At 69.2% G+C, this 56,517-nt stretch carries 50 protein-coding genes and 1 pseudogene (1 of these 51 only partly in view); 21 read left to right on the top strand and 30 right to left on the bottom strand.

Features of this window, described 5'->3' with window-relative positions:
• The 4 genes and pseudogenes from ABIB25_RS03485 to hutH all read right to left on the bottom strand — a co-directional run.
• A protein-coding gene (locus ABIB25_RS03485) for a formimidoylglutamate deiminase (protein WP_354527037.1) crosses the window boundary here: on the bottom strand, positions 1-869 show its 5' portion. The gene continues 520 nt to the left of window position 1, outside the view; only the first 869 of its 1,389 coding nucleotides appear in the window; its start codon is at positions 867-869; the stop codon falls past the left edge of the window.
• A complete protein-coding gene (locus tag ABIB25_RS03480; protein WP_354527036.1) occupies positions 866-2,098 on the bottom strand; it encodes an allantoate amidohydrolase in 1,233 nt (410 codons plus the stop codon). The genes ABIB25_RS03485 and ABIB25_RS03480 overlap by 4 nt, the downstream gene beginning before the upstream one ends.
• Positions 2,099-2,244: 146 nt before the next feature.
• Positions 2,245-3,894, bottom strand: a pseudogene (gene hutU, locus ABIB25_RS03475) (urocanate hydratase); the annotation flags it as partial.
• 54 nt (positions 3,895-3,948) lie between these two features.
• Positions 3,949-5,541, bottom strand: a complete 1,593-nt coding sequence (gene hutH, locus ABIB25_RS03470) for a histidine ammonia-lyase (protein ID WP_354527535.1) — start codon at positions 5,539-5,541, stop codon at positions 3,949-3,951.
• An 82-nt stretch (positions 5,542-5,623) separates the two neighbouring features.
• On the opposite strand from hutH, the gene ABIB25_RS03465 reads away from it, so the two are divergent.
• The 4 genes from ABIB25_RS03465 to ABIB25_RS03450 are packed head-to-tail and all read left to right on the top strand — an operon-like array spanning position 5,624 to position 8,218.
• Positions 5,624-6,442 (top strand): IclR family transcriptional regulator, encoded by an 819-nt coding sequence (locus tag ABIB25_RS03465; RefSeq protein ID WP_354527035.1) that lies wholly within the window; start codon positions 5,624-5,626, stop codon positions 6,440-6,442.
• Positions 6,443-6,453: 11 nt separating this feature from the next.
• Entirely contained in the window at positions 6,454-7,050 is a 597-nt protein-coding gene (locus ABIB25_RS03460; RefSeq protein ID WP_354527034.1) for a dTDP-4-dehydrorhamnose 3,5-epimerase family protein, read from the top strand.
• Between the two features lie 56 nt (positions 7,051-7,106).
• On the top strand, positions 7,107-7,709 hold the full coding sequence (locus ABIB25_RS03455; RefSeq protein WP_354527033.1) for a histidine phosphatase family protein: 603 nt from the start codon (positions 7,107-7,109) through the stop codon (positions 7,707-7,709).
• A gap of 2 nt (positions 7,710-7,711) precedes the next feature.
• A complete protein-coding gene (locus ABIB25_RS03450; protein ID WP_502919739.1) occupies positions 7,712-8,218 on the top strand; it encodes a GNAT family N-acetyltransferase in 507 nt (168 codons plus the stop codon).
• Here the strand turns inward: ABIB25_RS03450 and ABIB25_RS03445 are convergent.
• Positions 8,175-8,612: a hypothetical protein gene (locus tag ABIB25_RS03445; RefSeq protein ID WP_354527032.1), complete on the bottom strand. Its 438-nt coding sequence runs from the start codon at positions 8,610-8,612 to the stop codon at positions 8,175-8,177. The genes ABIB25_RS03450 and ABIB25_RS03445 overlap by 44 nt on opposite strands.
• A gap of 140 nt (positions 8,613-8,752) precedes the next feature.
• On the opposite strand from ABIB25_RS03445, the gene ABIB25_RS03440 reads away from it, so the two are divergent.
• The 3 genes from ABIB25_RS03440 to ABIB25_RS03430 all read left to right on the top strand — a co-directional run bounded on the left by ABIB25_RS03440 (position 8,753) and on the right by ABIB25_RS03430 (position 11,555).
• A complete protein-coding gene (locus ABIB25_RS03440; protein WP_354527031.1) occupies positions 8,753-9,727 on the top strand; it encodes a diacylglycerol/lipid kinase family protein in 975 nt (324 codons plus the stop codon).
• 321 nt (positions 9,728-10,048) lie between these two features.
• Positions 10,049-10,300 carry a WhiB family transcriptional regulator gene (locus tag ABIB25_RS03435; RefSeq protein WP_354527030.1) on the top strand — a complete coding sequence of 84 codons (252 nt, stop codon included), beginning with the start codon at positions 10,049-10,051 and terminating at the stop codon, positions 10,298-10,300.
• A 172-nt stretch (positions 10,301-10,472) separates the two neighbouring features.
• Positions 10,473-11,555 carry an NADH:flavin oxidoreductase/NADH oxidase gene (locus ABIB25_RS03430; protein WP_354527029.1) on the top strand — a complete coding sequence of 361 codons (1,083 nt, stop codon included), beginning with the start codon at positions 10,473-10,475 and terminating at the stop codon, positions 11,553-11,555.
• Between the two features lies 1 nt (position 11,556).
• Here the strand turns inward: ABIB25_RS03430 and ABIB25_RS03425 are convergent, their stop codons facing one another.
• On the bottom strand, positions 11,557-13,143 hold the full coding sequence (locus ABIB25_RS03425) for a GAF domain-containing sensor histidine kinase (protein WP_354527533.1): 1,587 nt from the start codon (positions 13,141-13,143) through the stop codon (positions 11,557-11,559).
• Entirely contained in the window at positions 13,140-13,355 is a 216-nt protein-coding gene (locus ABIB25_RS03420) for a biotin/lipoyl-binding carrier protein (RefSeq protein WP_354527028.1), read from the bottom strand. Before ABIB25_RS03420 ends, ABIB25_RS03425 begins: the two co-directional genes overlap by 4 nt.
• A 260-nt stretch (positions 13,356-13,615) precedes the next feature.
• On the opposite strand from ABIB25_RS03420, the gene ABIB25_RS29160 reads away from it, so the two are divergent.
• The gene (locus ABIB25_RS29160; RefSeq protein WP_370531406.1) at positions 13,616-13,690 is read left to right on the top strand and encodes a 50S ribosomal protein bL37; all 75 of its coding nucleotides are present in this window, start codon (positions 13,616-13,618) and stop codon (positions 13,688-13,690) included.
• Between the two features lie 120 nt (positions 13,691-13,810).
• Here the strand turns inward: ABIB25_RS29160 and rsrA are convergent, their stop codons facing one another.
• Positions 13,811-14,119, bottom strand: a complete 309-nt coding sequence (gene rsrA / locus ABIB25_RS03415) for a mycothiol system anti-sigma-R factor (RefSeq protein WP_354527027.1) — start codon at positions 14,117-14,119, stop codon at positions 13,811-13,813.
• A 3-nt stretch (positions 14,120-14,122) separates the two neighbouring features.
• A complete protein-coding gene (locus tag ABIB25_RS03410; RefSeq protein ID WP_354527532.1) occupies positions 14,123-14,713 on the bottom strand; it encodes a sigma-70 family RNA polymerase sigma factor in 591 nt (196 codons plus the stop codon).
• Positions 14,714-15,050: 337 nt separating this feature from the next.
• Here ABIB25_RS03410 and ybaK point away from each other — a divergent pair, with 337 nt between their 5' ends.
• Positions 15,051-15,530: a Cys-tRNA(Pro) deacylase gene (gene ybaK / locus ABIB25_RS03405; RefSeq protein ID WP_354527026.1), complete on the top strand. Its 480-nt coding sequence runs from the start codon at positions 15,051-15,053 to the stop codon at positions 15,528-15,530.
• A 99-nt stretch (positions 15,531-15,629) separates the two neighbouring features.
• Here the strand turns inward: ybaK and ABIB25_RS03400 are convergent, their stop codons facing one another.
• Both ABIB25_RS03400 and ABIB25_RS03395 read right to left on the bottom strand, forming a co-directional pair.
• A complete protein-coding gene (locus tag ABIB25_RS03400) occupies positions 15,630-16,358 on the bottom strand; it encodes an SOS response-associated peptidase (RefSeq protein ID WP_354527025.1) in 729 nt (242 codons plus the stop codon).
• Between the two features lie 33 nt (positions 16,359-16,391).
• Positions 16,392-17,636 carry an FAD-binding domain-containing protein gene (locus tag ABIB25_RS03395; protein WP_354527024.1) on the bottom strand — a complete coding sequence of 415 codons (1,245 nt, stop codon included), beginning with the start codon at positions 17,634-17,636 and terminating at the stop codon, positions 16,392-16,394.
• A gap of 209 nt (positions 17,637-17,845) precedes the next feature.
• On the opposite strand from ABIB25_RS03395, the gene ABIB25_RS03390 reads away from it, so the two are divergent.
• The 5 genes from ABIB25_RS03390 (at position 17,846) to ABIB25_RS03370 (ending at position 27,002) form a co-directional block, all read left to right on the top strand.
• On the top strand, positions 17,846-18,673 hold the full coding sequence (locus ABIB25_RS03390) for a septum formation family protein (RefSeq protein WP_354527023.1): 828 nt from the start codon (positions 17,846-17,848) through the stop codon (positions 18,671-18,673).
• Positions 18,674-18,731: 58 nt separating this feature from the next.
• Entirely contained in the window at positions 18,732-20,024 is a 1,293-nt protein-coding gene (gene aroA, locus ABIB25_RS03385) for a 3-phosphoshikimate 1-carboxyvinyltransferase (protein WP_354527022.1), read from the top strand.
• Positions 20,021-21,130, top strand: coding sequence for a ribosome small subunit-dependent GTPase A (rsgA, locus tag ABIB25_RS03380; RefSeq protein ID WP_354527021.1), 1,110 nt, complete (start codon positions 20,021-20,023; stop codon positions 21,128-21,130). The genes aroA and rsgA overlap by 4 nt, the downstream gene beginning before the upstream one ends.
• 95 nt (positions 21,131-21,225) lie before the next feature.
• Positions 21,226-25,356 (top strand): FtsK/SpoIIIE domain-containing protein, encoded by a 4,131-nt coding sequence (locus tag ABIB25_RS03375; protein WP_354527020.1) that lies wholly within the window; start codon positions 21,226-21,228, stop codon positions 25,354-25,356.
• A 233-nt stretch (positions 25,357-25,589) separates the two neighbouring features.
• Positions 25,590-27,002, top strand: a complete 1,413-nt coding sequence (locus ABIB25_RS03370; protein ID WP_354527019.1) for a L,D-transpeptidase — start codon at positions 25,590-25,592, stop codon at positions 27,000-27,002.
• A 42-nt stretch (positions 27,003-27,044) separates the two neighbouring features.
• Here ABIB25_RS03370 and ABIB25_RS03365 read toward each other — a convergent pair whose 3' ends face one another.
• Positions 27,045-27,863, bottom strand: coding sequence for an SGNH/GDSL hydrolase family protein (locus ABIB25_RS03365; protein WP_354527018.1), 819 nt, complete (start codon positions 27,861-27,863; stop codon positions 27,045-27,047).
• Positions 27,864-28,052: 189 nt separating this feature from the next.
• On the opposite strand from ABIB25_RS03365, the gene ABIB25_RS03360 reads away from it, so the two are divergent.
• Positions 28,053-28,604 carry a YceI family protein gene (locus tag ABIB25_RS03360; protein WP_354527017.1) on the top strand — a complete coding sequence of 184 codons (552 nt, stop codon included), beginning with the start codon at positions 28,053-28,055 and terminating at the stop codon, positions 28,602-28,604.
• Positions 28,605-28,835: 231 nt separating this feature from the next.
• On the opposite strand, the gene ABIB25_RS03355 is transcribed toward ABIB25_RS03360, so the two are convergent.
• From ABIB25_RS03355 to ABIB25_RS03340, 4 genes are all read right to left on the bottom strand, one after another.
• A complete protein-coding gene (locus ABIB25_RS03355; RefSeq protein WP_354527016.1) occupies positions 28,836-29,342 on the bottom strand; it encodes a DUF6912 family protein in 507 nt (168 codons plus the stop codon).
• On the bottom strand, positions 29,339-30,814 hold the full coding sequence (locus ABIB25_RS03350) for a WS/DGAT/MGAT family O-acyltransferase (protein ID WP_354527015.1): 1,476 nt from the start codon (positions 30,812-30,814) through the stop codon (positions 29,339-29,341). Before ABIB25_RS03350 ends, ABIB25_RS03355 begins: the two co-directional genes overlap by 4 nt.
• A 97-nt stretch (positions 30,815-30,911) precedes the next feature.
• Entirely contained in the window at positions 30,912-32,192 is a 1,281-nt protein-coding gene (locus tag ABIB25_RS03345) for a CpaE/TadZ family protein (protein WP_354527014.1), read from the bottom strand.
• Positions 32,189-32,848, bottom strand: a complete 660-nt coding sequence (locus ABIB25_RS03340) for an SAF domain-containing protein (protein ID WP_354527013.1) — start codon at positions 32,846-32,848, stop codon at positions 32,189-32,191. Before ABIB25_RS03340 ends, ABIB25_RS03345 begins: the two co-directional genes overlap by 4 nt.
• 323 nt (positions 32,849-33,171) lie before the next feature.
• On the opposite strand from ABIB25_RS03340, the gene ABIB25_RS03335 reads away from it, so the two are divergent.
• The gene (locus tag ABIB25_RS03335) at positions 33,172-33,402 is read left to right on the top strand and encodes a helix-turn-helix domain-containing protein (protein ID WP_354527012.1); all 231 of its coding nucleotides are present in this window, start codon (positions 33,172-33,174) and stop codon (positions 33,400-33,402) included.
• Between the two features lie 21 nt (positions 33,403-33,423).
• On the opposite strand, the gene ABIB25_RS03330 is transcribed toward ABIB25_RS03335, so the two are convergent.
• The 3 genes from ABIB25_RS03330 to ABIB25_RS03320 form a co-directional block, all read right to left on the bottom strand.
• Positions 33,424-34,632: a hypothetical protein gene (locus ABIB25_RS03330; protein ID WP_354527011.1), complete on the bottom strand. Its 1,209-nt coding sequence runs from the start codon at positions 34,630-34,632 to the stop codon at positions 33,424-33,426.
• A 75-nt stretch (positions 34,633-34,707) separates the two neighbouring features.
• A complete protein-coding gene (locus tag ABIB25_RS03325) occupies positions 34,708-35,628 on the bottom strand; it encodes an alpha/beta fold hydrolase (RefSeq protein WP_354527010.1) in 921 nt (306 codons plus the stop codon).
• An 81-nt stretch (positions 35,629-35,709) separates the two neighbouring features.
• On the bottom strand, positions 35,710-36,291 hold the full coding sequence (locus ABIB25_RS03320; RefSeq protein ID WP_354527009.1) for a hypothetical protein: 582 nt from the start codon (positions 36,289-36,291) through the stop codon (positions 35,710-35,712).
• A 168-nt stretch (positions 36,292-36,459) separates the two neighbouring features.
• Between ABIB25_RS03320 and ABIB25_RS03315 the strand changes: the two genes are divergently transcribed.
• Positions 36,460-37,515: a LysM peptidoglycan-binding domain-containing protein gene (locus tag ABIB25_RS03315; protein WP_354527008.1), complete on the top strand. Its 1,056-nt coding sequence runs from the start codon at positions 36,460-36,462 to the stop codon at positions 37,513-37,515.
• A complete protein-coding gene (locus ABIB25_RS03310; protein ID WP_354527007.1) occupies positions 37,512-38,147 on the top strand; it encodes an Rv3235 family protein in 636 nt (211 codons plus the stop codon). Before ABIB25_RS03315 ends, ABIB25_RS03310 begins: the two co-directional genes overlap by 4 nt.
• A 75-nt stretch (positions 38,148-38,222) precedes the next feature.
• Here the strand turns inward: ABIB25_RS03310 and secA are convergent, their stop codons facing one another.
• The 6 genes from secA to mtrA all read right to left on the bottom strand — a co-directional run bounded on the left by secA (position 38,223) and on the right by mtrA (position 47,574).
• On the bottom strand, positions 38,223-41,219 hold the full coding sequence (gene secA, locus ABIB25_RS03305; RefSeq protein ID WP_354527006.1) for a preprotein translocase subunit SecA: 2,997 nt from the start codon (positions 41,217-41,219) through the stop codon (positions 38,223-38,225).
• Between the two features lie 293 nt (positions 41,220-41,512).
• Positions 41,513-42,121, bottom strand: a complete 609-nt coding sequence (gene hpf, locus ABIB25_RS03300; RefSeq protein WP_354527005.1) for a ribosome hibernation-promoting factor, HPF/YfiA family — start codon at positions 42,119-42,121, stop codon at positions 41,513-41,515.
• A gap of 230 nt (positions 42,122-42,351) precedes the next feature.
• On the bottom strand, positions 42,352-43,098 hold the full coding sequence (locus ABIB25_RS03295; protein ID WP_354527004.1) for a ComF family protein: 747 nt from the start codon (positions 43,096-43,098) through the stop codon (positions 42,352-42,354).
• 98 nt (positions 43,099-43,196) lie between these two features.
• Positions 43,197-45,143 (bottom strand): LpqB family beta-propeller domain-containing protein, encoded by a 1,947-nt coding sequence (locus ABIB25_RS03290; protein ID WP_354527003.1) that lies wholly within the window; start codon positions 45,141-45,143, stop codon positions 43,197-43,199.
• On the bottom strand, positions 45,140-46,900 hold the full coding sequence (gene mtrB / locus ABIB25_RS03285) for an MtrAB system histidine kinase MtrB (RefSeq protein WP_354527002.1): 1,761 nt from the start codon (positions 46,898-46,900) through the stop codon (positions 45,140-45,142). The genes ABIB25_RS03290 and mtrB overlap by 4 nt, the downstream gene beginning before the upstream one ends.
• A complete protein-coding gene (mtrA, locus tag ABIB25_RS03280; RefSeq protein ID WP_354527001.1) occupies positions 46,897-47,574 on the bottom strand; it encodes an MtrAB system response regulator MtrA in 678 nt (225 codons plus the stop codon). The genes mtrB and mtrA overlap by 4 nt, the downstream gene beginning before the upstream one ends.
• Before the next feature lie 108 nt (positions 47,575-47,682).
• Between mtrA and ABIB25_RS03275 the strand changes: the two genes are divergently transcribed.
• Positions 47,683-48,585: a hypothetical protein gene (locus tag ABIB25_RS03275; RefSeq protein WP_354527000.1), complete on the top strand. Its 903-nt coding sequence runs from the start codon at positions 47,683-47,685 to the stop codon at positions 48,583-48,585.
• Between the two features lie 217 nt (positions 48,586-48,802).
• On the opposite strand, the gene ABIB25_RS03270 is transcribed toward ABIB25_RS03275, so the two are convergent.
• Entirely contained in the window at positions 48,803-49,444 is a 642-nt protein-coding gene (locus ABIB25_RS03270; RefSeq protein ID WP_354526999.1) for a dTMP kinase, read from the bottom strand.
• 105 nt (positions 49,445-49,549) lie between these two features.
• Here ABIB25_RS03270 and ABIB25_RS03265 point away from each other — a divergent pair, with 105 nt between their 5' ends.
• A complete protein-coding gene (locus tag ABIB25_RS03265; RefSeq protein WP_354526998.1) occupies positions 49,550-49,924 on the top strand; it encodes an FKBP-type peptidyl-prolyl cis-trans isomerase in 375 nt (124 codons plus the stop codon).
• A gap of 218 nt (positions 49,925-50,142) precedes the next feature.
• On the opposite strand, the gene ahcY is transcribed toward ABIB25_RS03265, so the two are convergent.
• The 4 genes from ahcY to ABIB25_RS03245 form a co-directional block, all read right to left on the bottom strand.
• Complete coding sequence (gene ahcY, locus ABIB25_RS03260; RefSeq protein ID WP_354526997.1) at positions 50,143-51,639, bottom strand: adenosylhomocysteinase; 1,497 nt, start codon at positions 51,637-51,639, stop codon at positions 50,143-50,145.
• A gap of 178 nt (positions 51,640-51,817) precedes the next feature.
• A complete protein-coding gene (locus tag ABIB25_RS03255) occupies positions 51,818-53,143 on the bottom strand; it encodes a hypothetical protein (protein WP_354526996.1) in 1,326 nt (441 codons plus the stop codon).
• The gene (locus tag ABIB25_RS03250) at positions 53,143-53,691 is read right to left on the bottom strand and encodes a SigE family RNA polymerase sigma factor (protein ID WP_354526995.1); all 549 of its coding nucleotides are present in this window, start codon (positions 53,689-53,691) and stop codon (positions 53,143-53,145) included. The genes ABIB25_RS03255 and ABIB25_RS03250 overlap by 1 nt, the downstream gene beginning before the upstream one ends.
• 111 nt (positions 53,692-53,802) lie before the next feature.
• Complete coding sequence (locus ABIB25_RS03245) at positions 53,803-55,095, bottom strand: MFS transporter (protein ID WP_354526994.1); 1,293 nt, start codon at positions 55,093-55,095, stop codon at positions 53,803-53,805.
• A gap of 204 nt (positions 55,096-55,299) precedes the next feature.
• Between ABIB25_RS03245 and ABIB25_RS03240 the strand changes: the two genes are divergently transcribed.
• Positions 55,300-56,394, top strand: a complete 1,095-nt coding sequence (locus ABIB25_RS03240) for a LacI family DNA-binding transcriptional regulator (RefSeq protein WP_354526993.1) — start codon at positions 55,300-55,302, stop codon at positions 56,392-56,394.
• Positions 56,395-56,517: the final 123 nt, after the last annotated feature.

Genomic DNA, 56,517 nt, shown 5'->3' with positions numbered 1-56,517 from the left:
GTGGCGTGGACGGCTGCCGTCCGGTCGGACAGCGCACCGGCATCGTCGAGCAGCTGCGTCGGCGTCCGTCCGGTCGCCGCCAGCGCCGCCTCGTTCTCGGCCCGTTGCTCGGACAGGTGCACGTGCAGCGGCATGCCGGCGGCCTGCGCGAAGCGGGCGACCTCGGGCAGCTCCCGGACCGGGACGGCGCGTACGGAGTGGATGGCGGCGCCGGCCCGGATCCCGGCGAACCGACCATCGGGCAGGGCCGGGCCCAACGACGCCACCCGCTCCGCCCACGCGTCGGCAGATCCGTCGGTGAAGCGCTGCTGGGACGCATCGAGGGCAACACCGAATCCGCCGGCGAAGTACGCGACGTCCAGCAGAGTCAAGCCGATGCCGACGTCGAGAGCGGCCTGGCCGGCGGCGATTCCCATCGCGTTCGGGTCGGCGTACCGCCCCCCGCCCTGGGCGTGGTGCAGGTAGTGGAACTCCCCCACGGCGGTGAAACCCGCGCAGACCATCTCGGTGTAGACCGCCACCGCGAGGGCGCCGAAGGTCTCGGGCGTCAGCCGGTCGGCGAGTGAGTACATGGTCTCCCGCCAGGTCCAGAAGCTGCCGACGCCGTGCGAGTCGCCGTGCGTCCGGCCGCGGAGTCCACGGTGGAAAAGGTGCGAATGGGCATCGGCGAACCCGGGCAGGACCACGCCGGGCAGCACCTCGTCGCAGGAGTCGCCGGGCGGGCCGATCGAGACGATCAACCCGTCGGCACAGGCGATGTCGACCGGACCGGTCAGCTCGCCGTCGACGGCTGCCGAAGCACAGCGGTACGTGGTCACCTGAAGAGGAGCGGAACTCACCGGGGCGAGCGAGGCGACGGGGGAAGTCACCGCACCAGCTCGGCCAACACGTCGGCGAGGGCGTCGACGCCGAGCAGGCAGTCCGACGTCTCGGCATGCTCCCCCGGTGCGTGCGAGATGCCCGTCGGATTGCGGACGAACAGCATGGTGCTCGGCACGTGCGCCGCGAGGATGCCGGCGTCGTGACCGGCGCCGGTCGGGATCACCGGAGCATCCAGCTGCAACGCGAGGTCCATCGTCAGGGTCGCGTCGAACATCACGGCGTCGGACAGGGACTCCCGATGCACCACCACCGAACAGCCCTCCAGCTCGGCCTCCTCGCGGACGGCGGCGACGATCTCGTCGACCAGTGCCGCCGTCTCGGCGGCGCCCCCGTGGCGCACGTCCATCCAGGCATCGACGGAGGAGGCGATGACGTTGGTACCGCCCGGAATCGGCTGCAGTCTTCCGATGGTGGCGACCGCGCCGTCGTGCAGGGCCAGGGACCGGCGGGCGGCCAGGATCGCCGCGGCGGCGGGAATCATCGGGTCGTGCCGGTCGTCGGGTTTCGTGGTGCCCGCGTGGTTGCCCTCGCCCGTCACGGTGATGCGCCACCGGCCGTGCGCGACGATCTGCGATCCGACGCCGATGGCGGCCGTCGGGTCGGCGGCGTGCAGCAACCGGCCCTGTTCGACGTGCAGCTCGACGAACGCCCCGATGTTCGCCAGGCGGTCGGCGTCACGGCCGAGGTGCGTGATGTCGAAGCCGATCCGGCGGGCCGCGTCGGCAAAGGACACCCCGTCCGGGTCGTGCAGCCGGCGGACGTGCTCGGCCTCTGCGGCGCCGGTCATCAGCCGGGAGCCGAGGCAGGGCAGGCCGAACCGGCCGCCCTCCTCCTCGGCGAAGCACACCAGCGCAACCGGCTTGGCCGGAACGATCCCACGGACCCGCATCTCGTCGATCGCCAGCAGCGAGGACACGATGCCGAGCGGTCCGTCGAAGGCGCCGCCGCCCGGTACCGAGTCGAAGTGCGACCCGGTGACGACCGCGCCCGGCCCCGGGGTCCCCCACCAGGCCCAGAGATTGCCGTTGCGGTCGAGCTCGACGTCCAGTCCCCGCCGGGTGGCCTGTGCGGAGAACCACTCGCGCATCTGCATGTCCGCGTCGTCGAAGACGTGACGTGAGTAGCCACCGCGGCGGCCGTCGCGGCCGAGGGCGGCCAATTCCGCCCAGGCGGTGTTGAAGCGCCCGGCGGCGGCCGGCGGCGGGGTGTACTTCACTTCGCAGCTTCGGCGGAAGCGCCGGCCGCGAGCGCGACGCGGGCCGAAGGCTCGCCTGAGCGGCCACTCTCAGTGCTCGTGGGTGACGGCCGCTGCTCCGCCGCGGCACCCTGGGCAGGTGGCGCATGAACAGCCTGCACACCCATCGGGATGACGAGCCCGGTCCGCTCGGCGGCGACGTCGGCCTCGGCGTATCCGGCGTCGACGTGCCGCAGCACTCCCATCGCCGGGTCGTTGGTCAGCACCCGCTCCAGCTTCAGGCCGGCGAGCTCGGTGCCGTCGGCGACGCAGACCTGACCGGCGTGGATCGACCGGCCGATCCCGACGCCGCCGCCGTGGTGGATGGACACCCACGACGCGCCGGAGGCGGTGTTGACCAGCGCATTCAGCAGCGGCCAGTCGGCGATCGCGTCGGATCCGTCGGCCATCGCCTCGGTCTCCCGGTACGGCGAGGCGACCGAGCCGGAGTCCAGGTGGTCCCGGCCGATGGCCAGCGGCGCACTGATCTCGCCGGACGCGACCATCTCGTTGAACCGCACCCCGGCCAGATGACGCTCGCCGGCACCGAGCCAGCAGATCCGGGCGGGCAGACCCTGGAAGGCGATCTTCTCCGGAGCCAGCTTCATCCAGCGCTGCAGTTTCTCGTTGTCCGGGAACATCTCCCGGACGGCGACGTCGGTGGCGTGGATGTCGGCCGGGTCGCCGGACAGCGCAGCCCAGCGGAACGGGCCCTTGCCTTCGGCGAACAGCGGCCGGATGTAGGCCGGCACGAACCCGGGGAAGTCGAACGACCGCTCGTAACCGGCCAGCTTGGCCTCGCCGCGGATGGAGTTGCCGTAGTCGAACACCTCGGCACCGGCATCCATGAACCCGACCATCGCCTCGACATGGGTCGCCATGCTGTCCCGCGCGCGATCGGTGAACTCGTCGGGTTTGCGTTCGGCGTAGTCGTGCCAGTCCTCCAGCGAGATACCGATCGGCAGGTACCAGAGCGGGTCGTGCGCCGATGTCTGGTCGGTGACGATGTCGACGTCCACCCCGCGGCGCAGCAGTTCCGGCAGGACCTCGGCGGCGTTGCCGATCACCCCGACCGAAAGCGCCCTGCGCGCCTCCTTCGCAGCGAGCGCCAACGCGATCCCCTCGTCCAACGAGCTCGCGACCACGTCGAGGTAACGGGTCTCGAGGCGGCGCTGGGCGCGGTGTGGGTCGACCTCGATGCACAGCGCGACGCCGCCGTTCAACGTCACGGCCAGCGGCTGTGCCCCGCCCATGCCGCCGAGCCCGGCGGTCACCGTCAGGGTGCCGGCGAGGGTGCCGCCGAACCTCTTGTCGGCGACCGCCGCGAACGTTTCGTACGTCCCCTGCACGATGCCCTGCGAGCCGATGTAGATCCAGGAGCCGGCCGTCATCTGGCCGTACATGGTCAGCCCCATGGCTTCCAGCCGCCGGAACTCGGGCCAGGTGGCCCAGTCGCCGACCAGATTGGAGTTGGCGATCAGCACCCGCGGGGCCCACTCGTGGGTACGCAGGATGCCGACCGGCTTGCCCGACTGGACCAGGAGCGTCTCGTCGGCGTCCATGTCGATCAGCGAGCGCGAGATGGCGTCGAAGGACGCCCAGTCACGCGCGGCCTTGCCGGTGCCGCCGTAGACGACGAGGTTGTCCGGATCCTCGGCGACGTCGGGATCGAGATTGTTCTGCAGCATTCGCAAAGGGGCCTCGGTGGCCCACGACTTCGCGGTCAGGATGGTGCCGCGGTTCGCGCGGACGGGGCGGGCGCCGGGAAGGGCAGACATGTCGGTGACTCCTCGGGATGGGCGTGTGAGAAACGTTGGGGCGGAACAAGAGTGCTAACGACGGCTCGAGGCGGCGAGCAGGACCGGCTCCACCGCGGCGGTGAAGGCGTGCGAGGCGAGCAGTTCGACGACCGCGTCGATCTCCGGCCCAAGATGACGGTCCGGCCCCGGACCGTCGACCACGGTGCGGACCAGGTCCCGACCGGCGCCGGTCACCGGGCTCGGCTCCAGCGGTATGCGGAAGTCGAGAGCCCTGGCTGCAGTGAGGATCTCGACGGCCAGCACCCGGCGATAGCCGTCGAGAGCGCGTCGCAGCTTGCGGCCGGCGTGCCACCCGAGCGAGACGTGGTCCTCCTGCATCGCCGACGACGGGATCGAGTCGACCGACGCCGGGACGGCCAGCCGCTTCAGTTCGGCGACGATGCCGGCCTGGGTGTACTGGGCGATCATGTGGCCGGAGTCCACCCCGACCTCGTAGGCCAGGAACGGCGGCAGACCGTGCGAACGGTTGGCGTCGAGCATCCGGTCGGTGCGTCGTTCGGCGATGTTCGCGACGTCGGCGACGGAGATGGCCAGGAAGTCCAGGACGGCCGCGACGGGGGCGCCGTGGAAGTTGCCGTTGGATTCGACCCGACCGTCCGGCAGCACCACCGGGTTGTCGATGGCGCTGGCCAGTTCCCGCTCGGCGATGCGGGCGGCGTGGTCGACCGTGTCGCGGGCGGTGCCGTGCACGGCGGGGGTGCACCGGAGCGAGTAGGCATCCTGGACGCGGGTGTCGTCCGGCCCGGCGTGCGAGGCGACGATGCCCGAGCCGGCGAGAGCGCCGGCCATCCGCGCCGCGCTCGCGCCCTGGCCCAGCTGCGGACGGAGCGCGTGCAGGTCGGCGGCGAATACCCGGTCGGTACCGAGCAGGGCCTCGACGGACATGGCCGCAGAGATGTCCGCGACGTCGAGCAGCTCCTGCAGGTCGGCCAGCGCCATCAGCAGCATGCCGAGCATCCCGTCGGTGCCGTTGATCAGCGCAAGACCCTCCTTCTCGGCCAGCACCACCGCCGTCAGGCCGGCGGCGAGGAGGGCGTCGGCCGCCGGCACCACCGCGCCGGATACGTCATGCACCAGCCCTTCGCCGATCAGGGCCAGGGCAGCGGCCGCCAGCGGAGCGAGGTCGCCGGAACAACCGAGCGAGCCGTACTCCGGGACGAGCGGGGTGATCCCGGCGTTGAGCATGGCGGCGTAGGCCAGGGCGGTCGCCGGTCGGATTCCGGTCCGGCCGGTGCAGAGGGTGGACAGGCGCAGCAGCATCAGGCCGCGCACCACCTCCACCTCGACCGGCGTCCCGCTGCCCGCGGCGTGGGACCGGATGAGCGACGTCTGCAACGCGGCCCGTCGATCCGCGGTGATGTGGGTGGTGGCCAGGGCGCCGAATCCGGTCGAGATGCCGTAGTGCGGCGCGATGTCGCCGGCCAGCGCGTCGATCACGCCGCGGGTGGCGGTGATCGCGGCGAGCGCCTCCGGACCGATCTGCACCGCCCGACCGTGCCGTGCCACGTCGACCACGTCGGCCGCGCTCACCGGTCCGATCCCGAGCGCAACGGGGGCAACGGCCGGGGCAGCGGGGTGGTCGGTGGACTGGGCGGTGGGTGCCATGGTGTTCACCTGATCATTGGATGCCCTGCGCCGGTCGCGGCGCGAGGGTGCCCGACGGGTTACTGTCCGGTATACCAGACAGATGACCGGATCAACGAACGAGAGAGGCCCCTCGGGAGCGGCCCCGGCCCTGCGTCGCGGACTCGCGGTCCTTCGCCTGCTTGCCAGTCGGCCGTCACCTGTCTCCGCCGGAGCGATCGCCCGTGATCTCGGACTTGCCCGCTCGACCACCTACGAGCTCCTGACGGAACTGGCCGCCGCCGGGTTCGCCGTCCACCTGCCCGCCGAACGTCGATGGGGCCTTGGCGTCGGCGCGTTCGAGATCGGCAGCGCCTACCTGCGTTCGGAGCCGCTCGAACGGCTCGGCCGGCCCGTCATCGGGCGTCTTGCCGCCGCCGCGGGGGCCACTGCGCACCTCGGGGTACTGCACGGCGCCCAGACGCTTTACCTGGTGAAGGAGAAGCCCGCCGGCACGTCGGTGACGCTGGTCACCGACGTCGGCATCCGGCTCCCGGCCGCACTGACCGCGACCGGCCTCTCGATCCTGGCCGGCCTCCCGTCAGGCCAGGTCAGGGCTCTTTTCCCCGACCACGGCTCGTTTGTCGACCGGACCGGACGCGGGCCGGCCAACCTGCCCGACCTGCGCTCCCGGCTCAGCCAGGTACGACGCCGTGGCTGGGCGCACGAGGACGGCCAGATCACCGCGGGTGCCGCGTCGGTCGCGGCGGCCGTCTTCGACCACAACTCGATGCCGATCGCCGCCATCGGCATCACCGTCGCCCATCAGTGCCAGGACGCCGGGTCGGCTGCGTCGTCGTGCTGCTTCGATGCGCTGATCGAACCCGTCCTGCAGGCCGTGGCTGCGCTGACGGCGGCAATCGGCGGTCGGAAGCCCCACTAGGCTCGTCAGTCATGCAGGTACGAGAACTCGCCATCCCTGGCGCCTTCGAATTCACGCCCGTCCAGCACGGAGACGACCGCGGGCTGTTCCTGGAGTGGTTCAAGGTCGACCAGCTCCGCGGCGCCGTCGGCCACCCGCTCGAGCTGGCCCAGGCGAACATGTCCGTCTCCAAGGCCGACACCCTGCGCGGCATCCATTTCGCCGACGTACCGCCCGGCCAGGCGAAGTACGTCACCTGTCCGTCCGGTGCCGTCATCGACTTCATCGTCGACCTGCGCGTCGGCTCGCCCACCTTCGGCGTCGTGGACACCGTCCGGCTGGACACCGTCGACCGCCGCGCGGTCTACCTCTCCGAAGGGCTCGGGCACGGTTTCCTCGCGCTCGAGGACCGGTCGACGCTCACCTATCTGTGCTCCACCGGGTACGCCCCTGGCCGCGAGCACGGCGTCGATCCGCTCGATCCGGCACTCGGCCTGCCGTTGCCGATCGACGTCGACTTCCTGCTCTCCGAGAAGGACACCACCGCACCGTCGCTCGCCGAGGCGATCAGCGGCGGCCTGCTGCCGACCTGGGACGCCTGCCGCGAGTACATCGCGACGCTCGCCTGACGGACTCCACCCGGCACGACCCGATCCGATCCGATCCGAACAGGAAGACCGACAGCATGCCCTCCAGAATTGCCTTGATCCGGCATGGCCAGACCACCTGGAGCGCCAGCGGCCAGCACACCTCGGTGACCGACCTGGACCTGACGCCAGAGGGCGAGCGTCAGGCCGGGACCATCCCATCGTTGCTGACCGGACTCCAGCTGAATCCCTCGACGGTGTGGAGCAGTCCACGGCTACGGGCCCGCCGCACGGCCGAACTGGCCGGGCTCGCAATCGATCAGGTGGTCCCCGACCTGGCTGAATGGAACTATGGCGAGTACGAGGGCATCACCAGCAAGCAGATCCATGTGAATCGACCCGGCTGGAGCATCTTCACCGACGGCGCCCCGGGCGGCGAGTCGCCGGCAGAGGTGACCGTGCGGGTCGACGAAGTGCTGGGACTGGCCCGCAGGGCCCTCGAACTGGGCGACGTCGCCCTGGTCTGCCACGGGCACATCTCCCGGGTGCTGGCCGTCCGCTGGGTGGGCCTGCCGATCACCGCCGGCAGCCTGATCCTGATGAACCCGGCGGCAATCACCGTCCTGGGTACCTACCATGGCGAACCGTGCATCGAGCACGCCAACGTGGTGCCGTTCCACCAGGCACCGGAAGTGAGCTGAAGTTGTCCGACCTGCGCACCCCTGGAGATCAGCGGATCCGAACGGCGGTCCCGGACGACGTCGAACGGATCGTGCAGCTGGTCTACGAACTGGCCGCCTACGAGAAGCTGGTGGACGAGTGCCACCTGACGGCCGATCTTCTGCACACGGCCCTGTTCACCGCATCACCGGCCGTCTACTGCCATGTCGCGCTCGTCGACGGCGAGGTGGTGGCCTACTCCCTGCACTTCCTGAACTACTCGACCTGGGAGGGCGTGCACGGCATCTACCTCGAGGACCTGTACGTCCAGCCGAACCATCGAGGGTCAGGACTCGGAACGGCGCTGCTGGCCAATCTTGCCCAGATCGCGGTTCGCTCCGGCTATGCCAGGGTCGAGTGGTCGGTGCTCGACTGGAACACGCCCTCGATCGCGTTCTACCACTCGCTGGGGGCCATCGGGATGGACGGCTGGACGGTCTTCCGGCTCACCGGTCCGGCTCTGGCCCGAACAGGGAAGGAAATCGGCTGACCCACGCGTTGGCCGGTTTCGTCATCAGCAGGCCGCCGGTGACGACCGCCAGCACGATCAACAGGATCCCCCAGACCGGCCGGCCACTCGGCACGGCCAACCAGTACCCGACCGCCCCGATGACGATCTGCACGACGATCGTCGGGGTGCGGCCCCACCGTCGTCCCTTGAGCAGCGCCACTCCGCACACCACCATCAACGCGGCGATCACCAGGAAGTAGGCGGCCTGGGCGAGCAACTGGCCGGCGGCAGCGGAGTTGGCGAAGCCCGACACCAGGATGAAGGTGGTCAGGATCACCACGCCGAGTGCCTGCAGACACATCAGCAACCCGGACGCGGCGACGGGCGGTGGCGGCGGGATGCTGATCGGGCGCTGGCCGGCGGCTTGACTCACTGCTCCAGGCTACCGAGACATCCCCCGTCGCTGCGCTCGCCCTGGAGACATCCCCCGTCGCTGCGCTCGCCCTGGAGACATCCCCCGTCGCTGCGCTCGCCCTGGGAGCGAGCGAGCCACACCACGTAGGCTGCCCGACGATGCGCGCCATGATGATCGTCAACCCGCACGCGACCGCGACCACCGAACGCCGCCGCGATCTGCTGGCGCATGCGTTGGCTGCCGAGGTCCGGCTGGTGGTCGCCCAGACCGACGGCCGTGGTCACGCCGCGGAACTGGCGGCCAAGGCGGTGGCCAGTGGCGCCGAGCTTCTGGTGGTGCATGGCGGCGACGGCACCGTGAACGAGGTCGTCAACGGCATGATGGCCGCTCGGTCGGCGCCCGGCAATGACGCGTCGGCCCACCCGATGCTCGCGGTCGTGCCCGGTGGTTCGACGAACGTCTTCGCCAGGGCCATGGGGATGGACCCGGACCCGGTGCTGGCCACCGAGCAGATCCTGGAGGCGCTCGTCGTCCGGCAGCCGCCACGGACCATCTCGCTGGGACTGGTCGACGACCGCTACTTCACCTTCAATGCCGGGCTCGGACTCGACGCCGAGGTGGTCAAGGCGGTGGAGGACCGCCGGGCCACCGGCCGGGCGATCTCGAACATGCTGCACGTCCGCAAGGCCGTGGTGCAGTACTTCCGGACCGAGCGGCGCGAGCCCCGGCTCACCATGACGATCGACCAACAGGTGCCGGTGGATGTGCATCTGGTCTTCGCGTCCAACGTGGATCCCTGGACCTACTTCGAATCACGACCCGTCCGGACCAACCCCGGCACGTCACCCGATGGGGGCCTCGGGGTCTTCGCTCTGACGAGCATGCGCCTGCCCAGTGTGTTGCGCGTGGCCGGACAACTGGTCCGAGTGAAAGCCGAACCTCGTTCCAGCAAACTCATTCGACAGGACAGTGTGAATCGCGTCACAGTTACCTGTACAGACCCGGTAGGACTCCAAGTCGACGGCGACTATCTCGGCGTCAGGGACCGGGCAACGTTCCGCTCCGTGCCCGATGCGTTACAGGTGCTGACCGGGGTGCCTGCACGCCTGCGACGGGCGAACCCGGCGCTCTGAGCAGGATCCACCGGGGAAAATGCTGGTCTGAATCGTTCCGAACAGGCATCATGGTGGTAGTGCAGCCAAGGTCGTGACCAAAACGTGAGCTACGTAACCTCGTCGACACGAACCCTTGACATCCCCGTGTCACATGAAACTATTGAGGTCATGGTTCGGGGGCCCAATACCACCGATCACCCTGTTGCCAGAAATCGGCGACCGGAACCTAAGTGCAGAATGTCCCTCGGCCTCGCCGAGATGCTTCGCACGACTCACTGATAGCCCGTAGCGACACCGGCGATCCTCTGACGGACGCCCACACGAAGGAGTGGTCACAAGATGGACTGGCGCCACCGCGCAATTTGCCGCGACGAGGATCCGGAGTTGTTCTTCCCGGTCGGGAACTCAGGACCAGCGCTGTTGCAGATCGCCGAAGCCAAGGCCGTCTGCCAGCGTTGCCCCGTCACGAGCGAGTGCCTCACCTGGGCTCTGGAGACCGGCCAGGACGCCGGCGTCTGGGGCGCCATGAGCGAGGACGAGCGTCGCGCACTCAAGCGTCGTCGGGCCAGGGCCCGCGCCCGCAGCCTGTAGTCCCTGACTGCAGATCACTTGCTGACTGCAGATCGACATCCGCACACCGCCTCGTCGAATCACTTCGCCGGGGCGGTGTGCTGTCGTCGCCGGCCGACCCCCGGGTGATCGCATTCCGGACCGGATGGCACGGGCCAGGAATCTTGACGGTCCCCGCCGCGCTGTCATTGGCATGAGCCTTCTCTTCGAGCCCCTGACCCTGCGCGGCACCACGTTCGCCAATCGAATCTTCCTGGCGCCGATGTGCCAGTACAGCTGCAAGGCGCAGGACGGCTTGCCCACCGATTGGCATCTGGTCCACCTGGGCTCCCACGCGATCGGCGGTTTCGGTCTGATCCTGACGGAGGCGGCTGCGGTCAGCCCGGTCGGCCGGATCTCACCCCAGGACGCCGGGCTGTGGAACGAGGAGCAGCAACAGGCCTGGTCGCGGATCAACACCTTCCTGCACGCGCAGGGTGCGGCGACCGGTGTGCAACTGGCCCATGCCGGACGCAAGGCGTCGACCTACTCGCCGTTCGCCCCAGGTCACGGATCGGTGCCGGAGTCGGAGGGCGGTTGGGAGGCCGTCGGTCCGTCCGCCGAGGCCTTCGACGGCTACGCCATCCCTCGAGAGCTGACCGTCGAGGAGATCTCTGCCGTCGTCGCGGACTTCCGCGCCGCCACCGTCCGCGCCGATCTCGCCGGCTTCGACGTGGTCGAGATCCACGCCGCTCACGGCTACCTCGTGCACCAGTTCCTCTCTCCGCTGTCGAACCGGCGGACCGACTCCTACGGGGGCGACTTCACCGGACGCAGCCGTCTGCTGGCCGAGATCGTCACCGCGGTGCGCGAGGTCTGGCCGCAGGACAAGCCGCTCTTCGTCCGGTTCTCCGGCACCGACTGGGTCGAGGGTGGTTGGTCGATCGAGGACACCCAGCGGGCCGCAGTACTGGTCGGTCTGCTCGGCGCGGACCTCATCGACATGTCCAGCGGCGGGAACGTCGCGAAAGCCGACATCCCGGTGGGCCCCGGGTACCAGGTCCCGCTCGCCGCCGCTGTCCGTCAGGCGACCGGCCTGCCCGTCGGGGCCGTCGGCCTGATCACCGATCCGGCCCAGGCCGAGCAGATCCTGTCCGACGGATCGGCCGACGCGGTGCTGCTTGCCCGCGCCGGACTCCGCGAGCCCGGCTGGCCCCAGCGCGCCGCCTTCGAACTGGGCCTGCCCACCGACAAGGCCCCCTACCGTCCGCAGTACGAGCGCGGCGCCTGGCGGTAGCTCAGGTACGGCCGCGGAGGGGGATGCGGATGTGCACTTCCGTGCCGGGGGCGTCATCGCGACGGCGCATCCCGATCGACCCGAGCAGTTCGGCGTCGACCAGGGTGCGCACGATCTGCAGGCCGAGCCCGGACCCCTTTTCCAGCGAGAAGCCGGTTGGCAGCCCGACACCGTCGTCCACCACCCGGATGTCCAGGTTGCGGGCCGACCGCTCGACTCCGATCACCACCTCGGCGTTCAGCCGCGGCACCCGGTAGCCATGCTCGAGGGCGTTCTGGACGACCTCGGCCAGCACCATCACCAGCGGGGTCGCGAGCTCCGCGCCGATGATGCCGAAGCTGCCGATCCGGCGAACCCTTGCCCTGGTCTCGGCAGAGGCCACCTCTGCCACGATCGGTACCAGCTTGTCGACGATCTGGTCGAGGTCGACCCGGTCGTCGGGCGAGAGCGAGAGGGTGTCGTGCACCAGCGCGATGGACGACACCCGCCGGACCGACTCGGCCAGCGCATGCCGCACCGCGCCGTCCTTCGAACGGCGTGCCTGCAGCCGCAGGAGCGCCGCCACCGTCTGCAGATTGTTCTTCACCCGGTGGTGGATCTCCCGGATGGTGGCATCTTTGGACAGCAGAGCGCGATCTCGCCGGCGCACCTCCGTCACGTCCCTGACCAGTACCAGAGCGCCTGACGGCCGCCCACGCGGTCGCAGCGGAAGCGCCCGGAACAGCACCGTGGCGGCCCGCACCTCGACCTCCATGCGCAGGCTGCTCCGGCCCTGCACCGCACCGGAGATCCGGGCGGCCAGCTCAGCGGCATCGAAGGGGTCGGCGATCAGCTTCCTGGTCAGATTGGCCAGATCCGCACCGATCACCGATCCGGTCAGGTTCATCCGGTGGTAGGCCGACACCGCGTTGGGGCTGACGTACACGACCTTGCCGTCGGCGTCCAGGCGGAGCAGACCGTCCCCGGCCCGGGGGCCGGTGTGGATCTCCCCGGTTTGTGCGGCCGGTGGGAACGTCCCGTCCGCCACCATTCGGAACAGGTCCTCGGCGGCGTCGATGTAGGCGGTCTCCAGCAGACTCGCCTCCCGTCCGACCAGACGTCCCGTGTCACGGCTGACGAGGGCGACGACCTGGTCGAGATGGCGGACCGGGATCACCTCGCGGCGGTGGGCGCTGCTCCGGGGCGCCCGGGCCGGGTGCAGCGGTACTCCGTCGTCGTCCAGCTCGCCGAGTTCCGACTCGGAGACGATCTCCGACTTCCGCCAGGCTTCACCGAGCAGCTCTGCCTCGGCGGGGTCGGCGCGGACCGTGACCATGTCGTCGAGATGCGCAGTCGTCCCGGTGGTCGGCCTTACCTGCGCGACGCAGATCCAGTACTGACCGAACTCGCCGGGCGCCGACTCCGCTGGGCCGTCGATCCCGTCGGTTGCCTCGGAGCCGGCAGGCCCGCTGGTCGGCACCCACACCATGAGATCGGAGAACGAGAGATCAGCGAGCAGCTGCCATTCCGACACCAGGCCCTGCAGATGCGCGACCGACGACCCGGAGAGCGTGGTGTGCTCGGCCAGCAGGTCGGAGAGAGTGCTCAGGAGATCTCCGCGATCAGATCGCCCTCCTGGACGACCTGCCCTTCCTTGACGGCAAGGACCCCCACCACGCCGTCGACCTCGGCGAGCACCGGGATCTCCATCTTCATCGATTCGAGGATCACCAACGTGTCGCCGTCGGCGACCGTGTCACCCTCGGCGACCAGCACCTTCCAGACGTTGGCCACCATTTCGGCGCGCACTTCCTCCGCCATCGCGTCTCCTCCGGTCTTCGGTTTCGTCACCCTGCGATTGCGCCCGGCCGCAGTCCGACCGGGACGCCCAAGGTCCGTCGTCATACTTCCACGAGGGCGGCCTGTCACGGACAAGGCCGCACCCATCGAACCCCGACGGGGCTGGTCACGCTCAGTCGTGACTGGCAGGGGCGAGCCATCCGACGTGGCAAAATGAGGTAGGCGCCGCGCCAGAAGGGTGCGGTGACAAGACAGATCAGACCTCACGAGCAGGAGTCAGCATGAGCAAGCGCGGCCGGAAGAGGAAGTCCCGCAAGAAGAACGGCGCGAACCACGGCAACCGCCCCAACGCCTGACGCCTCGAGCGCCAGAGCAGCCGACGGGCCCCGTCGGTGAGCTGCCGAAACCTCCCGGTGAGGGGTGTTTCCGCAGTTCACCGACGGGGCCCGTCGACGTTCATCGCTGTGATGGCCGGGTCAGAACTCGACCGTACGCACCGAGATCTGCTCGAAACCATCAGCACTCACGCTGGTCAGCGTCACCGACCGCAACCGGGCCGACAAGCTCGCCCGTAGTTGCTCCGGAGCCCGATCGCCGCCACACTTCTTGTGCAGCAGGGCTTTCAACTTCTGATCGAGGTTGGCTTCCTCCAGGCACGGCGAGCACCCGTCCAGGTGGGCCTCGACGGCCGCCCGGTTGGCCGGGTCCATCTCGTCGTCCAGGAAGAGCCAGACGTCCCGCAGGACACCGGCACATTCGACGTCTTCCGGATCTCCGCAAGCCATCGCTCACACCTCATTCAGGTTGCTCGAAGAATTGCGCAGGAACCCGCGCTCGGTGGCGTAGTCGGTTAGCAGCTCGCGCAGCTGACGACGTCCGCGGTGCAGCCGGGACATGACCGTCCCCAGCGGAGTGCCCATGATCTCGGCGATCTCCTTGTAGGCGAACCCTTCGACGTCAGCCAGGTAGACGGCCAGACGGAAGTCTTCGGGAAGCTCCTGCAGTGCCTGCTTCACGTCGTTGTCCGGTAGCCGGTCGAGGGCGTCCATCTCTGCCGATCGCAGACCGGTCGAGGTGTGCGACTCGACCGCGGCAAGCTGCCAGTCGGTGATCTCCTCGGTCGGTGACACCTGCGGCTGCCGCTGCTTCTTGCGGTAACCGTTGATGTACGTGTTGGTGAGGATCCGGTAGAGCCAGGCACGCAGGTTCGTTCCCTGCGCGAACGACTTGAAGGCGCCGAAGGCCTTCAGGTAGGTCTCCTGGACCAGGTCCTCGGCGTCAGCCGGGTTGCGCGTCATCCGCATGGCTGCCGCGTAGAGCTGATCGAGCAGCGGCATCGCCTGTTCGGTGAACCGTTCCGACAGCTCCTTGTCGTCCATCGTCGCGGTATCGAGCCTTCCCGATACCGGGGTCGGGTCCTCCGTCGTCGCCGTTCCAGTCTCTGTCGCCACCAGCGCCCTCGTCCTTACCGTCCTGCCCGCAGAACGGGCGCGGGAGCGTTCGACTCCACTGGTCTTGCAGGGTACGCCGGACGGGGCGACAGCCAGGGCGATCACGGGCGGACCGTCAGAGCGGGAACGGTCGAGAACCGCAGATGCCGACATCGGCCACCTCCCTTTCACTGCTTCCCAACACCGTCCGGGAGGCGCCTATTCCGCTCGCCCCGCCCGACGCTCCCTGGACGCGCGACACGGGTCGCGGCGCTAATCTGCTCGAATGGCCGGAGCCCCCACCCCCGCGATCGCTGCTCTGATCAAGGCGAAGATCGCCCACACCCTGCGGCCTTACGACCACGATCCCCGAACCACTGCCTTCGGCGAGGAGGCGGTCGCAGCGCTCGGGCAGGACCCGGAACAGGTCTTCAAGACCCTGGTCGTCTCGGTGGACGGAACGCTGACGGTCGGCGTCGTACCCGTCTCCGCCCAACTCGACCTCAAGGCGATCGCCGCGGCCGCCGGCGGCAAGAAGGCAGCCATGGCGCCGGTCGCCGAAGCCGAACGGTCCAGCGGATACGTGGCCGGCGGGATCTCCCCCATCGGCCAGCGCAAGCCGCTGAAGACCATCGTGGACAGCACTGCCGACCGGTTCCCCACCGTCTTCGTCAGCGCCGGCCGCCGAGGGCTGCAGGTCGAGCTCGCCCCGGCTGATCTGGTCGCCGTCTGTCGCGCTGTCGTCGCGGCCATCGCCACCTCCTGAGCCCGTGGCAACCCTCGCAGCGTCCCCGTAGCGTCCCCGTAGCGTCCTGCAAAATGCTCGCTATTGCGAGCACTTTGCAGGACGCTACGACGCAGGACGCTACGACGCAGGCGGCGGTGCGGGTTCGACCAGCCGAGGTCCGTTGTTGCGCACGCTGTTCACCTCGGAGGAGACGATCCGGGGTTCCAGGACAGGCTCCGGCATCTGCTCCAACAGGTGCGCGGCGACCGCGAGTTCTCCGGTCGAGCAGTCCAGCCACGGGCCGCGCAGCTCTGGAGGCACGATCACCGGGCAGCGATCGTGGATCTCACCCAGCGTGTCGGTGGCCTGCCGGGTGATGACGGTGGCGCTCCAGAACCACCTGGCCGGATCGTCATCGGCCAGCGACGGGTCCGGCCACAGCTCGTACAGTCCGGCGAAGGCGAGCTGGCCGTCATCGGCGGAGTGCAGGAAGTACGGCACCTTCCCGTCCGGCGTCTTCTGCCACTCGAAGTAGCCGTCCGCCGGGAGCAGGCAGCGGCGCCGGGCGGCGGCCCGTTTGAACGCGGGCTTCTCGATGACGGTCTCGCTGCGGGCGTTGATCAGACGCGCGGCACCCTTCTTGTCCTTCGACCAGCTCGGCACCAACCCCCAGCGAACCGTCCGCAGCTGGCGGACCTCTGCCGCATCGGCGTCCTCCCCGCGCGGTTTGCGCTCCATGATCGCCCAGACCGCGTCGGTCGGCGCCACGTTCCACGAAGGCTCGAGATCGTCGCCGATCACCTCGTCGATCTCGAACGCCCCGTACAGGCCGGCGGTGCTGGCTGAGTTGGCATATCGACCGCACATGAGCTCATTGTGCCCCGACAGGGACAGCCCCCTTCAGCGTTTCGCGTCGCGGCGCCAGGCACTGAAGGAGCGGACCGACATGGTGGTCGGCCGGACCAGCCACGGCCACGGGTGGACCTCGACGGGGGTGAGCGCACGAGCCAACCGCGCCCATCCCGGCACCGGCGTCCACGTGGCGGCCAGCGAACGCCCGGCCAGCTCCACGCCGACGCCCCCCCGGCGGACCTCGAGCGGGCGACCGGCCGCGAGTTCGCCCAGTGTCTCGGCCAGGAAGACCAACCGTTTGCCGGACAGCATCACCCGATTCAGGAGCGGCTCGTCGAAGACGAAGACAGCGGGGCGATCAGGGTCAGCCGCCAGCGCCGGGTCGCCGGTTCCCAGGGATTCGGCCGTGAGCCAGACCTGTTCGGCCCCAGCACCTTCGACTCCGAGGGGCCCGGCCGGGACGGGCGCCCGATTCAGATCGGGTCCGGACACGGCCGGCCCGGCATCGGCATCCGGCCACTGCTCGATCGGGCAGGCGGACGCCAGCGCGCAGTCCCGGCACAGCTGAGGCGCCCGTTTCTGCACCTGCCAGCGACTGAAACCGTAGGGCTTGCCGCTGCCCGTCCCCACCGTCCACTGCCACCCCAGCCGGTTGGCCGCCCGGGAGCCGTCGAGCAGGTGGGCGAACATCTCCTGCTCCCCGGCCCGCCAGTCCGCCCCCGCCCGGACCGCCCACTGGGAGGCCAGCCACATCCGCGTCTGGTTCACCAGCCAACCGTCGGTGTGCAACTCGTCGACGACCGATCGCATGCAGTTCATCTCCGGCGGCCACGGGTCATTGGCCCAGACCTGCTCGCGGGCCGCAGGCCGGCGCATCGGTTGCGCCCGGCTCAGCGCCTCACCCGATTCCCGACCGACCCGGGCGTAGAGGTGACGGGAGTACTCCTGCCACAGCAGCTCGTCCCGGTAGCGACTCCGGTCCCGTGACGGTGCGTCCGCCGTGGCGGACCAGACCGAGGGCAGGTCCAGCAGGCCGTGCCGGATGTACGGCGACATCCGGCTCGCCCCTCGGCGGGCGACCGGCAGCACCACGCTTCGATCACGCGCGTAGCCGGTGATGTCCAGGCCGGCCAGCGCGGCATCTGCCGCACTCTGACCGCCGCCGAACCCGCCACGGCGGATGCCGTCGGGACCCTCCAGGGTCAGATCGCCCAGATGACGGGAGACCCACTGCACGACGTCGGTCGGGTCGGCTCCGTCGGCGATGGACGGCGGGTTCGGCAGAAGAGGCACGCACTGATCTTTCCCAGCGGCACCTGGATCGACACGGTTCGGACGGCGGACCGCGCGCCGGGCGTCGACCAGAACGCCGGGCACCTGTTGTGCGGGCCTCGGCAGGTTCATAGTGGAGAGATACCGGTTCGTTGCCGTCACCGCTGGTGACGGTCCCGGTCGCGTCCCGAATCCAACCGTCCGGACGCCCCGAAACGCAAGGAGGCGCGATGACCCGACGTCGCGTCGGCGGGGCCCTCTTCGTCCTGATCCTGGTCGTGGTTCTCTGCGTGCCCGGGATCATCGGCAGATCGCTCGCCGGCGCCGCCTCTCCGGCGGTCCACGTCGACCCACGGCCGCGGGTCGGCGACTGCCTTGCCCCGCTCGACACGCCGGACCAGCTCAACTCCGTCCTCGACGCGGTGCCGATCGTGGCCTGCTCGCAGGCGCACAGCGCCGAGATCCTGGCCGTCGGGTCGCTGGATCACAAGATCTGGCCCAAGCGCCCGACGGTGATGGACGGTACCTTCACCGGCGGCGCCCTGAGCAGCCGGTGCGACCAGCTCGCCGGTCAGTTCCTGGCCTGGGGCCAGCGCACCGCGCTACCTCGGATACCGGTCAGCTTCTTCACCCGTCTGACGGTCCCGAACGACCTGCAGTGGAAGTTGGGACAGCGGTGGTGGGCCTGCGAGCTGATGCCGAGCCTGCTCGACTATCCGATCAGCTACCAGGGCACCGCGCGGGACGCCAGCATCGCCACCCCGCCCAGCGCCTTCGCCATCTGTTCGGACGGTCCCGGCGAACTGCGCACGCCCTGCGACCGGCCGCATCATGCCGAGCAACTGACCCGTTCCTACGGCAACGGTGCGGATGTCAACCTCTGCCCACAACTGGTGGGCGCCGTCATCGGGACGTCGGACCCGACGTTCAAGGGCCAGCTGGCGGTCCTCGCCCGGACCGACAGCAGCACCGTCGGGTGCTGGATCACCACCACTTCCAGCCGCAAGCTGACCGCAACGCTGATCAACCACGGCTCCGCTCCGCTGCCGCTGTCCTGACGAGGTTGCCTTGCCGGGCCAGGGCGGACCGGGTCGTCGGTCGTACGTCACACCCGCGATGGGCGAAACTGGACAAGTGAGCATCTCCGCAACCGCCGACTGGCCGGCCCCGACCGCCACCGCACCGCTGGACGCGACCGTCGCCGTGCCCGGATCGAAGTCGCTGACGAACCGGGCACTCATCCTGGCGGCCCAGGCGACCGGTGAATCGCTCGTCACCGCTCCGTTGCGCAGCCGGGACACCGATCTGATGGCGGCCGGCCTGGAGTCGCTCGGCGTGCGGGTGATCGAGGAAGCCGCGCATTGGCGGGTGGTGCCCGGTGCACTGCGAGGCCCGGCCCGGATCGACTGCGGCCTGGCCGGCACCGTGATGAGGTTCCTGCCCCCGCTCGCCGTGACCGCGACCGGCGACGTCACCGTCGATGGCGACGTCTACGCACGATCCCGCCCGATGACGACCATCCTGGACGCACTGCGGGATCTCGGCGCGGAGATCGACGGCGATTCGATGCCGTTCGTGCTGCACGGTTCCGGCTCGCTGCGCGGCGGCACCGTGCGCATCGATGCGTCCGCCTCCTCCCAGTTCGTGTCCGGCCTGATGCTGTCGGCGGCCGGTTACGAGCAGGGCCTGACGCTCGTCCACACCGGGAGGCCGGTGCCGTCGATGCCGCACATCGAGATGACGGTCGACGCGCTTCGCTCGGTCGGTGTGGTGGTCGACGACAGCGGCGCCAACACCTGGCGGGTCGAGCCGGGTCCGGTCGCCCCGTGGACGAGCGTGATCGAACCGGATCTGTCCAATGCCACGCCGTTCCTGGCCGCCGCGGCGGTGGTCGGCGGGACCGTCCGCGTCCCGAACTGGCCGGTCTCCACCACCCAGCCGGGCGATGCGATCCGCCGGATCCTGTCCGTGATGGGGGCGGAGGTCACCCTGGACGACGGCGTGCTCGCGGTGACCGGTACCGGCAAGCTTGCCGGGGTCGACCTCGACCTGCACGACGTCGGTGAGCTCACCCCGACCATCGCGGCGCTGGCCGTGTTCGCCGACGGACCGAGCCGGCTCCGCGGCATCGGCCACCTCCGCGGCCACGAGACCGATCGGCTGGCCGCCATCACGGGCAACATCCGTGGACTCGGTGGGGACGCGGAGGACACCGAGGACGGCCTCGTCATCCGGCCGCGACCGCTCACCGGTGGCAGCTGGCCGGCCTGGGCCGACCACCGGATGGCCACCGCCGGCGCGATCGTCGGACTCCGGGTGCCCGGTGTGCTCGTCGACGACATCGACACCACGGCCAAGACCCTGCCCGGCTTCGCCTCCATGTGGGACGACATGCTGGCCGGCACATGAGCTCGCTGGGCGATCGGTGGGACAACGACGACGTGCACGTGAGACCGTCGGGTCGTTCCCGTCCACGCACCAAAACCCGTCCCGCACATGACGATTCGACCACCGGCATGGTGACGACCGTCGATCGTGGGCGATACACCTGCCTGGTCGAGGGCGGTAGCAAACGGGCTCGGTCCGTCACCGCCATGCGGGCACGGGAACTGGGTCGCCGGGCGATCGCGGTCGGCGATCTGGTGGAGATCGTGGGTGACATCTCGGGCCAGAACGACACCCTCGCCCGGATCGTCCGGATCTCACCGCGACGCAGCGTGCTCCGCCGGTCGGCCGACGACGTCGATCTCGCCGAGCGGGTGATCGTCGCCAACGCCGACCAGCTCGTCATCGTGACCGCGCTGGCGGATCCGTTGCCCCGCACCGGTTTCATCGACCGCTGCCTGGTCGCCGCCTACACCGGGAACCTGCTGCCGGTACTGGTGCTGACCAAGGCCGACCTGGCCGATCCGGCGGACCTGCTGGAGGCCTACCGGGATCTGGACGTACCCATCCTGGTGACCCGGCGCGATGCCGACGGCGGACAGACGCTGACCACCGACAGCGTGGAACTGGTCCGCGCCCGGCTTCACGGCCAGATCTCCGTCATGGTGGGCCATTCCGGTGTCGGGAAGTCGACCCTGGTGAACGCCTTGGTGCCGGATGCGTTGCGCGCCATCGGTTCCGTCACCGGTGTCGGCAAGGGTCGGCACACCTCGACCTCGGCGATCGCCCTGGCCCTCCCCGACGGCGGCTGGGTGATCGACACTCCCGGCGTGCGTTCCTTCGGTCTCGCCCACGTCACTCCCGACGACCTGTTGGAAACCTTCGACGACCTGCTCCCGGCGACCGTCGACTGCCCCCCGAACTGTGATCACACCGGACCCGACGGCGGCCCCGACTCGACCGGCGTCGGGTGCGCGCTGGACGCGTTCGTTGTCGCCGGTGGTGCCCGGCCCGGTCGGTTGTTGTCCTTCCGACGGCTGCTCGCCTCCCGGTCCGGGGCCGGCGACGGCGCCGACGTGGAGAGCCGCAACGACGAGGACCGGGCCCCGGAACCCGATGGCACCGTCTGACCCACCTCCGCGGAAGTTATCCACATACCTCCCGTTTGTCCACATCTCGGAAGTGTCGGTGGCCACGAATGCCGGGGCCGCCGACACTTCCGAGGATGACGCCCTTCGTGCTCCCCCTGACGTTGACGACGACGACCGATGAGGTGGATCTACTCCTGGATCTCCCCGGCCCGACATCGCTGTCGGCGGTACTGCCGGACCTGATCAGGGTGGCCGGCCTGGCGCCCCGGACGGTCCTGCACTGCGGAGCCGGCCCGGCCGAGGGGTCGTGGATGCTGGGACGCGCTCCCCTGCTGGCCGGCACCGTCCTGACCACCGAACCGACCGATGAACTCGTCGCCGCCGGTCCGGTGAGCCTTTCGTGCATAGCCGGCCCTGACGCCGGCGGCTGGATCGTGCTGGGCGGCACATCGGTATCGGTCGGGCGTGATCCTGACTGCGATCTGGCCGTCGACGATCCCGAGCTCTCGAGACGGCACGCGGGCCTGCGCCGCACCGAGGCCGGCGTGGTGGTGAGGGATCTACGATCGGTCAACGGGGTGCTGGTGGACGGCGTTGGTCGGCCTCGCGCGCACATCGACGGCGACGATCCGGTCCCCTCCTCGGGGCTGATCCGGCTGGGCGGCAGCATCTTTCGAGCCGGACTTGCGAGCGAGCCGACCCTCCTGCTGACCCCGGACGGCGTCGGTCACCTCTTGGTGGCCAGGCCGGCCAGGGTGGCGCCCTCGTTCCGGTATTCCCTCCGCGATCCGCCCGGGCCGGCACCGGAGCGCACCCGGCGCCCGATTCCGCTCCTTGCCGCCCTGGTGGGCGCGGCACTCGGAGTGCTTCTCGCCCTGGTGACCGGACTCTGGACCTTCCTGCTGCTCGCGGTCCTCGGCCCGCTGATGATGTTGATCAGCAGCGTGTCCGACCGGGTGGCGGGGCGCCGTAGCCACCGCCGGGCACTGGCGGACCACCGGGCCGACCTGGCCGACGATCGCACCGACCTGGCCGCCGCTGTGATGGCCGACCGACGTGACGCCTGGGACCGCTACCCCGATCCGGCGACGCTGGCACGGCGGGCTTCGACGGCCGGCACCAGGCTGTGGGAGCGCCGCCGGGACGACGAGGACTTCCTCCGTCTGTCGCTGGGGGTGGGCCGGCGTCCGGCCAGGGTGGCCCGGAGTTCCCCACCGGAGGTCGTCGAGGTGCCGATCACCGTCGACCTCCGCGGGATCGGTGTACTCGGGATCTGCGGTGACGCCCGCCCTCTCCTCCGCCAGCTCGTGCTCCAGCTCGCCACCCTCCACTCCCCGGCGGACCTGCGCCTTTCGGTGTTCTCCGATGGTCTTGATCTGGCTCGAGCGGCGGACCTGCCGCATCGGGCGAACGACGGCTGGGCCACGCTCAACCCGTCCGACGAACCCGCGGCGTCTGCCGAGATCGGGAGGCTGCTGGCCAGCAGCGACGAGCGGGTCTGCGTCGTCCTGTTGGATGACGCCCATCGGTGGCGGCGGCTGCCCGGGATGCACGAGCTGCTCGAGCAGGCGGCTCGGCACCACACCGCCGAGGCCGGAGTGGTCGAGAGCGAAGCCGGTAGGGGCTCCCGAGGGCCGGACAAGCGATTGTTGGCCATCTGCCTGTCCTCGACGCCCGAGGCTCTCCCGGCCGAGTGCACGGCGATCGTGTCGGTCCGGGCCGGGCGTGCGACGATCACCGCCGGGCATCTGCGGGCCGAGGCCGAGGTGGCCGGTGTGTCGCGGGAGCGCCTGGAGTGGGTGATCCGCTCCTTGGGGCCTCTCGTCGATCCGGATGCACCGGGCGCTGGGCTGCCGTCGAAGGTGCTGTTCGCCCAGCTGCTGCCTGCGCTGGGCTCCCCTGGATCGGTTCACCCGGTGCCCACGCTGGTCCAGGTCCTGGCGACCCGGTGGGCGAGGCCGTCCCTGACGGCGGTGCTCGGGATGGCCGCCCCCGGACCGCTCACGGTCGACCTGGAGAGCGACGGCCCGCACGTGTTGATCGCCGGGACCACGGGCTCCGGCAAGTCCGAACTGCTTGCCACGCTGATCGCCGGTCTGGCCGTGACCAGTCCGCCGGATCGGGTGAGCTTCCTCCTCGTCGACTACAAGGGGGGCGCCGCCTTCGGCGCGCTGGCCGGTCTGCCGCACGTGGCGGGGCTGGTCACCGACCTCGACGCGGCCACCGCCGTGCGGGCGCTCACCGGCCTCCGCGCCGAGGTCCGTCGACGCGAACGTCTGCTGGCCGAAGCCGGTGTCGCCGACCTGACGGACCTCCGGAAGCAGGCCCCGTCCGACTGTCCCCCGTCCCTGGTGATCGTCGTGGACGAGTTCGCCACGCTGGGGGTGGAGCTGCCCGAGTTCCTGTCCGGCCTGCTCGACGTGGCACAGCGCGGCCGCTCGCTCGGGCTCCACCTGGTGCTGGCGACCCAGCGTCCGGCCGGGGTGCTGAGCCCGGCGATCCGGGCCAACATCGGATTGCGGATCTGTCTGCGGGTCACCGACGACGCCGATTCCCTCGACGTCATCGACACGCCGGCGGCCGCCCACCTTCCCGTCGGTCTCCCGGGTCGGGCGATCGTGCGTCGTGACCATTCCCTCGGGGAGTTGTTCCAGGTGGCCAGTGCGTCGTCGGTACCGGTCACCCAGCCGCGGGTACGCCTGCGGCACTCCCCCTCCGCCGCATCCGAAGTCCCGCCATTGCGGAGTGCGAACCCCGAGGAGCCTCGGGGAGAGGTACCTGCGACGGATCTGGATCGAGTGGTGGCGGCGACGACGACCGCGGCGACCGGCATGGCCCGACCGCTCGCGCCGTGGCTACCGCAGCTGCCGGATCGGTGGGAGACAGACGATGAGCAGATGATCGGGTTGCTGGACCGTCCGGAGGACCGGCAGCAGACCGGATGGCGGGTACCGGACGGATCCACTCTCGTCCTGGGTCGACCGGGCTCCGGTCGCTCGTCGACCCTGCGCCGGTTCGCCTGGGTGAGGGCCGCATCCGGCTCGGAACTGCTGGTGGTCGACGCCGGCGACGGACTTCGTGACCTGGCCCGGTGGCCCGGCTGCCGCACCCATCTCGATGGCCGCGATCCCTCGCTGGTCCAACGCCTGGTCGAGCGTCTCGGCGAGGAACTCCGCTTCCGGGCAGAGGAACCCGCCGTCGATCTCATCCTCCTGATCGACGGCTGGGAGGTGATCAGCGGATCCCTCGACACCCTGGACTACGGGGGTACGCAGTCTGCGGTCGCCGATCTCGCCGCCCGCGGGCCGGCCGCCGGCATCAGGGTGGTTCTGGCCGGTGACCTGCGATGGCAGCACCATCGGATGGCCGGGGGATTCGCCCACATGCTGCGACTGGGCGTCGACGTACGGGGTGAGCCACGAGCGGGGCCGCCCGGACGGGGATGGTTGGCGGTGGACGAGATCCAGGTGGTGCACTGCCCGCCGGGGGACCCGCCGCCGGCCCGCCCGGGTCGGCTGACGCAACCGGGCGTCACGCGGCCCGTTCTCGCACCGATGTCAGGGCCGCCGGCACCATCCGGACGGCACCGCGCGACCAGTCGACGACCGACGCCCGTCATCCGACCGTTGCCGTCGTCGGTCGACGTGGCCGAACTCGGGGTCCCGACGGCCGGCGCCCTGCCACTGGGGCGGGGTGGCGACGACGCCTCGACGGTGTCGGTCGACCTCAGCGGTCCCGGCGGTGGTTTCCTCATCGCCGGCCCACGTCGGAGCGGCGTGAGCACGACACTGACGGTGCTCGCGCTGGGCGGCGCCAGGGCCGGGATTCCGGTGGTCCGGGGCACCGTGCAAGCCCAGGCGGCCGTACCGGGCGTCCGTGACGTCGACCTGCGCCGCGGGACGTCCGATCTCCGGCAGCTGCTGTCGGACCACCAGGGTCCGATCCTGCTCATCGCCGACGACCTCGACCGCTGGAGCGACGACGGGTCCGATCTGCTGGAGCGATTCCTGGCCGCGGCCGGGTCTGCTCAGTACCTCGCACTGGGCAGCCGCCTCGACCGCGCACTGCGCGCACACCGTGGCCCGATCGCCGAGGTGGCCGCCCTGCGCAACGGCGTGCTTCTGCAGGCGGACACGTCCGACGGGACCCTGCTCGATGTCGCTCTCCCGCGACGACGCGGAGCCCTCGTCGTCGGTCGCGGGCACCTCGTGGTGGCGGGCCGGGCAGTTCCCCTGCAGGTCGCAGCGGTCAGCAGCACCACGTGACGCGGTCATCACGCGGCGACAGGCACCATGGTGGGGGCACCGGGCTCGTGGGGTCGACTCAGTCGTGCACGACACGACCGGGTCGTGCACCTGATCGGCACTTTCGAGATCGATGCCCGCGGGCAACCGGAAGGGTTGCTCGGGCGTCCTGCGCCCGGGGTTCTGCGGTCCCCGATGACACCCGCAGACGGTTGTTCAGGCGCGATCCCCGGATCGGGCGAGAAGAGAATTGGATGGTTCACATGCAGGTGGTTGGCCGCACAGAACGCAGCGCCTCGACAGGACGTCTGCGATTGGTCGCGTTGATGGTGGCGCTGGGAGTGGCGGCGACCGCCTGCACCTCCGCGGCCGGCTCGGCGCAGCCGGCCACCGTCACGGTGGGCTCGACGGTGACCGCAGCACCTGCCGGGAGCACGGCGGTCACCGTGCCGGCGGGAACCGGCGCTGCCTCCTCGGCTCCTGCCTCGTCGGCTCCGGCCTCGTCGGGATCGACATCATCCTCCGGTGCAGCCTCCTCGGCTCCGGTCAGCTCGCCTCCGTCCAGTTCAGCGCCGTCGTCGAGCGCCATCGCCCTCCCGGTCGCGAAGATCAGCGCAAGCCCGGCGTTCGGCGCCAAGACCGTCGGCCCGGCCGACCCGCTGAAGATCTCGGTCGCACAGGGCAAGATCACCGCCCTGACGCTGACCAGCCCGAGCGGCAAGGTGTTGAAGGGCGCGATCTCGGCGGACGGCAGCAGCTGGTCCCTCGGCGAGGTTCTCGGCTACGGCAAGACCTACAAGGCAGCCGGGACCGCGACCGGTACGGACGGCAAGGTCGTGCCGATCGCCGGGTCGTTCACCACCGTCACGCCGACCAGCAAGGTCCGTACCACGATCAGTCCCGGTGACGGCAAGACCGTCGGCGTCGCCACCTCGGTCATCGTCTCGTTCGGTGTCGAACCGGCCGACCGTGCAGCCATCGCCAAGCGCATCTTCATCACCACCACGCCCAAGGTGACCGGTGCCTGGGTCTGGATCCAGCACGACGGCGGCGAGTGGGCCCTGGACTTCCGCACCCAGTCGTACTGGCCCGAGAACACGAAGGTGCACGTCGAGGCCGACGTCTACGGCATGAAGTTCACCAACGGCGCCTACGGCACCGGCGATGTCACCAGCGACTTCACCATCGGTCGCAACCAGGTCGTCAAGGCCGACGTGAATTCGCACGACCTGCTGGTATTCCAGGACGGCAAGCAGGTCGCGGCGTATCCCGCGTCGTACGGCAAGGGTGACACCCCGGACAAAGTCACCCGGTCCGGCGTTCATGTCGTGAACGACATGAACGAGACCAAGCTGATGAGCAACCCGAAGTACGGCTACACCAACGTGCTGGAGCACTGGGCCGTCCGCATCAGCGACAACGGCGAATTCATCCACGCCAACCCGAACACCGTGGGCGATCAGGGCAACACCAACGTCTCGCACGGTTGTGTGAACCTGTCGCTCGCCAATGCCGAGGCCTACTTCAAGTCGACCCTGCTCGGTGATCCGGTCGAGGTGACCGGGACCAGCATCAACCTCTCGGCCTCCGACGGTGACCTGTTCGACTGGACCTACTCCTGGTCGCAGTGGAAGAACCTTGCGGTGAAGACGGGGGACACCGCCTGAGCGGCCCCAGGCTCGTCTCCTGAAACCGCTCTTGACGGGGTTCTACCGCACCGCTGACAGCGGCGCGAGCACCGGCCGCTTCGGCGGCCGGTGGTCACCCGACGAGGTACCGGTCAGCCGCCGCCGGACCCATGGGCCGACGTATTCCCAGTAGAAGTCCAGTTCGTTGCGCGCGGTGCGGGGGACACGCACCGGCGAGCCGGCCGGGGTCGTCCAGAACGCCGGCCGCCGCACCCCGATCGCATCAAGGACCCGGGCGGCGACCTGCCGGTGCCCGATCTCGTTGAGGTGCAAGCGATCCGCCGCCCAGTACGCTGGGTCCCGCAGTTCCTCGATGGGCCAGAGATCGACCAGCACGGCCCCCCGACGCTCGGCGACAGTGCGGGCACCGGCGGCGAGCCGGTCACCGGTCGATCGGATCCGATGGCCGAGTGGCAGGCCGTCGCACGGGTCGGCGCCGGTGAAGACCACAACGGTCGCGCCCGAGTCGACCAGACGGGCCACGGTCAGATCGACCAGACGGAGCAGGGACGGCAGATCAGACCGCGGTCGGAGGATGTCGTTGCCGCCCCCGGCGAACGACACCAGATCCGGATGCAGGTCAAGAGCCGCGTCCAGCTGTTCGTCGATGATCGGGCCGAGCAGCTTCCCCCGGATCGCGAGGTTGGCGTAGCCGGTCGACTCCCCGGCGGGATCACGGGCGAGCCAGTCCTCGGAGAGCACCCCCCCGACGAGATCCGCCCAGCCTCGGACCGATCCGTCCGGCAACGGATCTCCGACCCCTTCGGTGAAGCTGTCCCCCATCGCCACATATCGGTCGTGGACCCGGATCGGTGACATGCTCTGCTGCGTGTGGTCCATGGCCGCAGATGTTACTCAGAGCAAAGCATCTGCTTCCGGGGTGCAGAACCTACGGTCGATCACATTCCCGAAAGCCCGATGACGAAGCTCACAGACTGGCCGGTCGAGGGTTAGGTGACAGGTCTACTTCTTTCGGTCTATGGTGATCGAACAAGGTTGTTGACACATCACAGACATTCGGAGGATTCCATGACCACCCCCACCACCGTTCTCACCGGCACCTGGGTCGGAGACGCCGTTCACTCGGACGTCAGCTTCAAGGTTCGCCACATGGCCGTCGGCAAGGCGAAGGGCACGTTTGCTCTCGAGTCCGCCACCCTGACCATCCCGGAGGCCGGCCTGGCCGAGGCTTCCGTCACCGCCGTCATCGATGCCGCCAGCGTCGACACCAAGCAGGACCAGCGCAACGAGCACGTCAAGTCCCCCGACTTCCTGCACGTCGAGGAGTACCCGAGCCTGAAGTTCGTCTCCACCGGCGTCAAGAACTTCGATGGTGACGAGTTCGTCCTGGTCGGCGAGCTGACCATCCGCGACGTCACCAAGACCGTCGAGCTCGAGACCGAGTTCCTCGGCGCGACCACCGACGCCTACGGCGCCGAGCGGGCGGGCTTCTCCGCGACGACCTCGATCAGCCGCAAGGAGTTCAACGTGTCCTTCAATGCCGCCTTCGGTGCCGGCAACTCCGTCGTCAGCGACAAGGTCGAGATCGCCCTCGAGCTGGAGTTCACCAAGAGCGCCTGAAAACCGTGATCTGATCCGGCTTCGCCGTATCGGAGTCGACACCTCGAGCCCCGCGTTCCACCTCTGGTGGGCGCGGGGTTCGGTGCTTTCCAGGGTCTGCGCTTTCCGTGGCCGGCGCCTTCCAGGGTCGGTGTGCGTTCCTGGGTCGGTGCTTTCCGGGGTTGGGGCATTCCGGGGTTGGGGCATTCCGGGGTTGGGGCATTTCGGGTTGGGGCTCGGACAGCCCGCAGCTCAGCCCGTGCTGTCGAGATCCTCGAGCAGGTAGGCGACCTCGCCGGGCGCGTACCAGGCGAGATCAAGGTCCTCGGCCGAGCCGACGGCGAACTCGGCGTCGACATCACCCAGGTCGGCTTCGTCAACGACGGCCATCGCCGCGCGGACGACGTCGGCCGCCTCGGCGCCGTCGAGGTGGACCGACGCGATCTGCTTCCACGGCACCGCCCCCTCGAACCTGGCGGCCGCCCGGTCCAGGTGTGGGGTGGACTCCACGGCCGGCACATCGGCCGAGATCACCACGCGCAGCGGCGGTTCGTCATCGCCGGCCACCGACAGCAGACGCAGGCAGGCCCTGGCCGCGTCGGACATGGCGAGGTACTCCAGTTCCTCGTCATCGGCCTCCGGGTACTCGCGGCGGAGATCATCCGTCACCGAGAAGACCGTGCCGCCCCGCGGGGTGATCGACTTCTGTACCACCACCTCCCGCAGCGTGGAGAGCGTCACCGGGATGTAGATCCTCATCGGGTTCCTCCGGCCGGCCGAATGCGACTCGGTCCGGTCTTCCGTGCGGTCACGGCGTCCTTCGTCTCGGGTTCGGGCTGGTGTGGCAGGAGTTCCTCGATGGCCTCGCCGATGTGTTCGGCGAACTCCTCCACGTCTGGGATGGCGTCGCGGTCGGCGGTCAGTCCGAAGAACACCCCGCCGTTGTACGACGTGCAGGCCACTGCCAGGGCCTGGCCCTTGGCCAGCGGGGCGACCGGGTACATGGCCAGCACCGGCGAACCTCCCGCGTAGAGCGGTACCTGCGGCCCGGGGGCGTTGGTGATCAGCACGTTGTACATCCGGCCGGACAGCTGACCGGCCACCCGGGCGCCCAGCGCGTGGAGGGTGGGCGGGGCGAACCGACCGAGCTGCAGCAGGGAGTCGGCACCGACCTGGCGCCCCGAATCGAGGTGCGCGCCCATGGCGAACGACACCTGGTGCAACCGCATCACCGGATTCGGTTCGGCCACCGGCATATCCAGGACGTAGGAGACGACAGGCGCTGCAGTGTCACCGTTCTCGTCGGCCGAGGCCGGGATGCGCACCGACATCGGGACCAGGGCCCGCAAGGTGGTGTTCGCGGTGACCGCTTCGCCACGCGACAGCAACCAGGTGCGGAGCGCCCCGGTGATGACGGCGAGGATGACGTCGTTGACCGAACCCTGGTGCGCATTGCGGATCGCCTTGATGTCGACAAGATCGGCCCGGAAGGTGGCGAATCGGCGCTGCCCGCTCATCGTCACGTTCAGCACGGACCGCGGAGCCGGATTGACGGTATGGCGCACGATCTCGGCCAACTCGGCACCCAGGTGCAGGGCGCGGAAAACGGTCGATCGGACGTCGGCGGCGGCCAGACGGACCACGTCGACGAGTTCCGACGGCCTGGTGGTGATGTCGGCGATCGCGTCGACGACCAGATCGATGTCGCTCGGCGGCGGCACCGGGATCCATGGCTGATCCGGAAGGGTGCGGGGACGCCGGGCGATGTCCAGGATGGCCGCGGCGACGTCGACCGCCCCGATCCGGTCGACCATGGCGTGGTGCGTCTTGTTCACGATCGCGATCCGGCCGCCCTCGAGGCCCTCGATCACGTACATCTCCCAGAGCGGCCTGGTCCGATCGAGGGGCCGCGAGATGAGTCGTCCGACCAGGTCGTCGAGCTGGGATGCATTGCCGGGCTTGGGAAGAGCCGACCGCCGAACGTGATACGTCAGGTCGAAGTTCTCGTCGTCGACCCAGACCGGACGGGCCAGTCGCCCCGGCACGAACCGCACCCGCTGCCGATAACGGGGAACGAGCGAGAGGCGCGCCGAGATGAGGTCGACGACTTCCTGGTAGTCGAATGTGCCCGGTTCGGGCTCCAGGATCACCACCCCGCCGACGTGCAACGGCGTGGATGCGTCCTCGGCGTACAGGAAGGCGGCATCGTTCGCCGACAGGCGGTCGGTCATGCCCTCATCGTGACACAGCATCTGATTTCCGCTGGTGCGGGAGACTCTGGCTACTTCTGGTGCGGGAGACTCTGACTGCTGGTGCGGAAGGCTCTGACTACGGCCCCACTGCGGGCACGAGCGTGTTGGCCAGCTGTCGGATCGCCTGACGGAGACCGGACGAGGGCGCAGCCTCAGCGAGCGGAACCCCGTTCTGCCAGGCCTTGTCCATGGCCGCACGATCCTCCGGCAGCGTCGCGGTGACCGCGAGACCGGTGAACCTGGCCAGCGCATCGGCGGACTCCTGCGGCGAGGCAGCGCTCCGCCGGGACCGGTTGAGCACCACCAAGGGCTGGACCTCAGGGATCACCTCGGTCAGTTCGGCGAGGCCGCGGACGAGCCGCTCCATCCCGGACGGATCCGCCGACCCGACGGCGAACACCACGTCCGCCTCTCCCAGGATCGCCAGGGTGGCGCCGTTCCGGCGGGGCGCGACCGTATCGAAGGTGATTTCCTCGTCCGCCTCCAGGCAGAACCCGCAGTCGATCACCGTCAGCGCCGCCATCGAACGGCAGACCGTCAGCACGGACGGGATGGCCGAGGGGCGCAGCTCGGGCCACCGGTCGGCCCGGGTGATCCCGGTCAGCAGTCGGAGGTTCGGCGCGATCGCCCAGACCAGCCTGGTCAGTTCAGCCAGGTCCAGGCGACCATTGGCGGCCAGTCGACAGGCACCGGCCAGACCGGGCGACTCGTCGAGCAAGCCGAACGCGCTGGCCAGCACCCCGCCGTACACATCGGCGTCGACCAGCAGGGTCGGGCCCCCGGCAGCGGCGGTCTCGACCGCCAGATTGCCGGCCAGTGTGGTCCGTCCCGGAGCTCCGACGGGGCCCCACACGGCGACCACCCGACCCTGTGGAGGCGGATCGGCCTTGGCCACCTGCGGAATCGGCACCTGAGCCAGCGGGTCGCCCGACGGCAGCGCGGCCCGCGGATCGGCCAGCATCCGGTGGGCGGCGGCGCCGGATCGACCGGCAGCCAGTTCGGCCACCGCGGCACGCGCGGCGTCCAACAGAGCCGGTGCACCCACGTCATCGGCGATCAGTGTGCCGATGCCGATTCGCTCGAGTCGACCGCGTACCCGGTCGTCGCCGGCCGGGTAGATGCCGACCACGGCGATCCCGGACACCGTGAGCCGTTGCACCGCAGCGGTATCCAGACGCCGGAGCTCCGCGGAGACCATGACCACCGACGCCTGGCCCGTGGTGGCTGCGGTCAGTACATCGGCGATGTCGACGCAGCGTCGGATCACCGTCATGCCGGAGCCAGGGCGGTCGAGCGCGGCCACCAGGTCGTTCTCCCAGCTCTGGCCGTTGCCGGCGGTGAGCAGCCCCTGGTTCATCTGGGCCCGGTGACCAGGACGACGATCGCCTCGCCCTTCGGCAGGGTCTTGACGAGCGAATCGGCGAGGGCCGGCGTCACCAGGACGGCGAGTTGGTAGCGGCTCGAGGTGGCGCCGGACAGCCCGCCCGAGGCGGGTGCGGTCACGGTCTGCACGGTGATCCCGGCCGACACCAGGTCGGTGCGGATCGGCGCGGACGACGAGGTGCCACCGGTCGTCAGGTACAGGTCGATCACCGAGCCGTGGCTCACTCCGGGTGGCATCCGGTCCGGCGAGACCCCGATGACGACGATCCGGCCCGCGACGGCGGGTTTCACGGCAGCGACCGGCACCAGTTCCCCGGACCGCACGGGCACGCCCAGGCTGGAGCCGATCACCCCCGTCGCGTCGGGAGCGGCGGACAGGTACCGCGCCGCGCTATCGGCGAGGTTCACCTCGACGGCGACCAGATCGGCCGGAGTCAGCACGGTGCCGACGGCAAGATCGTGGGTCGCGGACCAGACCGGACTCGTGTGCGAGCTCGCGCCGACCACCCTGGCCCCGACGACGACCGCAGCGATGACCAGCAGCAGTCCCCCGATGACGCGGATGTCCAGCCAGCGCGGCTTCGTGCCCCGCCGCGGCACAGGCGCGCCGCTCGTTGCATCGTTGGTCATCGCCCCCCTCGTCCTGGTGCTGGCTGTCCTGGTGCTGGGTGTGCTGGTGCCGGCTGTGCTGGCGCTGGTGTGGATCGCGCCCGGCGGTCCCCATACCGGTGTGTCAAGATGACAGTGTTGCCAAACTAGCTCATCATGGTGCAACGGCACGTACTGAGTTCAAATGATCTCAATCTTGCGGCCGCGTCGGCGGACGAACTCGACCGGGCAAGCTGAGCCTACGGGGCAGCTGACCGGCGATCTGTCGATTCGTCGACTGCTGATCGAGCGCGGTACCCGTTCGACCCAGTCCGAGCGGATTTCGACTACCGAAGGGTCCTCAGATGACTACGGAACGGTTCCTGACGCTGGCGGACGTGGCCGAGATCTTGAACATTTCGACCTCGCAGACTTATGCCCTGGTGCGCAGCGGGGACCTGAAGGGCATCCAGATCGGCGGTCGCAACCAGTGGCGGGTCGAGCGCACCCGGCTCGAGGAGTACATCGACCATGCCTACGAACGCACCGCCGCATCCCTGTCCGACCTGCCCTCCGCCCTTCCGGTCGATTCCTGACCATCTCCAGCCGCAGGTGCATCAGCGCACCGGCGTGATCCAGGTGTTCACCGTGATCGGCGGGCCGGGGATGCCGGCCAGTATTTTCGCCAGCGCCGGGGTATCCACGATGACGTCGATCTGGTTCGTCGTGGTACCGAGGACGATCATCCGGTCGCCCGTGCTCATCACGCCCTTTGCCGACCAATCGTCGCCGAGTGCGGCCAGGATCTTCTGGTTCTGCTGTTTGATCTCTGCGCCGGTCGTGGTCGACTTCACGACGCAGAGGTTGCCCGTGAACACCTTTCGGATTGCGGCCGTCGCCTGATCGATGTCGCCGGTGGTTCCGACCACCAGCACCTGCTCGGTGTGGTCCAGGCTGTAGCTCGGGTTCTTGCCGTCCGTGTTGGTCGGCCCACCGTGCGGGTAGCCCATGGCCTGTGAGCCGAAACCGGCTCCGACGGCCGCCTCGATCTTGCCGACCCCCGGATCGTCCTGCGTGGCGCCGAGTGTCCAGCCACCGGCCGGGGCCGGGCAGGCCACGTCGTCCGGGAGCATTTCCGTCGGGTCGCGGTCTGCATCGGTGGGCAGGCGTTGCGAACGAACCGTCAGGTCCGTCCCGTTCCAGGTCGCCTCGACGTGCGTCCGGCCCCAGCGGTGAGTGCTGTTGTGTCCCGGATCGGTGACCAGCGCGAGGTCAACCCCGTTGACCGGAACCGGCCGTTGGCAATCCGGGGTGGGGATTTCCGAGGAGACCGTGCCGACGGCGGCGACCGGAAACGGCGGACACATCACCACCTTGCCCTTGGCGTCGGCCAGCACCATGCCGGTCACCTCGACCGGAATGGGTGCCGCCTTCGTCCCGAAGACCCGCGGGAGCGGGGACGCAACGGCCGGGGACCCCGTGGCAGGTGACAGTGGAACGGACGCCTTCGGTGTGGACTCGGCCCGCCTGGTTTCGGCCGGCCCGGACTGGTCGGGCGCCGGGCTCAGGGCGACCGAACTCGGCAGGTTCGGGCTTGAAAGGGTCGGACTTGGCAGGGTCGGACTTGGCAGGACCAAGCTCGGAGTCGCTGATGGAGTGTCCCGGATGGTCGAGCCGACAACCGGCGTCGAGGCAGCAGTCCCGTGTTCCGGTCCGACCTCGGCCGGCGCCGCACATCCGGCCAGCAGAACCGCTACTGCCACCAATCCGGTCAGGGCCATCGAGGCCGGTCGCACTGGCGCAGCAGTCGGGATCCTCATGGTCACACGACGGAGTGTGCACGGCTTTCGTTGCATCGGCACCGTCATCCGCGTCAGATCTTTCCGACGATCACGGCGGAATCAGTCGACCGGAGCCACCCGACCCACGAACTCCGTGATCGCGGCCGCCAGTTCGAGGGGCCGGTCTTCCTGCACGTTGTGTCCGGCGTCGAGGTGCACCGCCGTCGAGTCGGGTACCCGCGTCAGGAACTCCGCCTCCCACTCGTCGGTGAGGAAGCCTCGTTCACCCCGGACGAGCAGCACCGGGATCCGCAGGCTCTCGGCCGCCGGCCACAGCGTCCGGAAGTCCGACAGGAACGGAACCTCGCCCTCCTTCAGATTGGCCAGGTGGTGCTTGAAGACGACTCTCCCGTCCGGCCGCACCCTGGTGTTCAGGAAGACACCACGCTGCAGCCCCTCCCTGGACGTGCCGAACCCGAACTGCAGTGCCCGGTCGACGATCTCGTCCCGGGAGCCGAAGCTCTCCGGCCCGGCGAGGAAATCACGGACCTGACCGGCCGCCTCGACCACGAGGCCGGGACTCACATCGACCACCACCAGCGCCCGTACCAGGTCCGGACGCTGCGCGGCGATGGCGATACCGGTCAGGCCACCCAAGGATTGCCCGACGACGATGGAAGCTGTCGCGCTGGTGCTCCGCATCAGGTCGACGATCGGTCCGGCGTTGGCAACGGGCGAGTAGTCGAGATCGTCGCACCAGCGGGAATCGCCGTGGCCGGGTAGATCAACGGCCAGCGATGGCAGACCGGCGGCCATGATCGTGCCGTCCCAGGTGTGGGCGTTGAGGCCGCCGCCGTGCAACCAGACCGCCTCGATCGGGTCGGTGCCCCACCTCAGGGCGCTCAGCCCGGTCTCCGCCAGCGCCTGCCCTGCGAGTCGCTCGACCAGCGGCACGCCGCCGGCCAGACCGAGTTCGGCCGCCTCGCCGGTCAGATACGAGAACTCCTGCGCCACTGCTGTTCCGATGGTGCGGTCGCTCATCTTCAGTCCTCTCCGATGGTGCCCGGGCCGTCGTCGTGGATGACGCCCGGGCCATGCCGACCACCCGCAGTCGACGACCCGTCAGCCCAACGGTAGAGCCCGCACCAACACGACGGCCGGCAGGGGAACCAGCACCACGGATCGAACGCTGCCGGCGCGCCGCGGTTCCCAGGGTGCGTGCAGCGCCACCTCGACGAAGTCGGCGCCGAGACGGTCGATGGTGCCGGTGATCTCGGTATACAGCCCCGGCGGTTCGCCGACTCCCCCGCAGACGACCAGCGCGATCGGAGCTCGATCGCGGGCGAGGACGCGCAGCGCGTACCGAAGATTCAGCCGCAGTTCCAGGCCTTGGACCGCCGGGCCGGTGGCCGACGACAGACCCTCGACGATCGTCAGGGCCGCCGTGGCGACCAGGGCTTCACGCCCCGGCCCCTCCTGGATCAGCAGCCAGTCCGGCCCCGCTTTTCTGATCGTGCCGGTGACCGCGATCCCGGCGGTCGTCCGCAGCCGCAGCGGGCGCCCGATCGAACCGCCGAACCTCTCGACCATGGTGATCGCACCGCTGGCGACGCGCTCGCGGTCGGCCAGTTCGGCGAGCATCTCCGCGTCGGCGAGGTTGTCGAACTGGGCATCCAGGTCACTGAAGAGCTGTTCCCACCGCATCCTCGAACCTGCCTTTCGCGCAAGCGTTCAACACTCATTCGCTCCGCTCCCCGCTCGTGGTTCGCCGGTTGCCTGAGCACTGCGCTCACCGTGGTCGATCGATGCACATTCGTCAAGTTCACGTCTTTCACCTTGACTGATTGCATTTGCTACTGTTTGACTACGTTTATGACTACTAGGGGCAAGTCGACGGGCTGGTGGCCTGACGATGTGCAGCCGCTCGTCCCGCCAACGGCGGATCCACCGGAATCGCCGAACGCGAAATCCCGCCACGCCTGGATGCAGCTGCTGCTGACCGGAGCTGTTCTCGTCGTCCTCGCCGTCGCGCTGCCCGTCCCGTGGACCGCGGTCGCGATGGCGCTGGACACGCACCCGAACGCGGGCGATCCGGTCGGCGAGACTGCGATGTTGCTGGCGGCGGCGATCCTGGTCTGGCTTCTTCTCGGTTGGGCCGTCGTCGCTGCCGCGGCCGCGCTGCTGAGCCGCCTGCCGGGATTCGTCGGTCGGGTGGCCGATGGCGTGCTTCTGGTCGTCGCTCCGGCAATGGTGCGGAGGGTGCTGCTGACCGTCGTCGGAGCCTCGATGGTGACCGGTCTGGCTGCGTGTGGAACCGCTCCGGCCTCGACCGCGTCGGTGCTTGAGAACGGTCACACCGTTGCGGTGAACACCAGCGCTCTTGACTCAGAGCGCACGGTCACCGCAGGTCAGACCGTCGATCGGGCTCGGAGTTGGATCGCCGTCGAGGGGTCAGCGGTCCACCTCCTGTCCGGTACCGGCGCACCTCTGTCGCTGGTGTTGGCCCTCGATCCGGTCGTCGATCTCGACCGACCGGCCCGCGGTGGCGCGCCTGCCGAGTCGCTGAATCTCGATTGGCCGGTCGCGGTCCCGACCCCGAAGCCACCGGTTGACGTCGACTGGCCCGCGCCGGCCACCGCTCCCGCCCTACCCACCGCCGCGGGGCCAGCCACCCCCCAGCAGGCGGGGTCCGGCAGGTCGTCCTCCGACGGGACGGTGGTGGTGCATCGGGGCGACTCCCTCTGGTCCATCGCAGCCGGTCGCCTGCCGGCGGATTCGAGCCCCACCGAGATCGACAGTGCCTGGCGCCATTTGTATTCGGTGAACCGAGCCGTTATCGGAGCGGACCCGAACCTTCTCCTCCCCGGGCAGATCCTGCAGCCCCCACCACTGGCAGCCCCAGCCCAACGAACGGACGACCGACCATGACATCAGCCCTGATCTCCGGAACCGCTGTTCCCGCACGGTCCCTGCCTGCGCACAGCGCACCCGCGCAGGCAACGGCGAAGCCAAGGCCCTATCTGACCTCGGTACCGGACTGCGAACCGCCGTTCGATGACGAGCGGCCGCCGGTCAGCAGACTCCGGACGCTCGCCCGTCCCGGTCTGACGCCCACGCCGCCGCCCACAACTCCGCGGGGCCCGCGACCGCGGACGGGCACGCCATCGATCACCGTTCCGGACACCGTCCAGGACGCGCGGGTGCCGGGCTGGTCCCAGGAGGTCGACATGGGTATTCGGAAGACGACCACGGCCGAGCTGCCCTCGGCGCAACGATCTGGTCCGGTGCTTGCCAGAGCGCTGGTCGAGGTGCTGTGCGGCCAGCGTCCGCTCTCACAGCTCCGGGTGCACTGCGCCCCGGAAGTGTTCGCGGGCATGCAGTCCCGACCGATCGCACGCGGTCCGCTCGGTCATCTGCAGAGCGTCAGGGTCAGCGAGCCCACCGACGGCGTGGCCGAGATCAGCGTCGTGTTCCGGCGTGCCGAGCGCGTCCGGGCGTTGGCGTTCCGCATCCAGGGCGTCGACGGCCGCTGGCGCATCACCGCCCTGCAGACCGGCTGAAAGTCAGCCGGTCCTGCGCGCCGCCGTGCGGTCAGAGAGCGCTGCAGGCCCGGACGGGTCGGACGGCGCTACCGGTCAGACAGCGCCGGGACGGCCGTGGCACTGCTTGTACTTCTTGCCCGAGCCACAGGCGCAGGGGGCGTTGCGGGACTGGGCGCCACCGGCCGAGGCCGTGGTCCCGGTGGTTTCGGTACCGCCGTCCTCGCTGGGACCGGAGTAGCTCAGCGGGACCGCAGGGCCGGCCGGACGGGCCAACCCCTTGGCCTTGAGCGCCGCCGGCGCGCCGTCGGTGTCCTTGACGACCGGAGCAGGCGCCTGCTGGCTCGGCAGCGGCTGCACGGGGCGGACCCGGGTGCGGACGTTCCCGGCCTGCTTGCCGCCGACCTGCTTCGGCGCCGCGAGCCCACTGCCGTTGCCGTTGCGCGACGGAGTGGCCTCACCGTTGGGGGCGGACGCGCCGTCAGAACCGCTCGGACCATTGCCCTGCGGACCGGTGCCGTTCGGACCGCCACCATTCCCGTCGCCGCCATCGGCGGCGCCACCCTCGCCACCGTCAGCCGGGACGATCTGCACCTGGAGGTTGTACAGGAATCCGACCGACTCCTCCTTGAGCGAATCCAGCATGGCGGCGAACATGTCGAAGCCCTCACGCTGGTACTCGATCAGCGGATCGCGCTGGGCCATCGCCCGCAGGCCGATGCCCTCCTTGAGGTAGTCCATCTCGTAGAGGTGCTCGCGCCACTTGCGGTCGAGCACGGACAGCAGCACCCGGCGCTCGAGCTCGCGGGTGATCTCCGGCGTCAGAGCCTCTTCGCGGTCCTGCCAGGCCTTCCGTGCGTCCGCCAGGACGGATTCGAGCAGCGAATCCCGGGTGAGATCGCCCTTCTCGGCGGCGATCGCGTCGGGTGTGACGCTGATCGGGTAGAGCGTCCTGAGCGCGGCCCAGAGGGTGTCGGTGTCCCAGTCCTCGGCGTAGCCCTGCGAGGCGGCACCGTCGATGTAGGCCCCGATGACGTCGGTGATCATGTTCTGCACCTGCTGGTGCAGGTCCTCGCCGTCGAGAACGCGCTTGCGCTCCTCGTAGATGACGGTGCGCTGCTTGTTCATCACCTCGTCGTACTTGAGGACGTTCTTGCGGATCTCGAAGTTCTGCTGCTCGACCTGGGTCTGCGCACTCCGGATCGCCTTGGAGACGAACTTGTGTTCGATCGGCATGTCGTCCGGCATCCGGAGCCTGGTCATCAGCATCTCGACGGTGCCGCCGCCGACCCGGCGCATCAGGTCGTCGCCGAGCGACAGATAGAAGCGGGACTCGCCAGGGTCGCCCTGCCGGCCGGAGCGCCCGCGGAGCTGGTTGTCGATGCGTCGCGACTCGTGCCGTTCGGTGCCCAGCACGTAGAGACCACCTGCGGTGCGGACCTTCTCGGCCTCGGTCTTGGTCTTCTTGGCCGCTGCCTCGAGGGCGTCGGGCCAGGCGGCCTCGTACTCCTCGGGGGTGTCGGCCGGGCTGAGGCCCTGATCGCGCAGGTCCAGATCAGCGGTGAAGTCCGGGTTGCCACCGAGCACGATGTCGGTCCCACGGCCGGCCATGTTGGTGGCCACCGTGACGGCGCCGGAGCGACCGGCCTGCGCGATGATCGCCGCTTCCCGCGCGTGGTTCTTCGCGTTGAGGACCTCGTGCGGGACCCCGGCACGCAGGAGGAGCTTGGACAGCAACTCCGACTTCTCGACCGAGGCCGTACCGACCAGGACCGGCTGGCCCTTCTCGTGGCGCTCGGCGATATCGGTGACCACGGCGTCGAACTTGGCGTCCTCACCCTTGTAGATCAGGTCGCCCTCGTCGGCGCGGCGCACCGGCTTGTTCGAAGGGATGGGCACCACGCCGAGCTTGTAGGTCGAGCTCAGCTCGGCCGCCTCGGTCTGGGCGGTACCCGTCATGCCGGACAGCCGCTCGTAGAGCCGGAAGTAGTTCTGCAGGGTGATGGTGGCCAGGGTCTGGTTCTCGGCCTTGATCTCCACCCCTTCCTTCGCCTCGATGGCCTGGTGCATGCCCTCGTTGTAGCGGCGGCCGTGGAGCACGCGACCGGTGAACTCGTCGACGATGAGCACCTCGCCGCTGACCACGATGTAGTCGCGGTCCTTCTTGTAGAGCTCCTTCGCCTTCAACGCGTTGTTCAGGAAGCCGACGAGGGGTGTGTTCACCGATTCGTAGAGGTTCTCGATCCCGAGTGCCTGCTCGACCTTCGCGACACCGTCCTCGGTGACACCGACCGTCCGCTTGGCCTCGTCGACCTCGTAGTCGCCGTCTCCCCGGCCTTCGCCGCCGGTCTCCTTGCCGCGACGCAGCCGGGGTACCAGGCGGGCGAACTCGGAGTACCACTTGGAAGACTGGTCGGCCGGGCCGGAGATGATCAGCGGTGTCCTGGCCTCGTCGATCAGGATCGAGTCGACCTCGTCGACCACGGCGAAGTGATGACCCCGCTGGACCAGATCGTCCTTGGACCAGGCCATGTTGTCGCGCAGGTAGTCGAACCCGAACTCGTTGTTGGTGCCGTAGGTGATGTCCGCCGCGTACTGCTGCTTGCGGACGTCCGGGGTCTGCTGGGACAGGATGACGCCGACCTCGAGACCGAGGAAGCGGTGTACCCGGCCCATCCACTCGCTGTCGCGCTGGGCGAGGTAGTCGTTGGTGGTCACGACGTGCACGCCGTTGCCCTCGAGCGCGTTCAGGTAGACCGGCAGCGTCGAGACCAGGGTCTTGCCCTCACCGGTCTTCATCTCGGCGATGTTTCCGAGGTGGAGAGCAGCGCCGCCCATCAGCTGGACGTCGAAGTGCCGCTGGCCCAGGGTGCGCTTGGCCGCCTCGCGGACCACGGCGAACGCCTCGGGCAGGAGGTCGTCGGTCGTCTCTCCATCGGCCAGACGGGCCTTGAAGGCGTCTGTGAACTCGCGCAGCTCGGCGTCCGTCAGGTCCACGTAGTCGGACTCGATGGAGTTGATGTGATCGGCGATGGCGCGCAGACGTTTGATCGTCTTCGCCTCGCCGGCGCGGAGCAGTCGGGACAGAACCACGTGGTCACCCTCGGTCGATTTCTCACCAGCCGCAACCGACTGCGACTTCCGCGCACCCAGTTACCGCCGGAGACTCTTGACGCCCCCGGCATGCCCCATGGTAAGCGCAACGGGCCTGCCGGTTGGTCCCGATCGCATGGGAAGACGATCTGCCCTGGGCATATCGGGCTCGCGCTTATCAACTTCGACGGCGCTCATGATCGGGTCGATTTGCGTCCCGTCCGTCACAGAAGGGACAACTTGATCAGCGCGGGCGAAGTTGATAAGCGCGATGGGTGGGGTTGCGGGTCAGATCAGGTCAGGCGCAGGAGGCCGTAGTCGAAACCCTTGCGGCGGTAGACGACCGAGCACAGACCCGAGTCCGCGTCCTTGAAGAGATAGAAGTCGTGTCCGACGAGTTCCATCTGGAACAGCGCCTGGTCGACGGTGATGGGGTCGGACGGATGGTCCTTGATCCGGACGACGCGGCCCGGTCCACCATCGGCGCTGTCGCCGAAACCGTCGTCCTGCCAACGGTCGTCGTCCAGATCCAGTTCGGGGGCTTCGGGGAGTCCGCCGCCGGGACCGGCGATCGCCGAGATCGGGGTGCGGGCGTGCTGTTTGTGGTGCCGGATGTCGGCGGAGCGGCGCAGTCGCGACTCCAGCTTCACCACGGCAGCGTCCAGGGCGCTGTAGAAAGTCTCGGCACTGGCTTCTGCCCGCACGGCCGGACCCTTGCCGGCCAGCGTGATCTGCACCCGCTGGCACGTCTTGGACAGCCTGCGGTTCGATTCGTGGGAGAGCTCGACATCGACCCGGATGATCTTGGAGTCGTAACGCTCGCTTCGCGCCAGCTTGTCGGCCACGTGCGTCCGGAAATGCTCCGGAACCTCCACGTTTCGACCCTTGACGACAATATCCACATGTCCTCCCGACGATCATGGTGACCGGCGTCCGCCGGGCACGCCAACGAATGGTGTGGCGTCCCGAGCGCCCGCCTGCCGGCGGTACGTCGTGAACAGATGCGGGACTCGCCCGGGATGCGTCTGAACCTACCGTCAGTTGGCCTAAACGCAAGGTGGACAACACCATCGAGTCGCATGTGGTTCTTCTGGAGTCCATCCGGATGACGCTCGATCACGAAGCTGGACGGCTATCGGCGCCCGGAGTACCAGGGGGCGACCGTTGCCACCGTGAACGCGGTGCTCACCCCGATTCCGGCCACGGAAAGTGCCCGGGTTGCGGCCAGAAGGGTCGAACCTGTCGTCAGCACGTCGTCCAGCAGCACCACGGCCGCCCCACGCGGTGGCGCACCGGCCGGGCGGAACCGCACCCTCCCGGCGAGATTGGCCGCCCGGGCCGTCGCGTCAAGTCCGACCGAGTCACGAGCGCCGCCCGCCGTGTAGAGGCAGGGGGCGACACCGCACGCCACACCCAGCGAGGCCATCAGGGCCGCAGCGGAACGCGCCATCGTGGTGACCGGGTCCCCGCCCCGCCTCCTGGCCGCGCTTCGACGGCTGGGCGCCGGGACGATCCAGACCACTGCCGGGATGACGCTGATCCGCCGCAGCCGCAGCAGTCCCCGGCCGACCGCTTCCCCGAGCGCCACCGGCAGGTCCGTCCGGCCCCGCTCCTTGCCGGCGATGATCGCCGCCCGGACCGGTCCGGCATACCGGGCCAGCGCCCGGACGGGCGGCAGGAGCAGACCCCCGGCACCGTCACGGGTGTCCTCCGGCCACCGCACGAGTCGAGGGCGGCCGGCCACCGTGCTTGCGCAACCCGGGCACCAGGGTTGCGGCCCGCCGCAACCGGGGCACGGCCGCGGCAGCACCAGATCCAGCGCCACCCGGACCGGGTTGCGCCCGGCGGTCCCGACTTCGATGCTCCGGACGATCGACATCGCCACAGCCTGCCGGTCCCGACTGCAGGCGGCAGGGAACGGCCGGCAACTGTGGACAGCTCGAAGCATGGGGACGAACCCGGGTCCGGACTATCCGGTCAGTTGGGGTAGAACAGACCTCCCGCCATCGTCGAGGTGGCATCCGCCGAGACCCACTTGCCGTCGGTGAGCGTGCCCTGCAGCTTGAGCACCGGCCCCGGCGCGCCGATCTGGCCGAGGATGACGTAGACCAGCGCGGCCACCGACTGGGTGGTGTCGGTGGTGTCCGTCGTCGTGGCCGTCGAGTCGACCACCGAGACGGCCATCGAGGTGACGTCGCCGAACTGCGAGTCGGTGGTCACCTGGGTGACGTCGGACCCATCGATCCGGACATCCTTGATGGACCGGTATCCGGGCAGGCTGTTGGACACGACCAGCAGATCGTTCGCGCTCGGGAAGGCGACCGGACCCACGTTGGACAGGTCACCACGCAATTCGGCGACGTTGATCAGGGCCAGCGAGTTGGGGTTGTCGGCCGGGGCGGTGGTGGCCGCCTGGCTCTTGACGGTCGCCGTCGTCGCGGCGATGGCACCGACGTAGAGCTTGCCGCCGGCCACGATGGCAACCCGCACGCCGTCGGGCGACAGGACGAAGGAGGTCACCTGACCCTTGCCGGCGAGTTCGGCCGATCCGACCTTGGCCCGGCTGGCCCCGCCGCTGGTCGTCGCCGTGGAGCTGGGCTGACCGGTGGAGATCTGGTAGATCTCCGGATTCTTCCCGCTGCCGTTCTGGACCACCCAGACCTCGTCACCGGAGCGGGAGAAGCTGGGTTGGGTGAGGGTGCTGGCCTTCAGCGCCGGTACCGCCTGCTGGTAGGCGAGTGGCTGCCCGATCAGCAGTTGTTGGCTGGACGTCCCGTCGATGTTCATGACGTCCGAGACGGCCGCCAAGGTCCCGGTCGCGGCGGACATCGACGCCGAGACCACATGCTGTGAGCCGGTTCCCACTCCCCCGAACAACGCCCTCTTGGTGAGCAGGTCGATGATCCCGCCGGCGCTGTTGATGAAGTACGGGTCCGAGGCCACGGCGCCACTGCCGGGAACCCGGTCCGGGCTGAAGGACTCGACGGACGAGGCCTTGTACACCGGCACCTGCGAATCAAGGGGGGCGCCGTTGACGTCGATGGAGAACTGGGTGGCCACCGTCGACAGGGTCCAGACAACCTGCGCGGCAAGAGCATTCTTGTCGGCCGCCGTCTGCAGGTTGTCGATGCCCTGCAGGTCGATCAGCGTGAGACCGGCCGAGGAGGTGACCGGCTTCGTCCGCAGGTTCGCGCCGGTCAACTCGGACTGCGCCGCACCCGCCAGGACGCCGGCTGGGCCGTGCAGCAGCAGGTTCATCAGGGTGATCACGTTGTTGTCGGGGGTGCCACCGTTGATCAGGTAACGACGATCCGGTACCACGACCGATCGGCTGGCGTCCAGGAAGTACAACGTCCGAACCGAGAACACCGTGCTGAAGTCGCTCTGCCGGATCAGCAGTTCGGCCGGCGGGTCGCTGATCCGCCACTGACCGTTCTCCCTGACCAGGTGGACGGTGACCTTGTACGTGACGTTGTAGCTGGAGTGGAAGGCGCGGTCGGCGTCCAGCGTGCCCTGGACCGGGCCGAAGATGGTGAACGCCGCCGGGTCCGCGCTCGGGTCGACCCGGAACTGGTCCGGCAGGATCACCACCGCCGCCGGCTTCTTCTGCCACACCTGAGCCGCCTTCGCGGTGAGGTACTGACCTGGTGCGGCGAAGGCGGAACCGGTGCCGCCCAGGGAGATCCGGGCGGCTGCGAAGATGAAGCCGCGCACGATCGCGTCCGGCGTCATGCCGGGATCCGGGGTGGCCGGGGCCTGCTGGCTGTTCTGGTCCGCGACCTTACGGACGTCGGTGACCGGGCTGGACCCCGGAATGCCGGAGCATCCGGCCAGTAGGAGGGCCAGACACACCAGCAGGAGACGGTGCGGGCGGCGGACCGCGCAGGACGTCCTCAGATGGTGCAACGCACGGGACGTCGTCATCGACCGGCTCCTTCGGCGTTCTCGGCCACACCGGGCCAGGCGATCACGGCGCCGGCCGGCAGCGCGCCGGCCAGTCCGTGGTGGGTCCAGTCGCGGGTGTCCAACGGGTCGGTCGCGCCGTCGGCCGGTTCGTCGCTCTCGTCGCCGCCGACACGCAGGGCGAGTGGCGAGGAGTTGACGAGGGTGTCGGTGACCAGCGGGAGCGTCAACCGGAAGCGGGCGCCCTGGCCCGGTGCGCCGGAGGCCTGCAGCCAACCGCCGTGCAACCGCGCATCCTCGAGCGAGATGGCCAGACCGAGCCCGGTTCCCCCGGTCTGCCGCTGGCGGGACGGATCCGCACGCCAGAACCGGTTGAACACCAGACCTGCCTCTCCGGGCTTGAGCCCGACGCCGTGATCGGTGACGGTGATCGCCAGCACCTCGCCGTCGCTGACCAACTCGAGGTCGATCGTCCCGCCCTCGGCATGGTCGATCGCGTTGTTGAGCAGGTTGCGCAGGATCCGTTCGACGCGGCGACTGTCGATCTCGGCGATCACCGGGACCCCGGGTAGATTCCGGACGATCTCGACCCCGGCGTTGGCGGCCAGCGGCTTGGCTGCGGCAATGCAGGAGTTGATGACGGCGCGGACGTCGATCTGCTCGGCGGCGAGCTCCGCCATCCCGGCGTCGAACCGGCTGATCTCCAGCAGGTCGGCCAGCAGTGTCTCGAACCGGTCCAGCTCGTCGACCAGCAGTTCCGTCGACCGGCCCAGGTGGGGCGGAAGGTCTTCGCGGCTTTCGTAGAGCAGGTCGGCAGCCATCCGGACGGTCGTCACGGGCGTGCGCAGTTCGTGCGAGACGTCGGAGGTGAACCGCCGCTGCAGGTTGCCGAACTCCTCGAGTTGCCGGATCTGGGCGCGGATCGCGTCGGCCATGCCGTTGAACGACCGGGCCAACGTGGTGAGCTCGATGGGCCCGCGGACCGGCATGCGTTCGGCCAGGTCACCGGAGGCAAGCCGCTGGGCGACGGCCGCCGCCCGCCGGACCGGCCGGACCACCTGCTGGGCGACCAGGAAAGCGATCAAAGTCAGCGCAAGCGCCAGGCCGGCACCGCCCAGCAACAGGGTGTTCTGCACGACGGCGGCCGTCGTCTGGTCGGCCGTCAGCGGGAAGATCAGGAACACCGAGAAACTGTCGGTGCTGGTCGGAGCGGGTGAGCCGACCACAAGGGCGGGCACGTTGACACCCTCGCGGCGCACCGTCGTGTACTGGTACGCGATGACGCCGGAGCCGACCCTGGCCTGCAGATCGCGGGGGACGTCCTCGATGAAGCCCTGCGTCTGGTTGGCGCCACCGTCCGGACGGCTCTGCACGATGACCGGATCGAACGCGCCGGTGTTGCTGCCCTGAGCGTTGGAATCGGTGGCCAGCGCCGGGTTGCCGAGCGCCTGCAGCGTGAGATCCAGCTGGGACTGCAGCGAGGCGGGATCAGCGTCGGCGCCCTGCATGCCTTTGATGACGGTCTGCGCGGCCTTCTCCACCTCGGAGATCGCCACGTTCTGCTTGGAGGCGAGCAACCCGCGGGTGATCTGCTGCTGGAGGATGAACCCGACACCGAACATGGCGAGGGTGGAGAAGAACAACGTCAGGACGACGACGCGGAGCAGCAGCGATCGACTCCAGAACGACAGCGCCGCCCGGAACCGGGAGCCCTGCAACCGCAGTGAGTGGGCCCGCCGCTCGGTCGTCGTGCTGCCCGGCGATGGACCTGCGGTCACGCGATACCGGCCTTGTAGCCGACCCCTCGCACCGTGACGACCACCTCGGGCCGCTCCGGATCCTTCTCGATCTTGCTGCGCAGGCGCTGCACATGGACGTTGACCAGCCGGGTGTCGGCCGCGTGGCGGTAACCCCAGACCTGCTCCAGCAGCACCTCGCGGGTGAATACCTGCCGAGGCTTGCGGGCCAGTGCGACCAGCAGGTCGAACTCGAGTGGCGTCAGCGGGATCGTCTCGTTGTCCCTGGTCACCTGATGACCGAGCACGTCGATCTCGATGTCGGCGACCCGCAGCCGCTCGGCCGTCCCGACATCGGCCCGACGGAGCCTGGCCCGGATCCGCGCGGTCAGCTCCTTCGGCTTGAACGGCTTCATCACGTAGTCGTCAGCGCCCGACTCGAGCCCGAGCACCACGTCGACGGTGTCCGTCTTGGCGGTCAGCATGATGATCGGGATACCGGATTCGGCCCGGATCTCCTTGCACACGTCGAGCCCGGAGGTGCCGGGCAGCATGAGGTCCAGCAGCACGAGATCGGGGTGGGTTTCGCGGAACACCTCGAGTGCCTTGGCCCCGTCGCGCACCACCGCGGTGTCGAAACCTTCCCCGCGGAGCACGATCGTCAGCATCTCGGCCAGGGCTGGGTCGTCATCGACGACCAGAACGCGCGCTTTCATCCCTCCATGGTGTCATCCCGCGGGCTCTGATGCGTGCACGTCCGGCGGGGTGGCTGCCCCGCGACTGGCTGGAAGTGGCCGGTCGGAGCGCATGGCACCATGATCGACGTGAGCCTCCCGCCGTATCCCCCGCCCTCCGGCCCGACGAACGGGGGCCGGCAACTCGGCCTCTACCCGCTCCGACCGCTGCGGATCGGCGAGATCTTCGCCGCCGCCGTGCGCGTCGCCTGGCGCCATCTGACCGTCCTCGCACCGCTCGCCCTGCTGGCCGGCGTAGTAGCCCTCGGCGTGCAGTTCAGCCTGCTGGCCTCCAGCGGGTCGCTGCACGACTACGCGTCCGGACAGTTGCTGGCGATCCCGGTGAATCCCACCCAGGCAGATCTGAACGCGCTGGTCGACCGCCTGGTGCGGGACTACCTGCCCGCTGTTCTGGTCAGTTCGCTGATCTCGCTGATCGCCGGTCCCATCCTGGCGGGCATCGCCACCCCGTTCGCGGCGCTCGGGGCCACCTCGACGGTGAGCACCAACGGGGCCGGACTGGCCCGCCTGCGTGGTCGCTGGGGGGTGTTGCTCGGTAGCGGCGTGGTGGTCGGTCTGGCCATCGCCGTCGGCTCCGTCCTGCTCGTCGTGCCCGGGATCATGGCCTGGCTGATCCTGCTCCCGGCCGGTCCGGTCGCGGCGATGGAAGGTTCCACCCTCGGTGACTCGATCAAGCGCGCTGCCGTGGTCAGCAAGGGGTTCAAGGGGCGCCTGTTCGGCGTGAGCATTCTATCGAGCCTGATCAGCGGCGCCATCGCGCTCGTCGTCTCGTCGATCGTCGGACGGTTGGTCTCCACGGAGCAGCCGATTTCCCATCTCGTCGTCACGTCGGTGGCCACGGTTCTGGTCGGCGCACTGACCGTGGCCTGGAGCAGCAGCGTGGTGGCGATGCTCTACATCGACATCCGGATCCGTCGTGAGGGCCTGGCCCAGGCCCTCGCCGCTGCCGCCGGGCCGTCCCGCTTCAGCTGACCCGCCCCGGCCCCCGTCGCCCTGGCCGGCCCCCGTCGCTGCGCATACAGGACTGCCCGGCGCATACAGAATGGCGGTTTATCGGCCAAAATCGGCGAATTTGGGCAGTCCTGTATGCGCGGCAGGACCAGCTGCGGCGGCACCAGCTGCGCGCGGCAGCTGCGGCAGGACCAGCGGCGCGCGGCAGGACCAGCTGCGCGCGGCAGCCCCAGCGGCGTCAGGCAAGCAGTTCGGCGAGCAGGTCCGGCCTCGGACCGTCATCGGGGGTGAGCACCGTCCAAGGTGACAGGAAGCCGTCATCGGCGAATTTCCGGTACATCCGGCCAGTACGGGACTGCAGCGCCAAGTCCGCCTCGAAACGGTCGAGCGCTCGGTCGACGTCGATCTCGGCACGGCTGCGCGCCCGCTCTGCGGCGACCGCCTGCGGAGTAGCGAGCAGCACCTGCCGGTCTGGGAGCGGCAGTGCGAAGCGGTCGATCTCCAACGCGCGCACCCAATCCGGAAAGTCGGTCTCGACGTCGGGCGCGCCGAGCCGCGCGGCTCCATAGGCTGCATTGGAGCTGACGTACCGGTCGAGAAGCACCAGGTCGTTGGTCGCAACCAGATCCCGGATCTCCGGCGCGGCTGCGCGCCTGTCCAGAGCGAAGAGCAGCGCCGGCCCATGCACGGAGTCCGACAGATCGCCGAGGCGGCCGTAGAGCGCGTCCTGCACCAGATCTGCGTGGACGTCCAGACCGTAGCGAGGAAAAGCCATCGTCGCGATCCGGACGCCCGCCGCGCGCGCCTGGTCGGCCAGCAGAGCGGTCAGGGTCTGCTTGCCCGACCCGTCCAGCCCCTCGATCACCACCAGTGCGCCCACGCGGTGAACCCTATCTGCCGCCGCAGTCGCGCTGGTCCGCGCGCCACAACCCGTCAGGACAACACGATTCCACTCTCCGACCGGAGCGATGGTTGGATGGTCCGCATGACAAACCCATCTGCCAGCAAGCCCGAGGTCGACTTCCCCACCGGCGAACCGCCGGCCGAGCTGGCCATCCGCGACATCACCGTTGGGACCGGCGCGGAAGCCGTGCCCGGCGCCAAGGTCACCGTGCACTACCTCGGCGTCGAGTTCGCCAGCGGCGAGGAGTTCGACTCGTCCTGGAACCGCGGTGAGTCCATCGAATTCCCGCTCCGCGGCCTGATCCAGGGCTGGCAGGACGGCATCCCCGGGATGAAGGTCGGCGGCCGACGCGAACTCGTCATCCCGCCGCACCTGGCCTACGGTGCCGCCGGCTCCGGCCACCGCCTCTCCGGCCAGACCCTGATCTTCATCATCGACCTGCTCGCGGTCGCCTGACGCCGCCTGCCTGACCCGTCCCCGCGCTTATCAACATCGACCGCGCTCAACAACGTCGCGTTTTTGTGACTCGTGGGACGCAAATCGACCCGATCATGAGCGCAGGCGAAGATGATCAGCGCGACGGTGGGGCGGCAGACGCGAAATGCCCCGCGAAGCATCGAGCTTCGCGGGGCATTCTGCTGTTCGGCCCTTAGACCAGATCGGCCGTCAGGAACTCAGTAGCGGTAGTGATCAGCCTTGTACGGGCCCTCGACGTCGACGCCGATGTACTCCGCCTGCTCCTTGGTGAGCTTGGTCATCTCGCCACCGAGGGCGAGAACGTGGATCAGGGCGACCTTCTCGTCGAGGTGCTTCGGCAGGCGGTAGACCTCGAGGTCGTACTCGTTGCGCTTGGTGAACAGCTCGATCTGGGCGATCGTCTGGTTCGCGAAGGACGCCGACATGACGAACGACGGGTGACCGGTGGCATTGCCGAGGTTCAGCAGACGACCCTCGGACAGCACCAGGATGGTCTTGCCGGACGGGAAGCTCCAGAGGTGCACCTGCGGCTTGATCTCGGTCCGCTTGATGCCGGGAATCCGCGCCAGGCCGGCCATGTCGATCTCGTTGTCGAAGTGACCGATGTTGCCCAGTACCGCCTGGTGCTTCATGTTCTGCATGTGCTCGAGCCGGATGATGTCCTTGTTGCCCGTCGTGGTGATGACGAAGTCGGCGCGGCTGATGGCCTCGTCGATCGTCGCGACCTCGTAGCCGTCCATCAGTGCCTGCAGCGCACAGATCGGGTCGATCTCGGCGATGACGACGCGGGCACCCTGTCCGCGCAGGGACTCGGCGCAGCCCTTGCCGACGTCGCCGTAGCCGGCCACGAGCGCCACCTTGCCGCCGATGAGAACGTCGGTGGCGCGGTTGATCCCGTCGATCAGGGAGTGGCGGCAGCCGTACTTGTTGTCGAACTTGCTCTTGGTCACCGAGTCGTTGACGTTGATGGCCGGGAACAGCAGCTCGCCGGCGGCGGCCAGCTGGTACAGACGTAGCACACCGGTGGTGGTCTCCTCGGTGACGCCCAGGATCTGCGGGCCGACGGCGGTGAAGTAGCCCGGATCGGTGGCCAGCGAGGCGCGGAGCAGATCGAGGATGACGCCGTACTCCTCGGAGTCGGACTCGTCGGTCGATGGGACGACGCCGGCCTTCTCGTACTGCACACCCTTGTGGATCAGCATGGTGACGTCGCCGCCATCGTCCAGGATCATGTTGGGGCCCACCGGCTTTCCATCTTCTGACGGCCAGCGCAGCATCTGGTCGGTGCACCACCAGTACTCCGGCAGGGTCTCGCCCTTCCAGGCGTAGACCGCCACTCCCTTGGGCTCCTCGGGGGTGCCGTAGGGACCGACGACCGTCGCCGCAGCGGCATGGTCCTGGGTGGAGAAGATGTTGCAGGACACCCAGCGGACGCTGGCACCGAGGGAGACGAGAGTCTCGATCAGCACGGCGGTCTGGACCGTCATGTGCAGCGAACCGGCGATGCGCGCACCCTTGAGCGGCTGCACCTCGGCGTACTCGCGGCGCAGGGTCATCAGGCCGGGCATCTCGTGCTCGGCCAGGGTGATCTCCTTGCGACCGAATTCGGCCAGGCCGAGATCGGCGACCTTGAAGTCGAGTCCCCCGATGCGGTCAGCCGTCAGGCCAGCCGTCGTACTCAGTGTTGTCGTCAAGACGTTTGCTCCTCGTGCAGGTCATCTGCGCCACGCCAGCCGTAGCGCTCCACGGCCGGACTCGGGCGGAGGCCCTGCACCGGACGCCCGGCATTCTTCGACAACGGGCGTGCATGTCCTCACCAGGATAGCCGCTTCCGCGCCGGTCAGGGCCCGGCAACACCGATCGCGACGGATCTCATCGTGTGGATTGGCTCTCGGTCGCCGCGGCCGCCGACTCCTGCGCCAGGGAACTCTCGACGAGGGGGTTCGGTTCGTCCTTGACCCCGAGTGTCGGAGCCAGCCGGACGGAGGCGGCCAGGGCAGCCAGATCGGTGGTGGTCAACGTGACACCGCCGGGCGACTGGACGACGATCGTCGCCTTCCCCCACCTGGTCCAGGCCGTTTGGTACTCGGCGTTCACGCGGACCGGGATTCCCCCGACATCGACGCCGACGCTGTCCGCCACGAACTTGGCGTTGGACTCGTTGCCCAGCACGATGCCGGCGCCGAAACCTCCATCAGCCACATTCGCGTACATGCTGAGGCAGTTGCCGTAGCTGTTGCCGTTATCCGAACCGGCACTCGATGACGCATCGCCTGCTGAGACCACTGCCGCAGACGAAGCCGGCGCCGCGGACGCTGCCTTCGTCGGGGCGCAGAGCGTCAGGCCCGGCCCGGTCATCTGGGAGACGTAGGAGGAGAGGGTCGAATCGGCGACGGTATAGCCCTTCAGCGTCAATCCGATCGACAGGTTGGCGGGGAAATCAGTTGGCTTGTCAGTGATCGCGGAGGCGAAAGCGGTGAGCACGGTGTTGCTCTCGCCCACAGTCCACACCTGGATCCATCGGCCGTCGCCGAGTTGCCAGGCGATGCGGGCCTCCACCGGAGCGGCGTAGGTGTTGTCGAAGGAACCCTTCGGTGCGGTCAGCAACTGGGCCGGATGACCACTCACGGTGATGGGCGTGCTGACCGCCTTGGTGTCGTAGCCGGGGGCGAAGACGTCGAGAGTCGGCCGTTCGACCGTGATCAGGTAGCCGCGGTACTGGCCGGTACCGGTGGTGCCGGACCGGACGTCGATCGTCTGCCTGGCCGTCGGCTCCTTGCCCGTCCAGTTGACCAGCAGCGACGACGGTCCGCTCTGCACGTCGGGACCGTCGTGGTCGTAGGACACCCACGACGCGGGGACCGAAACCGGTGAGGTGACGGCGACGCCGGCGAACGGCACGAGCCGGGAGTTGGCGGCCAGAGCGGTGGTGCTCGCACTCGCTCGCGGGCCGAGGGTCGCCGTCACCGCCGGGGCGGAGGCCTCGTGCGGGGTGGTGAACAGACCCGGCCCGAGAAGGGTGGTGGTGCCGGTGACCACCAACACCACCACACCCACGGAACCGGCTGCATACCAACGCCTTCGGCGAAGACGCCGGTGGTAACCGGCGTGCTCGGCGCGGACGAGGGACGCCCCACTCGGCGCGTCCTCCGCGATGGCCGCCAGTCGGCGGTGCAGCAGCAAGTCCTGGTCGTTCATCAGTGTTCTCCGATCTGGTGGGCGCGGCGCGTTCGAGGTGCCGGTGCGAGCAGTCCCCCGGCGGCCCGGCCGGACACGCTCTCGCGCTGGCGGATGGCCGTCAGGCCACGGGAGATGTAGGAGCGGACCGCGCCGGAGGAACAGCGCAACTCCGCGGCGATCGCGTCGTCGGCGAGGTCGAAGTAGTAGCGGAGGACGATCGCTGCGCGTTGTTGCTGCGGCAGCTCGGTCAACAGCTGTTCGAGTTGGTCCCGGTCATCCACCGATCGCGAAGCCTGGGGTCCAGCGATCTCCGGCAGTTCACCGGAGACCGTCGAACTGATGAAACGCCCGCTCCAGCTGCGTCTTTCGGAGAGGAAGCCGTTCGTCACCATGGAACGGACGTAGGCAGCCGGAAACTCCATCCGGCCGATCTTGTTCCACCGCAGGTGGGCCTTGATCAAGGCATCCGCCAACACGTCGTGGGCGGAGTCCCGATTGCCGGTCAGTAGTCGTGCATAGCGCCGCAACTGATCCAATTCCGAGAACAAGAACTGTTCGAACGTCAACGGGCCCTCCCCACTCGGACGAATCTGCCCCGTCGTACCGGGCCGATTCTTCACTAACGCGGCTGGGACCCGGACTGCATCGCTGACTTCCGACTTTTCTGAGCTGCGGCGTCAGTCGGTCGGGGCTCCGGCCGGTTCGATCGTCGCGTGGGCAGACTCGCGGGCGGGTTCGCGCATCGGTTCGCGAGCTGCACCGGAGGTGAACCCCGCCAGCGCTACCAGGATGAGCACGAGCAGAAGGGCGTGCAGCAGACCGATGTGGCCGCCCAGGAAGCCGATCGAGGGCGGGCCGACGAGGAAGGCGAAGTAGCCGATGGTGGCCACCGCGCTGACCCTGGCCGCGGCCACCTCCGGATCGTCGGCGGCAGCGGACATCCCGACGGGGAATCCGAGCGCCGATCCGAGACCCCAGAGCACCACCCCGATTCCGGCGATCACCGCGTTGGGTACGAAGATCACCACCAGCAACCCGGCGGCGGCCAGGGCCGCCGAGAAACGCAGCACCGGAACCCGGCCGAACCGGTCGAGCAGGAAGACCCCGGCGACGCGGCCGACAGTCATCGAGAGGACGAAGATACCGAAGACGAACGCACCGGCGGCGTTGCTGACGTGGTGGCCGTCGACCATGGCCAGCGCGAGCCAGTCGTTCGCGGACCCCTCCGCGAAGGCCATGCCCAGGATGACGAGCCCGATCAGGATCGTCCGGCGCTCCCGCCAGATCCCGAGTCGGCTGCGCCAGCCGTCGGCCGGCTGCGACCCGGGCTCGAGTGGCGTCGGCACGGTGGTGTTCGGCGCGTCGGGGTAGGGCTGCAACCTGCGGATGGCAATGAGCACACCGATGATGACGACGGCGGCAACGGCACCGAAATGCACGGCGATCGGGACGCCGATCAGCTCGGCCACGGCACCGAGCCCGGCTCCGGCGACCGTGCCGACGCTGAACGCAGCATGGAACAGCGGCATGACGGTACGCCCGAGAACCCTTTCAGCGGCAGCACCCTCGACATTCATGGCGACATCGCACATGCCGGTTCCGGCGCCGAACACGGCCAGGCCGGCCACCACCAGGATGGGTGTGGAGAACAGCGTTGCTCCAATCCCGGCGGCGGCCAGGCCGACGGCACCGCCGATCATCGCGCCCGCGATGGTCCTGGCGGATCCGAAGGTGATCAGCACATGGCTGGAGAGCACCAACCCGACGATGGACCCGGCCGCGAGACCGAACACGATCCAACCCATCTCGGCGGTGGTGGCACCGAGCGAGTCACGGATCGCCGGCGTCCGGGACACCCAGGTCGACAGGCCGATGCCGCAGAGCCCGAAGATTCCGAACACGGCGTTACGCCACGCGACGACCTGACTGCGCGTCAGCCCACCGGTCTCGGCGGCGGTGACCTTGTTCATCTGATTCCCCGTACTCGGTGAGTGACTGGACGCGCTCGGATGCGGAGTCGAATCGATTCGATCAGCGCATTGGACTAAGGTAGCGATCGCATTCGGCTCGGTCAAACGGCATGCGCCTCTCGCCGTCGCCCTGGGTCAACCGAATTCACCGGCGCCTTCGATGGATCGTCGGCCGCAGACTCTTCCCGCACGAAAGGCGGAGCGATGTCCGAGACCGACTTTCGCCACGACCGCCACGCCGTCGACAAACGACCGACGCTGGCCGCAGTCGCCGCCCTTGCCGGGGTCTCGGTGTCCACTGCCTCACTGGCATTCAGCGGCTCCGGGCCGGTGTCCCCCCAGACTCGCGACCGGGTGCTCGCCGCCGCTGAGGAACTGCAGTACGCGGGGCCGGACCCGCGAGCACGATCGCTGCGCCAGGGCCGGTCCGGGATCATCGCCGTGGTACTGGAAGAAACTGTCCTGCAGGCCTTCCGCGATCCGGTGAAGATCGCGTTCCTGGACGGCATCGCCCAGGAGATCGCCGGGTCCGGCCGCGCGCTGCTGCTGGTGCCGGACGTCAGCGACGAGCTGTCCGGTGGGCCGAGTGCACTGGAAACCGCCACCATGGACGCCGTCGTGCTGTTGGGCTGCAGTCCGTTCGTGGCGAGGTCGATCACCATTACCCGGCGACGATCCATCCCCATCGTGGCGCTGGGCAGCACACCGTTCCCCGACGTGCTCGCCGTGACGCTCGACGACCGCCCTGCCACCGTCACGCTGGCCCGGCACCTGCAGTCGCTCGGGCATCGGGAGGTCGCCGTGGTCGCGCTGCCGCTGGAATCGAGCAGGGAGCGCGGGCCACTGACCGCGGAATGGGAGTCACGCGCGACCATCTCGACCACCATCGACCGGCTGGCCGGCGCTCGTGAGGTCTTTCCCGAACTGGCGGCCGTCATCACCGCGGGCAGTCTGGTGGACGAGGGGCTGCTGGCGGGTCGGTCCCTCCTGTCGCGAGCGGCCAACGAGCGCCCGACCGCGATCATCGCCCAGAGCGATCTGCTGGCGGCCGGAGTGATCAGGGCTGCGCAGGAACTGGGGCTGCAGGTGCCCGGCGATGTCAGCGTGGTCGGATTCGACGGCATCCGTCTGGACAATGTGATCTCCCACGACCTGACGACGATGGTCCAGCCCGCAGCGGAGCAGGGCGGCACCGCCGGCCGCATGGTGTTGGAGATGCTCGACGGCGGGCACCCGGCGGCGGCCCGCTTCACCAGTGCGTTCCACCTCGGCGACACCACCGCTCCCCCCGCCCCCTGACCCCGCGCCCGTTCCGCGCGCCGCTGGTGCGCGCCGCTGGTGCGCGCCGCTGGTGCGCGCCGCTGGTGCGCGCCGCTGGTGCGCGCCGCTGGTGCGCGCCGCTGGTGCGCGCCGCTGGTGCGC

The sequence above is a fragment of the Nakamurella sp. UYEF19 genome (genome assembly GCF_040546275.1).
Lineage (GTDB): Bacteria > Actinomycetota > Actinomycetes > Mycobacteriales > Nakamurellaceae > Nakamurella.
Note: the sequence above shows the minus strand (reverse complement) of the source record. Positions and strands in the feature narration are given on the sequence as shown.

What these genes read in the sequence shown, in the direction of transcription:
- ABIB25_RS03245 (WP_354526994.1), bottom strand. Translation starts at nt 55,095, where the DNA reads ATGAACAAGGTCACCGCCGCCGAGACCGGTGGGCTGACGCGCAGTCAG.
- ABIB25_RS03465 (WP_354527035.1), top strand. Translation starts at nt 5,624, where the DNA reads ATGACCGGATCAACGAACGAGAGAGGCCCCTCGGGAGCGGCCCCGGCC.
- mtrA (WP_354527001.1), bottom strand. Translation starts at nt 47,574, where the DNA reads ATGAAAGCGCGCGTTCTGGTCGTCGATGACGACCCAGCCCTGGCCGAG.
- ABIB25_RS03310 (WP_354527007.1), top strand. Translation starts at nt 37,512, where the DNA reads ATGACATCAGCCCTGATCTCCGGAACCGCTGTTCCCGCACGGTCCCTG.
- ABIB25_RS03325 (WP_354527010.1), bottom strand. Translation starts at nt 35,628, where the DNA reads ATGAGCGACCGCACCATCGGAACAGCAGTGGCGCAGGAGTTCTCGTAT.
- ABIB25_RS03390 (WP_354527023.1), top strand. Translation starts at nt 17,846, where the DNA reads ATGACCCGACGTCGCGTCGGCGGGGCCCTCTTCGTCCTGATCCTGGTC.
- ABIB25_RS03320 (WP_354527009.1), bottom strand. Translation starts at nt 36,291, where the DNA reads ATGCGGTGGGAACAGCTCTTCAGTGACCTGGATGCCCAGTTCGACAAC.
- ABIB25_RS03360 (WP_354527017.1), top strand. Translation starts at nt 28,053, where the DNA reads ATGACCACCCCCACCACCGTTCTCACCGGCACCTGGGTCGGAGACGCC.
- ybaK (WP_354527026.1), top strand. Translation starts at nt 15,051, where the DNA reads ATGGCCGGAGCCCCCACCCCCGCGATCGCTGCTCTGATCAAGGCGAAG.
- ABIB25_RS03350 (WP_354527015.1), bottom strand. Translation starts at nt 30,814, where the DNA reads ATGACCGACCGCCTGTCGGCGAACGATGCCGCCTTCCTGTACGCCGAG.
- aroA (WP_354527022.1), top strand. Translation starts at nt 18,732, where the DNA reads ATGGGCGAAACTGGACAAGTGAGCATCTCCGCAACCGCCGACTGGCCG.
- ABIB25_RS03290 (WP_354527003.1), bottom strand. Translation starts at nt 45,143, where the DNA reads ATGACGACGTCCCGTGCGTTGCACCATCTGAGGACGTCCTGCGCGGTC.
- rsrA (WP_354527027.1), bottom strand. Translation starts at nt 14,119, where the DNA reads ATGGCTTGCGGAGATCCGGAAGACGTCGAATGTGCCGGTGTCCTGCGG.
- ABIB25_RS03355 (WP_354527016.1), bottom strand. Translation starts at nt 29,342, where the DNA reads ATGAGGATCTACATCCCGGTGACGCTCTCCACGCTGCGGGAGGTGGTG.
- ABIB25_RS03455 (WP_354527033.1), top strand. Translation starts at nt 7,107, where the DNA reads ATGCCCTCCAGAATTGCCTTGATCCGGCATGGCCAGACCACCTGGAGC.
- ABIB25_RS03460 (WP_354527034.1), top strand. Translation starts at nt 6,454, where the DNA reads ATGCAGGTACGAGAACTCGCCATCCCTGGCGCCTTCGAATTCACGCCC.
- ABIB25_RS03240 (WP_354526993.1), top strand. Translation starts at nt 55,300, where the DNA reads ATGTCCGAGACCGACTTTCGCCACGACCGCCACGCCGTCGACAAACGA.
- ABIB25_RS03375 (WP_354527020.1), top strand. Translation starts at nt 21,226, where the DNA reads ATGACGCCCTTCGTGCTCCCCCTGACGTTGACGACGACGACCGATGAG.
- ABIB25_RS03345 (WP_354527014.1), bottom strand. Translation starts at nt 32,192, where the DNA reads ATGAACCAGGGGCTGCTCACCGCCGGCAACGGCCAGAGCTGGGAGAAC.
- rsgA (WP_354527021.1), top strand. Translation starts at nt 20,021, where the DNA reads ATGAGCTCGCTGGGCGATCGGTGGGACAACGACGACGTGCACGTGAGA.
- hutH (WP_354527535.1), bottom strand. Translation starts at nt 5,541, where the DNA reads ATGGCACCCACCGCCCAGTCCACCGACCACCCCGCTGCCCCGGCCGTT.
- ABIB25_RS03335 (WP_354527012.1), top strand. Translation starts at nt 33,172, where the DNA reads ATGACTACGGAACGGTTCCTGACGCTGGCGGACGTGGCCGAGATCTTG.
- ABIB25_RS03440 (WP_354527031.1), top strand. Translation starts at nt 8,753, where the DNA reads ATGCGCGCCATGATGATCGTCAACCCGCACGCGACCGCGACCACCGAA.
- ABIB25_RS03365 (WP_354527018.1), bottom strand. Translation starts at nt 27,863, where the DNA reads ATGGACCACACGCAGCAGAGCATGTCACCGATCCGGGTCCACGACCGA.
- ABIB25_RS03370 (WP_354527019.1), top strand. Translation starts at nt 25,590, where the DNA reads ATGGTTCACATGCAGGTGGTTGGCCGCACAGAACGCAGCGCCTCGACA.
- ABIB25_RS03420 (WP_354527028.1), bottom strand. Translation starts at nt 13,355, where the DNA reads ATGGCGGAGGAAGTGCGCGCCGAAATGGTGGCCAACGTCTGGAAGGTG.
- ABIB25_RS03340 (WP_354527013.1), bottom strand. Translation starts at nt 32,848, where the DNA reads ATGACCAACGATGCAACGAGCGGCGCGCCTGTGCCGCGGCGGGGCACG.
- ABIB25_RS03430 (WP_354527029.1), top strand. Translation starts at nt 10,473, where the DNA reads ATGAGCCTTCTCTTCGAGCCCCTGACCCTGCGCGGCACCACGTTCGCC.
- ABIB25_RS03410 (WP_354527532.1), bottom strand. Translation starts at nt 14,713, where the DNA reads ATGGACGACAAGGAGCTGTCGGAACGGTTCACCGAACAGGCGATGCCG.
- ABIB25_RS03255 (WP_354526996.1), bottom strand. Translation starts at nt 53,143, where the DNA reads ATGAACGACCAGGACTTGCTGCTGCACCGCCGACTGGCGGCCATCGCG.
- ABIB25_RS03400 (WP_354527025.1), bottom strand. Translation starts at nt 16,358, where the DNA reads ATGTGCGGTCGATATGCCAACTCAGCCAGCACCGCCGGCCTGTACGGG.
- ABIB25_RS03315 (WP_354527008.1), top strand. Translation starts at nt 36,460, where the DNA reads ATGACTACTAGGGGCAAGTCGACGGGCTGGTGGCCTGACGATGTGCAG.
- ABIB25_RS03265 (WP_354526998.1), top strand. Translation starts at nt 49,550, where the DNA reads ATGACAAACCCATCTGCCAGCAAGCCCGAGGTCGACTTCCCCACCGGC.
- ABIB25_RS03435 (WP_354527030.1), top strand. Translation starts at nt 10,049, where the DNA reads ATGGACTGGCGCCACCGCGCAATTTGCCGCGACGAGGATCCGGAGTTG.
- ABIB25_RS03295 (WP_354527004.1), bottom strand. Translation starts at nt 43,098, where the DNA reads ATGTCGATCGTCCGGAGCATCGAAGTCGGGACCGCCGGGCGCAACCCG.